General features: G+C 45.7%; 46 protein-coding genes and 1 other annotated feature (2 of these 47 cut by a window edge). Of the genes, 41 read left to right on the top strand and 5 right to left on the bottom strand.

The features are described 5' to 3' along the window. The 10 genes from HGO97_RS04925 to HGO97_RS04880 form a co-directional block, all read left to right on the top strand. Positions 1–454, top strand: partial view of a sugar ABC transporter substrate-binding protein gene (locus tag HGO97_RS04925; RefSeq protein WP_216239997.1) — the 3' portion only. The gene continues 839 nt to the left of window position 1, outside the view; 454 of the gene's 1,293 nt are visible here — the last part of the coding sequence; its start codon lies off the left edge, out of view; its stop codon occupies positions 452–454. A 69-nt stretch (positions 455–523) separates the two neighbouring features. Further along, entirely contained in the window at positions 524–1,426 is a 903-nt protein-coding gene (locus HGO97_RS04920) for a carbohydrate ABC transporter permease (protein ID WP_216239996.1), read from the top strand. 14 nt (positions 1,427–1,440) lie between these two features. Next, positions 1,441–2,268: a carbohydrate ABC transporter permease gene (locus HGO97_RS04915; protein WP_216239995.1), complete on the top strand. Its 828-nt coding sequence runs from the start codon at positions 1,441–1,443 to the stop codon at positions 2,266–2,268. Between the two features lie 36 nt (positions 2,269–2,304). Next, positions 2,305–4,542 (top strand): alpha-galactosidase, encoded by a 2,238-nt coding sequence (locus HGO97_RS04910; protein ID WP_216239993.1) that lies wholly within the window; start codon positions 2,305–2,307, stop codon positions 4,540–4,542. Then, the gene (locus tag HGO97_RS04905) at positions 4,539–5,585 is read left to right on the top strand and encodes an aldose epimerase family protein (RefSeq protein ID WP_216239990.1); all 1,047 of its coding nucleotides are present in this window, start codon (positions 4,539–4,541) and stop codon (positions 5,583–5,585) included. The genes HGO97_RS04910 and HGO97_RS04905 overlap by 4 nt, the downstream gene beginning before the upstream one ends. A 25-nt stretch (positions 5,586–5,610) precedes the next feature. Next, entirely contained in the window at positions 5,611–8,904 is a 3,294-nt protein-coding gene (locus HGO97_RS04900; RefSeq protein ID WP_216239988.1) for a DUF5107 domain-containing protein, read from the top strand. A 301-nt stretch (positions 8,905–9,205) separates the two neighbouring features. Next, entirely contained in the window at positions 9,206–10,384 is a 1,179-nt protein-coding gene (locus HGO97_RS04895) for an NAD(P)/FAD-dependent oxidoreductase (RefSeq protein ID WP_216239987.1), read from the top strand. 52 nt (positions 10,385–10,436) lie between these two features. Further along, positions 10,437–12,242, top strand: a complete 1,806-nt coding sequence (locus HGO97_RS04890; protein ID WP_216239985.1) for an aryl-sulfate sulfotransferase — start codon at positions 10,437–10,439, stop codon at positions 12,240–12,242. Positions 12,243–12,362: 120 nt separating this feature from the next. After that, positions 12,363–13,043, top strand: coding sequence for a Crp/Fnr family transcriptional regulator (locus HGO97_RS04885; RefSeq protein ID WP_216239983.1), 681 nt, complete (start codon positions 12,363–12,365; stop codon positions 13,041–13,043). Between the two features lie 160 nt (positions 13,044–13,203). Further along, a complete protein-coding gene (locus HGO97_RS04880) occupies positions 13,204–14,256 on the top strand; it encodes a PTS transporter subunit IIC (protein WP_216239981.1) in 1,053 nt (350 codons plus the stop codon). A gap of 93 nt (positions 14,257–14,349) precedes the next feature. On the opposite strand, the gene HGO97_RS04875 is transcribed toward HGO97_RS04880, so the two are convergent. Then, positions 14,350–14,772 carry an RrF2 family transcriptional regulator gene (locus HGO97_RS04875; RefSeq protein WP_216239980.1) on the bottom strand — a complete coding sequence of 141 codons (423 nt, stop codon included), beginning with the start codon at positions 14,770–14,772 and terminating at the stop codon, positions 14,350–14,352. 279 nt (positions 14,773–15,051) lie between these two features. Between HGO97_RS04875 and HGO97_RS04870 the strand changes: the two genes are divergently transcribed. From HGO97_RS04870 to HGO97_RS04780, 19 genes are all read left to right on the top strand, one after another. Then, positions 15,052–16,377, top strand: coding sequence for an O-acetylhomoserine aminocarboxypropyltransferase/cysteine synthase family protein (locus HGO97_RS04870; protein WP_216239978.1), 1,326 nt, complete (start codon positions 15,052–15,054; stop codon positions 16,375–16,377). 52 nt (positions 16,378–16,429) lie between these two features. Continuing rightward, positions 16,430–16,677, top strand: a binding site (T-box leader). Between the two features lie 272 nt (positions 16,678–16,949). Next, positions 16,950–17,969, top strand: a complete 1,020-nt coding sequence (trpD, locus tag HGO97_RS04865) for an anthranilate phosphoribosyltransferase (protein ID WP_216239976.1) — start codon at positions 16,950–16,952, stop codon at positions 17,967–17,969. After that, positions 17,966–18,757 (top strand): indole-3-glycerol phosphate synthase TrpC, encoded by a 792-nt coding sequence (gene trpC / locus HGO97_RS04860; RefSeq protein ID WP_216239974.1) that lies wholly within the window; start codon positions 17,966–17,968, stop codon positions 18,755–18,757. Before trpD ends, trpC begins: the two co-directional genes overlap by 4 nt. Continuing rightward, a complete protein-coding gene (locus tag HGO97_RS04855) occupies positions 18,754–19,371 on the top strand; it encodes a phosphoribosylanthranilate isomerase (RefSeq protein ID WP_216239972.1) in 618 nt (205 codons plus the stop codon). Before trpC ends, HGO97_RS04855 begins: the two co-directional genes overlap by 4 nt. Next, complete coding sequence (gene trpB, locus HGO97_RS04850) at positions 19,364–20,551, top strand: tryptophan synthase subunit beta (protein ID WP_216239970.1); 1,188 nt, start codon at positions 19,364–19,366, stop codon at positions 20,549–20,551. Before HGO97_RS04855 ends, trpB begins: the two co-directional genes overlap by 8 nt. Continuing rightward, positions 20,544–21,320: a tryptophan synthase subunit alpha gene (gene trpA / locus HGO97_RS04845; protein ID WP_216239968.1), complete on the top strand. Its 777-nt coding sequence runs from the start codon at positions 20,544–20,546 to the stop codon at positions 21,318–21,320. The genes trpB and trpA overlap by 8 nt, the downstream gene beginning before the upstream one ends. After that, positions 21,317–22,783 (top strand): anthranilate synthase component I, encoded by a 1,467-nt coding sequence (gene trpE, locus HGO97_RS04840; RefSeq protein ID WP_216239966.1) that lies wholly within the window; start codon positions 21,317–21,319, stop codon positions 22,781–22,783. Before trpA ends, trpE begins: the two co-directional genes overlap by 4 nt. After that, on the top strand, positions 22,780–23,343 hold the full coding sequence (locus HGO97_RS04835; RefSeq protein WP_216239964.1) for an anthranilate synthase component II: 564 nt from the start codon (positions 22,780–22,782) through the stop codon (positions 23,341–23,343). The genes trpE and HGO97_RS04835 overlap by 4 nt, the downstream gene beginning before the upstream one ends. Positions 23,344–23,524: 181 nt before the next feature. Next, positions 23,525–24,256 carry a GTP pyrophosphokinase gene (locus HGO97_RS04830; RefSeq protein WP_246597315.1) on the top strand — a complete coding sequence of 244 codons (732 nt, stop codon included), beginning with the start codon at positions 23,525–23,527 and terminating at the stop codon, positions 24,254–24,256. Between the two features lie 147 nt (positions 24,257–24,403). Further along, on the top strand, positions 24,404–25,753 hold the full coding sequence (locus HGO97_RS04825) for an ABC transporter substrate-binding protein (protein WP_216239960.1): 1,350 nt from the start codon (positions 24,404–24,406) through the stop codon (positions 25,751–25,753). A 15-nt stretch (positions 25,754–25,768) separates the two neighbouring features. Continuing rightward, positions 25,769–28,327 carry an ATP-binding protein gene (locus HGO97_RS04820; RefSeq protein ID WP_216239958.1) on the top strand — a complete coding sequence of 853 codons (2,559 nt, stop codon included), beginning with the start codon at positions 25,769–25,771 and terminating at the stop codon, positions 28,325–28,327. Between the two features lie 303 nt (positions 28,328–28,630). After that, positions 28,631–31,183 (top strand): heavy metal translocating P-type ATPase, encoded by a 2,553-nt coding sequence (locus HGO97_RS04815; protein WP_216239957.1) that lies wholly within the window; start codon positions 28,631–28,633, stop codon positions 31,181–31,183. Between the two features lie 298 nt (positions 31,184–31,481). Then, entirely contained in the window at positions 31,482–31,841 is a 360-nt protein-coding gene (locus HGO97_RS04810; protein WP_216239956.1) for an ArsR/SmtB family transcription factor, read from the top strand. Between the two features lie 72 nt (positions 31,842–31,913). Then, a complete protein-coding gene (locus HGO97_RS04805; protein WP_216239955.1) occupies positions 31,914–33,770 on the top strand; it encodes a heavy metal translocating P-type ATPase in 1,857 nt (618 codons plus the stop codon). A gap of 14 nt (positions 33,771–33,784) precedes the next feature. Beyond that, positions 33,785–34,369: a tetratricopeptide repeat protein gene (locus HGO97_RS04800; protein WP_216240256.1), complete on the top strand. Its 585-nt coding sequence runs from the start codon at positions 33,785–33,787 to the stop codon at positions 34,367–34,369. An 18-nt stretch (positions 34,370–34,387) separates the two neighbouring features. Further along, the gene (locus HGO97_RS04795; RefSeq protein WP_216239954.1) at positions 34,388–34,954 is read left to right on the top strand and encodes a class I SAM-dependent methyltransferase; all 567 of its coding nucleotides are present in this window, start codon (positions 34,388–34,390) and stop codon (positions 34,952–34,954) included. Positions 34,955–35,132: 178 nt separating this feature from the next. After that, entirely contained in the window at positions 35,133–35,546 is a 414-nt protein-coding gene (locus HGO97_RS04790) for an RrF2 family transcriptional regulator (RefSeq protein ID WP_216239953.1), read from the top strand. 89 nt (positions 35,547–35,635) lie between these two features. After that, positions 35,636–36,877, top strand: a complete 1,242-nt coding sequence (gene hflX, locus HGO97_RS04785; RefSeq protein WP_216239951.1) for a GTPase HflX — start codon at positions 35,636–35,638, stop codon at positions 36,875–36,877. Between the two features lie 10 nt (positions 36,878–36,887). Further along, complete coding sequence (locus tag HGO97_RS04780) at positions 36,888–38,255, top strand: MATE family efflux transporter (RefSeq protein WP_216239950.1); 1,368 nt, start codon at positions 36,888–36,890, stop codon at positions 38,253–38,255. A gap of 26 nt (positions 38,256–38,281) precedes the next feature. Here the strand turns inward: HGO97_RS04780 and pduB are convergent, their stop codons facing one another. Together pduB and ymfI are read right to left on the bottom strand one after the other, a co-directional pair. Next, positions 38,282–39,010 carry a microcompartment protein PduB gene (gene pduB, locus HGO97_RS04775; protein ID WP_216239949.1) on the bottom strand — a complete coding sequence of 243 codons (729 nt, stop codon included), beginning with the start codon at positions 39,008–39,010 and terminating at the stop codon, positions 38,282–38,284. Positions 39,011–39,084: 74 nt separating this feature from the next. Next, positions 39,085–39,816, bottom strand: a complete 732-nt coding sequence (gene ymfI, locus HGO97_RS04770) for an elongation factor P 5-aminopentanone reductase (RefSeq protein WP_216239948.1) — start codon at positions 39,814–39,816, stop codon at positions 39,085–39,087. Positions 39,817–40,116: 300 nt separating this feature from the next. Between ymfI and HGO97_RS04765 the strand changes: the two genes are divergently transcribed. From HGO97_RS04765 to HGO97_RS04725, 9 genes are all read left to right on the top strand, one after another. Further along, positions 40,117–43,947 carry an efflux RND transporter permease subunit gene (locus tag HGO97_RS04765; RefSeq protein WP_216239947.1) on the top strand — a complete coding sequence of 1,277 codons (3,831 nt, stop codon included), beginning with the start codon at positions 40,117–40,119 and terminating at the stop codon, positions 43,945–43,947. Then, entirely contained in the window at positions 43,940–44,500 is a 561-nt protein-coding gene (locus tag HGO97_RS04760; RefSeq protein ID WP_216239946.1) for an HD domain-containing protein, read from the top strand. Before HGO97_RS04765 ends, HGO97_RS04760 begins: the two co-directional genes overlap by 8 nt. Before the next feature lie 111 nt (positions 44,501–44,611). After that, positions 44,612–45,619: an asparaginase gene (locus tag HGO97_RS04755; protein WP_216240255.1), complete on the top strand. Its 1,008-nt coding sequence runs from the start codon at positions 44,612–44,614 to the stop codon at positions 45,617–45,619. An 86-nt stretch (positions 45,620–45,705) separates the two neighbouring features. Further along, positions 45,706–46,491, top strand: coding sequence for a ParA family protein (locus HGO97_RS04750; protein WP_216239945.1), 786 nt, complete (start codon positions 45,706–45,708; stop codon positions 46,489–46,491). Positions 46,492–46,499: 8 nt separating this feature from the next. Next, complete coding sequence (locus HGO97_RS04745) at positions 46,500–47,459, top strand: AraC family transcriptional regulator (RefSeq protein ID WP_216239944.1); 960 nt, start codon at positions 46,500–46,502, stop codon at positions 47,457–47,459. 85 nt (positions 47,460–47,544) lie between these two features. Then, a complete protein-coding gene (locus tag HGO97_RS04740; RefSeq protein ID WP_216239943.1) occupies positions 47,545–48,504 on the top strand; it encodes a PHP domain-containing protein in 960 nt (319 codons plus the stop codon). A 94-nt stretch (positions 48,505–48,598) separates the two neighbouring features. Next, positions 48,599–49,468 carry a D-psicose 3-epimerase gene (locus HGO97_RS04735; protein ID WP_216239942.1) on the top strand — a complete coding sequence of 290 codons (870 nt, stop codon included), beginning with the start codon at positions 48,599–48,601 and terminating at the stop codon, positions 49,466–49,468. A gap of 167 nt (positions 49,469–49,635) precedes the next feature. Beyond that, the gene (rhaB, locus tag HGO97_RS04730; protein WP_216239940.1) at positions 49,636–51,051 is read left to right on the top strand and encodes a rhamnulokinase; all 1,416 of its coding nucleotides are present in this window, start codon (positions 49,636–49,638) and stop codon (positions 51,049–51,051) included. A gap of 51 nt (positions 51,052–51,102) precedes the next feature. After that, positions 51,103–52,365 carry an L-rhamnose isomerase gene (locus tag HGO97_RS04725; RefSeq protein WP_216239939.1) on the top strand — a complete coding sequence of 421 codons (1,263 nt, stop codon included), beginning with the start codon at positions 51,103–51,105 and terminating at the stop codon, positions 52,363–52,365. 78 nt (positions 52,366–52,443) lie between these two features. On the opposite strand, the gene HGO97_RS04720 is transcribed toward HGO97_RS04725, so the two are convergent. Further along, positions 52,444–53,073, bottom strand: coding sequence for a Uma2 family endonuclease (locus tag HGO97_RS04720; protein WP_216239937.1), 630 nt, complete (start codon positions 53,071–53,073; stop codon positions 52,444–52,446). Between the two features lie 198 nt (positions 53,074–53,271). Between HGO97_RS04720 and HGO97_RS04715 the strand changes: the two genes are divergently transcribed. After that, positions 53,272–53,589, top strand: coding sequence for a helix-turn-helix domain-containing protein (locus tag HGO97_RS04715; RefSeq protein ID WP_216239936.1), 318 nt, complete (start codon positions 53,272–53,274; stop codon positions 53,587–53,589). Positions 53,590–53,616: 27 nt separating this feature from the next. Here the strand turns inward: HGO97_RS04715 and HGO97_RS04710 are convergent, their stop codons facing one another. Further along, complete coding sequence (locus HGO97_RS04710) at positions 53,617–54,333, bottom strand: phosphatase (RefSeq protein WP_216239935.1); 717 nt, start codon at positions 54,331–54,333, stop codon at positions 53,617–53,619. Positions 54,334–54,759: 426 nt separating this feature from the next. On the opposite strand from HGO97_RS04710, the gene HGO97_RS04705 reads away from it, so the two are divergent. Both HGO97_RS04705 and HGO97_RS04700 read left to right on the top strand, forming a co-directional pair. Then, entirely contained in the window at positions 54,760–57,291 is a 2,532-nt protein-coding gene (locus HGO97_RS04705) for a glycyl radical protein (protein ID WP_216239934.1), read from the top strand. A gap of 14 nt (positions 57,292–57,305) precedes the next feature. Beyond that, positions 57,306–57,671 carry the start of a glycyl-radical enzyme activating protein gene (locus HGO97_RS04700; protein WP_216239933.1) on the top strand. It continues 429 nt past the right edge of the window, so the window shows 366 of its 795 coding nt (coding positions 1–366); it begins with the start codon at positions 57,306–57,308; the stop codon falls past the right edge of the window.

Raw genomic sequence — 57,671 nt, 5'->3', positions numbered from 1 at the left:
ATCTTATATGCTTCCGAGATTATCAGCGAATGATTATGTGCGTGAAAATTGTGATGCGGCACCTCTGCCGGTAGGACCAAAAGGAAGATGTTCTACAAATATGGGACTTGCTTGGTCCGCATCAGCAGGTGGTGAACATACTGAAGAAGCTTGGAAGCTGATTGAATATCTGGGCTCAGAAAAAGCACAGATTCAGCAGGCCGAACTAGGAGTCACAATGTCTGCATTCAATGGGACTAATGATAAGTGGGCGGCATATGAACCTCAGTTTAATCTACAGGTATATGTTGATGCACTTGAGGATGACGTGATTTACCCGTATTCCAAGAATACACAGGTGTGGTATCAGATGATTCTCGATAAGATGGTCAGTGTGTGGGATGGTAAGCGTCCAATGGAAGAGGTATGTCTGGAAGTTGCAGATGAGATGAATGCATATTTAGCAGAAGAATAGCAATCCGAAACCCGCAGGAAGCAAAAGCCTTGCGGGTTTCGATTTAAAAGCCGGGGGAGGAGAAGTGATATGATGCAGAAAAGTAGATTGACAAGAGATTGGAAAGAATGTATCTGGGGGTGGTTTTTTATCCTTCCGACGATGCTGGGACTTATCATTCTGAATATTATTCCAATCGTCCAGACCATATATCAGAGTTTTTTTAAGACGGGATCATTTGGTAGGGGAAATATATTTGTAGGATTGGAAAATTACAAAAACCTGATAGAGGATAGTTCAGTATGGCAGTCATTGATCAATACGTTTAAGTATGCAATTGTTGAAGTACCACTGTCAATTGTGATTGCCTTGGTCTTAGCGGTTATGTTGAACAGGAAAATGAGGGGCAGAACCTTCTACAGAACAATTTTTTTCCTTCCTATGGTAGTTGCACCGGCAGCTGTTGCTATGGTATGGAGATGGCTCTTTAACTCTGAGTTCGGGTTATTGAATAAATTACTCAATACCGTGGGGATTGGAGAGGTCAATTGGTTGTCTGATCCGAAGATTACAGTTTATGTAGTAGCAATGGTAGGAGTATGGTCTGTAATAGGATACAATATGGTCCTTTTTCTTGCGGGACTTCAGGAAATTCCGCGCGATTTTTATGAGGCATCGGAAATTGATGGTGCAAATGTATTCCAACAGTTTTTTCATATTACATTACCGCAGATTTCTCCCACTATGTTTTTTGTTTTAGTTACAAGAATCATAGCATCCTTCCAGGTTTTTGATATGATTCTTATGATGGTAGACAGGAGCAGCCCGGCGCTGCCTAAAACACAGTCTCTGGTATATCTGTTCTACCGGTATGCTTTTGTGGAAAATAATAAAGGATATGGTTCAGCTATCGTGGTACTTCTTCTGGTAATTATTATGATTATTACGGTGATTCAAATGATTATGCAGAAAAAATGGGTACATTATGAATAGGAGGGGATGAAGAAATGAAGAAAATAAAGTATGGAACAGTAATAAAACATATCCTCCTGGTTACAGGGGCAATCATTATGCTAGTCCCCTTCGTCTGGATGATTCTGACATCATTCAAGACGATTTCAGAGGCAACACAGATGAATCCTTTTGTAATATTTCCTTCAGAGTGGAGAATAGATGCGTTTGAGAATGTCATACGTAAAATGGACTTTTTAAAATTATATTTGAATACATTTTTAATGATTGCTGGACGTATATTGTGTGCTGTATTAACTGCTACGATGGCAGGATATGCTTTTGCTCGTCTTAAATTCAAGGGGAAGAACTTTTGCTTTGCCCTGGTATTATTTCAGATGATGGTTCCGACACAGATATTTATTATACCGCAGTATTTGATGGTAAGTAAAATCGGGATGTTGAATACATTGTTCTCTCTACTCTTTCCTGGGTTAGTAACGGCATTTGGAACGTTTCTACTGAAACAAAATTATATGAGCCTGCCCAAGGAACTGGAAGAGGCAGCACGTTTGGACGGCTGTAACATCGGACAGACATTTTTGTACGTAATGATGCCGCTTACCAAGGCATCAATGGTCGCATTGGGGATTTTTACAGCATTATTCGCATACAAAGACTTAATGTGGCCTTTAATAGCCAATACAGAACAGAGTACGATGACTCTGGCACCAGCTCTGTCTAAATTACAGGGACAGTTTTCATCAAATTATCCTGAACTGATGGCTGCATCTCTGATTGCATGCCTGCCTATGATCATCTTATATTTGTTATTCCAGAAACAGTTCGTGGAGGGCATTGCAACCTCAGGCGGCAAATTATAAATGGTAAGAATTTATACATATTGAGGAGGAGATGAGATGCCAATCATTTTTCATGAACAAGAAAAAGAGTTCCATTTGTTTAATCGTGAAATTAGTTATATTTTTAAAGTATTGAGAAATGGGGAATTGGGGCAGCTTTATTTTGGAAAACGACTTACGGAAAGGAGAGACTTTTCGCATTTATTTCAAAATGCTACAAGAGATATGTCAGCATACTGCTATGAGGGCGAATCTCTATTTTCCATGGAGAATATCAAACAGGAATATCCATCGTTCGGACATGGTGATATGCGGTATCCAGCTTACCAGATGGAGAGGAAAAATGGAAGTAGTATTGTAGAGTTTACATATCTTGCACATAGGATTTATCAGGGTAAACCAAGTTTGAAGGGGCTACCGGCGATATATACAGATACGGATGATGAAGCAGTTACACTGGAAATTATCTTAGCTGACCAGGTAATAGATTTAAAGATTGTTTTGCTCTATACACTATTTGAGAATCTTCCAATCATTGCACGATCGGCAAGGTTTGATTGTGGAAATGAAAGTGGAATAACTTTAATAAAGGCAATGAGCGGATGTTTGGACCTTCCGGATAAAGAATATATAATGCTGGACCTTGCGGGGGCTTGGGCTCGAGAGCGGGCGGTCAGAGAACGTCCGATTGATTATGGTGTTCAGGAAATCCATAGCATGAGAGGATGCAGCAGTTATCAGTTCAATCCTTTTTTGGCATTGAAACGTAAGAATACTACGGAAAATGCAGGAGAAGTACTGGGGTTCAGCTTGATATACAGCGGAAGCTATTTGGGGCAGATAGAAGTAGATAATTATGATGTCACCAGAGTTATTATGGGGATTCACCCGAATACCTTTCAATGGGAGCTGGAAAAAGGTGAGAGTTTTCAGACCCCGGAGATGGTCATGGTATATTCGGATTCCGGAATAAATGGAATGAGTCAGACTTTTCATAAATTATATCGCGACAGGCTTATCAGGAAGAAATGGAGAAATGCGACAAGGCCTATTTTACTAAATAATTGGGAAGTTACCTATTTCAGTTTTACGGAAGAAGAACTTTTAAAACTGGCGCGACAGGGGAAAAATTTGGGCGTAGAACTGTTTGTATTGGACGATGGATGGTTTGGAAATAGAGATGATAGTACAAGCTCTTTGGGAGATTGGTATGCAAATGAGAGAAAGCTGCCAAATGGATTAAAAGGATTGGCAGACAAGATTACAAAGATGGGATTAGATTTCGGCATCTGGATTGAGCCGGAGATGGTCAGCAAGAACAGTGAGCTATACAGAAAACATCCGGAATGGGTATTAGGAGAGCTTGGTCGTAATTTATGCCATAGCCGAAATCAGTATATTTTGGATTTTTCAAAACAAGAAGTAAGGGATTATATATTTGGAATGTTGGAAAGTGTATTTGCAGATGTACCGGTATCTTATATTAAATGGGATATGAACAGAACCTTTTCAGAAGTATATTCAAACGGGAATGATAAGAAGTATCAGGGAAAAGTAAGCCATAAGTATATTTTGGGAGTCTATGAACTTTATGAGCGGATGAATGAAAGATTTCCAGAAATTATGTTTGAGTGTTGTGCGAGCGGCGGTGCTCGGTTTGATCCGGGAATGCTGTTCTATGCACCACTGGGATGGATTTCGGATAATACGGATGCAGTGGACAGATTAAAGATTCAATATGGTACTTCTATAGTTTACCCACTGGCGGCAATGGGGAGCCATGTTTCACCATCACCGAATCACCAGAATGGCAGGATTACCTCTCTGGAAATGCGTGGAAATGTTGCAATGTTTGGTACTATGGGTTATGAATTGGATCTGGAGAAGCTGACAGAGTATGAAAAGGAAACAGTCAGAGGCCAGATCGCGTTTATGAAACAGTTTCGTCATTTGATACACTATGGAAATTTCTACCGATTATTAAGTCCGTTTGAAGGAAATGAAACTGCATGGATTGTTGTTTCACAGGATCGTAAAGAGGCATTGGCAGCCTATTACAGAATTCTGAATCCAATTAATATTGGATTTAGGCAGTTCAGGCTGGCTGGTTTAGACCCGAAGGGATGCTATGGAATAGATGGGGATCCAAGGCAGTATTATGGTGATGAATTAATGTATTCAGGAATTAATATTTCTGATTATGCATCTGGAAATCAGACAGTGGAAAAAGGTCCCTCGGGCGATTTTGTCTCCAAGTTATTTCATTTATATATAGAAGAACAGGGACTTATATGAAACAGTGCAGTTTTGGCAAGACGGAAAACGGATTTGAAACGCAGCTATATATTCTGGAAAATATACAGGGAATGGAAGTCGGGGTCACAGATTATGGTGCAAGGCTGGTATATGTGAATGTGGCAGATCGTTATGGGGTATATCGGGATGTGGTATTGGGGTACAATAGCGTGCGAGAATATGAGAAGGACCGATACTGTTTTGGTGCTACGATCGGAAGAAATGCCAACCGTATAAAATTGGCGGAATTTAGACTTAACGGTAAGAAGTATCATCTTACAAAGAATGAATATGAGAACAATAATCACAGTGGTCCGAATGGCTATGAGCACCGGATATGGCAGGTGGAAAGTGTAAATAATCAAAGTATCCGGTTTTCCTTAGTGAGTCCGCATTTGGATCAGGGCTTCCCGGGAGAGTTCAGAATATCGGTTACCTATTTACTGACGGAAGAGAATGAAATTATCATACATTTTCAAGGGATGAGTGATCAGGACACAATTGTCAATATGACACATCATAGTTATTTTAATCTTGCGGGACATGCTTCTGGGGATATTTTAGGTCAATATCTTCAGATAAATGCCGAAAAGTATTCTCCTGTGCAGGATTTTCAATTTATTCCGACAGGAGAAATGGTCAACGTTTCTAATACGCCCATGGATTTCCGCAGGTTCAAGAAAATAGGACAGGATATTAATTCCGAATTTCCACAACTACGGATTGCAGGAGATTATAATCACAATTTTATTTTGGATAAGGAAGAGGATACAGTGGGAGTTCTTGGGGAGGCTTATTGCCAAGAGTCGGGAATACTCATGAGGGTAAAGTCCAACCTTCCGGCAGTACAGTTGTATACAGGACGGTTCATACAAGATATAACTGGGAGAGGAGGCAGCAGATATTCATCAAGAAGTGGTTTTTGTTTGGAAGCGCAGTATACTCCGAATGCAGTCAATGAGGAGAATGTTAAGAAGCCAATATTAAAGGCAGGAGACGTATATGATAAGATAATAAGCTATCAGTTTCAAGTAAAAATATAGTCAGGGCAGTAGTGGAGGAATAGATGTGGAAGCAGTGAAGATATGGGAAGAAGAGGTTGTGATTCCTACATATGAGGTTGGGGAACCGGATAAAAATCCGATGTTTTTGGAGAAAAGGGTTTATCAGGGAAGTTCAGGAAAGGTTTATCCTTATCCAACAACAGAGAAAATCAGTCATGAAAAAAAGGATAAAATTTGGCATGCGGTTTATTTGGAAAATGAGTACTTAAAGGTTATGATACTTCCGGAACTTGGCGGCCGCATTCAGCGGGCCTATGACAAGACGAACGACTATGATTTTGTATACTATAATCATGTGATTAAGCCTGCACTGGTAGGTCTTACCGGTCCATGGATATCCGGTGGGATTGAGTTCAATTGGCCACAGCATCACCGACCGACTACTTACATGCCGGTAGATTATCTGATGCGGGAAAATCCAGATGGAAGTAAGACATTACTTGTGAATGATATGGATCAGATGTATGGAACAAAAGGTATTGCAGAGTTTACTCTATATCCAGGGAAAGCATATATTGAAGTTAAGGGACAGTTATATAATAGGACCGCAATACCGCAGACCTTCCTATGGTGGGCCAATCCGGCAGTACCTGTGAATGAGGATACACAGTCTATATTTCCACCAGATGTACATTCTGTTATGGATCATGGGAAGAGGGATGTATCCAGATTTCCGATTGCAAAGGGAATCTACTATAAGTATGATTACAGCGAAGGCGTTGATATTTCAAGATATAAAAATATACCAGTACCTACGTCATATATGGCCGAAACATCAGAGTATGATTTTGTGGGAGGATATGATTATAAGCAGGAAGCTGGTTTGCTTCATGTTGCAGATCATCATTATTCGCCAGGAAAGAAACAGTGGACTTGGGGATGTGGAGAGTTTGGGAAGGCATGGGACCGTAATCTGACTGACGAGGATGGACCATATATAGAATTGATGACGGGAGTATATACAGAAAACCAGCCCGACTTTACGTGGCTCAAACCGTTTGAGGAGAAGACCTTTAAACAGTACTTTATGCCCTATAAAAAGGTGGGACAGGTAAAAAATGCGACAATTAATGCGGTTTTAAACGTCGAACCGGATACAGAAGGCGTCCATGTTATAGTTTATGGAACACAAAGGTATGAGAAGGCAGAGATTATTGTTACTGATCAGGGAAAGGAAGTTTACAAGGACGAGACAGTATTATCACCAGTAGATATCTATGAAAAGAAGATTCCCGTGGAATATAAAAGAATAAGTGACATCTGTGTATCGATTTATGCCCAAGAGAGACTTTTAGTAGAATACCAGGCAGAAAATGAGGGAATACCTGAGCTTGCATGTCCCGCAGAGGCAGCAAGGGATCCCGAGGAAATCAGGACCAACGAGGAATTACTTTTAACAGGACAGCATATTGAACAGCATCGTCATGCAACTTATTTACCTGATCCATACTATCTGGAGGGAATGAAAAGGGATAAAGGAGATATCCGAATTAATAATGCTTATGGAATGCTGCTATTTAGGAGGGGTGATTTTGTTGGGGCAGAAAAACATTTCCGTATAGCAATTAAACGGCTGACATGGAGAAGTCCTAACCCATATAATAGTGAAGCTTATTATAACCTTGGACTGGCTTTGTTCTATCAAGGCAAAAAAGAGGATGCATTTGATGCATTTTACAAGGCGTCATGGAGTAATGAACAGCAAGAAATGTCCTTTTACTATTTATCAGCAATTGAAACAGAACGTAAAAATTTTGAGACAGCACTGGAATTAGCTGAAAAGGGACTGGTAAAAAATGCACACAACATAAAAATGAGAGGTCTGAAAGCTATTGTCTTAAGAAAGCTGGGGCGGGTACAAAAAGCGTATGAATGGATTGAGGCAAATCTGGATATAGATGCGTTTGACTATGTTTCCAGATATGAGAGGATTCTATTGAATGGGAAGAGTAAACAGGAATTAGAAGAAATGAACATTCTAATGCGGGATTTTCATGAGAATTACCTTCAGACGGCCAGGGATTACGCAGAATTAGGATGTTATGATGAAGCAATTGGAGTGTTAGGTGAGTGTACGAAGCATTATCCAATGCTCAAGTATTATAAAGCGTATTATTTGGGGAAAGAAGGAAGAATAGAAGAGAGTACGGCTGAGTATAAAAAGGCTGATGTGTGTCCACCAATATATTGCTTTCCCAATAAATTAGAAGATATTGCAGTATTGCAAGACGCAATCGAGAAAACTCCAAATCAATCAAAGTCATATTATTATCTTGGCAATTTGTATTATGATAAGCTCCAGTTTGAAAAAGCAACAAAATTGTGGGAAGCTTCCGTACAGTTAGACGACGAGTATCCGACGGTACATAGAAATCTTGCATTGGCTTATTATAACAAAGAAAAAAATTCCCAAAGAGCTAAGGAAGAGCTAGAGAAAGCTTTTACACTTGATGAAACGGATGCCCGTATATTTCTTGAACTGGACCAGCTTTATAAAAAAATGGGGGTAGCATTTACAAAGCGTCTGAATAATTATCAGAAACATCTTGATTTACTTGTGGAAAGAGATGATGTTATGTTGGAATATGTGACTCTTTATAATCTTGCGGGGATGCATGAAAAAGCATATGAGACGATCATGTCCCATGAATTCCGACCATGGGAAGGAGCAGAAGGCAGAATTTCCGGTCAGTATAAAATTGCTCTGTCAGAGATGGCGAAAGAAAAGCTGTCTGATGAAAGATATGAGGAGGCGGAGGCGTTACTTGAAAAAGCCCTCGTTTATCCAGTAAATTTAGGCGAAGGAAAATTGGAAGGGACAAAGGATAATAATATTTACTATAATCTGGGAAAAATAAAACAAAAACTTGGAAAACAAGAGGATGCAAGGATATGCTTTGAAAAAGCAGGATTAGGGGCGGATGAACCAGGGGGAGTAATGTATTACTATGATCAACCCGCGGATATGATTTTATATAAAGGCTTGGCAAATTTGGAAATAGGAAATAAAAAGGCAGCCTATGCCTGCTTTAATAAACTAATGGATTATGGAGAGCGACATCTGAATGAGGAGATGAGGAATGACTTTTTTGCAGTATCGCTTCCAGATTTTTTGATATTTGAGGACGATATGAATCAAAAAAACAAAGCACATTGTTATTATCTGATGGGACTTGCAAACCTTGGATTTGGAAAAATGCAGGAAGCAGAGGAGCAATTTGAAAAGGCATTGGAGATTGATTATAATCACCAAAATTGTCGAATTTATCTGAAAATGGTACAGAAAAATAAGAATTAGAAAAAATGAATTGCAGCCCTGAGATTGATAATATTTGTCAATCCCAGGGCTGCTTTTTGATAAAAAATGAAGCTATATGTCTGTAGCGTAAGAGGTGGATGTCATGTTGAGTTCACTGCAGGTATGAGTTTTACATGTAAAATTCTTAGCTCTGAATTCACTCTATGAACACAGCAGAAAATAGAAAAATAAAAAGTGTCAGCGCTCCAACAGGTATTTTTCACGGCCGGTGATAATATAAAAAAGAACAGAGGAAGATACCAGAATTCATTTTTGGTCAGACGAAAGGAAGGATACGAAAATGAGTGAAATTTATGATTTGATTATTATCGGCGGCGGCCCGGCAGGGATGGCAGCAGCTATTTATGCAGGGCGTTCAGAGCGTAAGACTCTTCTATTGGAAAAAAGCGGATATGGAGGCCGGGCAAAGGATACGCTGGAAATCAGGAATTACCCAGGGACCCTATCAGACAGCGGTCAGGGGCTGATGGAAAAGTTCCATGCCCATGCAGAAAATTTTCCATCCGTAAAGTTTAAACATTCCACTGTAACAGGAATCCGCAAAGAAGACGATTTATTTATCATAGAGACGAAGAGAAAAGGCGGCCTTATGGCGCGAAGTGTAATCCTGGCTCTGGGAACCCGTCCTCGGGAGCTGGGTATCCCAGGAGAAAAGGAGTTCGTCGGACATGGAGTTGCCTACTGTGCGACCTGTGATGCAGAATTTTTTAAAGGCAAGAATATTTATGTTCTGGGAGCCGGAGATCAGGCCGTGGAGGAAGCGGATTACTTGACTAAATTTGCAGAGAAGGTCACGATTATTGTTCTCCATGAGAAGGGACATCTGGACTGTAACGAGATATCTGCTGAACGTGCGTATAAAAATCCGAAGATCGATTTTGTGTGGAGCACGACAGTGCAGGAGGTAAAGGGCTCTGACCATGTGGAATCGCTGGTTCTGAAAAATGTCGTGACCAATGAAGTAAATGAGGTCCCGGCTGACGGCTTGTTCTTCTTTGTAGGCATGGTTCCGCAGACAGATCTGGTAAAAGATCTGGTGACGTGTGACAGAAGCGGCTATATTCAAGTGAATGGAAAGATGGAAACGAGTCTTCCAGGAATGTACGCCGTTGGAGACTGCATCCAGACTTTCCTGAGGCAGATCGTGACTTCTGCGGCAGATGGGGCAGTGGCAGCGACAGCCTCAGAACGATATGTCAAGGAGCAGGAGCAATTAAGTGAAATCCTGGGACCGGATTCCGGCGCAGTTGCTTTTGTCTTTTACAACCCCTATCAGAGCGCTGAGATCGAGTGTGTATCCGGGCTTGAGAAAAAACTGGGCGGACAGTGGAAGGTCTACCGACAGGATATCAGCAGGCAGGATCTTTTGTACCGAAAACTGAATCTGGACAGAACAGTCTGTGCGGCTTTCTACAAGGATGGAAAGCTGCTGGAAATAAAAAGTGCAGAGGAAATTTAGAATAAAAGGAACATAGGAATTAAGAATCTATAAGAATTGGAGGAAATAGAATATGGGACAGCCGTTAGTTTTTCCACATGGAGTTACTGTTTACAATCCTGATAAATGCTGGAGTGGGTATACAATTGTACCGCTGATTAATGATGGAGTGCTGTTGTTTGATATGAACGGCAATGAAATTCGCCGATGGAATATGCAGGCCATGCCTGCGAAGCTGCTTCCGGGAGGGTATGTGATGGGACTTTCCGGGTACAGGCACCCGGATTATGGAATGCAGGATGGGGTCAACCTACTTGAAATCGATTATGACGGGAATATCGTCTGGGAGTTCGATCACCTGGAAGAAATCAATGACCCGGGCCGGGACCACCGTTTTATGGCGCGTCAGCATCATGACTACCAGCGGGAGGGAAATCCGGTGGGATATTATGTGCCGGGAATGGACGCGGAGCCATTGAAAGGAAATACACTGATCCTGTGTCATCAGACCATTCATAATCCATTGATCTCTGATAAAAAGTTATTGGATGATGTGATGATCGAGGTAGACTGGGAGGGCAATATACTCTGGAGATGGTCGGCCAGCGAACATTTTGAGGAGCTTGGTTTTGACGAGGCAGCGAAAAATGTATTGTTCCGTGACCCGAATATGCGTTCCGCAGATGGTGGAACAGGAGATTATCTCCACATCAACTGCATGAGTTATTTAGGGCCTAATAAATGGTTCGACCAGGGAGATGAACGATTCAAGCCGACCAATATTATTTTTGACTGCAGGGAAGCGAATATTCTGGCAATTCTGGATAAGGATACCGGAAAGATCGTATGGCGGATAGGACCTGATTTTGGGGCAACACCAGAGCTTCGGAAGCTGGGCTGGATCATCGGACAGCATCATTTCCACATGATACCGAAGGGGCTTCCGGGAGAGGGCAATCTATTGGTATTCGATAACGGCGGCTGGGCAGGATATGGTGTGCCAAACCCTTCTTCTGCAATTGGAATTAAAAACGCGTTGCGTGATTACAGCAGAGTTCTGGAGTTTAATTCAGTGACCTTGGAGGTGGTCTGGAAACTGACACCGAAGGAGCTGGGGCATGCGATTCCAACAGATGCAAGTAAATTCTACAGTCCATATGTCAGCAGCGCTCAGCGTCTGCCGAATGGGAATACGCTGATTGATGAAGGCTCGGACGGAAGGGTCATCGAGGTCACGCCGGAACATGAGATTGTATGGGAGTGGATCTCCCCTTATTACAGCCACAATGAAAAAGGGCCGAAATCGAATATGATCTACCGTGCATACCGTTATCCATACAGCTACGTGCCGCAGGAGCCTGAGCCTACACAGATACCGATCGCACGGATTGATAACACCACATATCGGGTGCCGGGTGCCGGTGCCTTCGGAGCAAAAAAAGTAATTGATGTTCCCGGAACTTTGCCGTATTATGAAGATGTGGCTTTGTGTGTTGCTACGGATGATGAAGAGGATGTGACAAAGCGGGAAAAGATTTTCGAGGTCGATAAGGATTTCTTCCATCCGGTCACCCATGCAAATTGGGATGCAGATGTTTTGAAAGTAAAGAATAGACCTGTGCTGGTATTATTTGGTGCCGAGCGCTGTGTACACTGTAAAGCGCTTCATCCTGTCTTGGAGGAAGCCTTAAAGGAAGAGTATGAGGATTCATTTGCAGTCCGCTATGTGGATGTAGATGCCAACCCAGAACTGACGGATGCCTGTCATATAGGAGGAATTCCAGTGGTCGCCATTTATAAGGACGGGACCGAGGCCGTACGGTTCAATGGAGAAAAGGATTACGATGATATCTGCGATATACTCGATGAATTCGTTTAAAGGTTTTAGAGAAGCCGAAGCAAAACACAAAATGAGATGATGATAAATCTAAGAGGCCATAGAGAGGAAGTGCCTGCGCACCTCCTCTTTATGGCCTCTTTTGCGGAGGTGGAGGTTTTTATGCATGAAATCCCTTTTCTGGGAATCGATGAGGGGCAGCCCTCTTTTTCGGAGCTTTGTCTTTTTGATAGCCGGTATGAGCATTATCGTACAGGTTTTGTAAAAAAGTCTTATCCTGCGGGAGCGTGTATTCATTCCCAGGGAGATAAGATCACACATTTTGGAATCGTGACATCTGGCATCTTAAAGGCAGTCAGCTATTCCAGAGATGGCAGTGAGATGTGCCATACCTATTTTGAGGAAATGGATAGTTTCCCGGAATTCCTGTATCTGACAGGTGAAAGACGGTATACTTATCTTTTGTATGTAGAAAAAAGGGCAGCAGTTACCTGGATTCCTATTCTGGAATTACAGGAAATGCTGACATCAGAACCACATATGCTCAGTGCGCTATTATTATATGTATCTAAAAGGGGCCTGAAGAACCAGTTATATCTGAACTGTCTGAACTACCAGACGATACGTGAGCGGATCGCCTACTGGATATTGGGGATACAGAAGATGACCTCCGGTAAGACGGTCATGATACCACGCTCTCAGACAATTCTTGCGAATATGCTGCATGTGAGCCGTGCCTCACTGAACCAGGAATTAAAGCAGATGGAGAGGGAAGGGTATTTTCGGCTGGATAAGGAAAAGATACTTGGAGCGGATGCCGAAAAGCTGATGGAACTTTTGTAAGGGGAGAGCGCAAATGTGCTGTAGTCTTCCCTCTACATTGTATTTCTTTGGGGCAGCGGGATTGATACCAATTGCTTCATGAGGTCTTCCACGAATTCGGGAAGTATGGTACAATGGCGGATAGTGAAAAGACAGATTGATATGCAGGAGGGAACAAAGGATGAAGATACTTGACAGGATTTTCATAAGCGGATTGGGCGGAATGGCACAGGGGCTGTTCGCGACCTTGATTATAGGAACGATCATTCAGCAGGTAGGGACCTTTATGGGCGGCCCGACAGGGAACCTGATCTATGCAGTAGGCCGTGTTGCGGCTGTGATGACAGGTGCAGGAATCGGTGTGGGTGTGGCACGTAAGCTGGAGGGCAGTCATCTTGTGATTGCGTCAGCAGCTACCGCTGGGATGGTCGGAGCATTTGCAAGCAAACTTCTGGCGGGACAGGTGATCCAGGACGGGACGATGGTCTTTGCCGGACCGGGAGAGCCTCTGGGTGCGTTTGTTGCATCATACATAGCAATCGAATGTGGGATTTTGGTATCCGGAAGGACAAAATTAGATATTATACTGACTCCGCTTGTCTCCATAGGGACAGGCTCAGCCGTGGGATTGTTCCTGGGGCCTCCGATCTCACGATTTATGAATTGGCTGGGCTCCCTGATCAATTGGGGGACAGAGCAGCAGCCGCTTTTGATGGGAGTGGTGGTTTCGGTACTGATGGGAATGATTCTAACGATGCCGATCAGTTCAGCGGCACTTGGTATTATCCTGAATTTGTCTGGACTGGCAGCAGGAGCGGCTACTATTGGCTGCTGTTGTAATATGATTGGATTTGCCGTAGCGAGCTTTCGGGAAAATAAAATCAGCGGATTTCTGGCACAGGGAATCGGGACCTCTATGCTTCAGGTTCCGAATATCGTGAGGAAGCCCATCATATGGCTGCCCGTCATTTTGTCCAGTGCCATCTTAGGGCCGATCGGAACGATGGTCCTGCACATGACAAGCAATGCTACCGGATCAGGAATGGGAACTGCGGGACTGGTCGGCCAGATCATGACCTGGCAGGTCATGACGCAGAGCGAGCCGCAGATGGTGGTCTTGCTAAAGATACTGGTAATCCAGATCTTACTTCCGGCGTTAGTGACACTGGGCATTTCAGAGTTTATGAGAAAGCATAAATGGATCAAGTTCGGGGATATGAAACTGGAATTGTAGTATTGGTTAGAACAATAGATAAGAGGATATGGAAAAATCACTGCATAGGGTCGCTCGACCGATATACAGTGATTTTTTCGTATGTAATCAAGTTCAGGGTTCTTCTTTTTGGCCGTTCTCTTTCAATAGATCCGCAAGGGTAATCCCATAGAAGAAGTCATGGACCATCGTATCGAACCGCTCCCACATGGGAAGGGTACGGCACTCTTTGGCTTTACTACATGGTTCTGCTCCCCGTGCAAGGCATGCAACAGGCGCAAGAGTCCCTTCCGCAAGCTCCAGGATCTCTCCCACGGTATAGTCTTCCGGTGCTCTGGTCAATTTATAGCCACCGCCTTTCCCGCGGAGCCCTTTTAATAATTTTTCTTTCACAAGTACCTTTAAGATGATTTCCAGATATTTCTCAGAAATCTCCTGGCGCTTAGCGATATCCTTTAGCGGGATATATGCATCCATTCCCTGCTCTGCAAGGTCAAGCATTACGCGCAGAGCGTATCTTCCTTTTGTAGAAATCATAAAGTCCCTCCTGTTCTTATAACCTATTATACCGAAAGGTAATAGGAAATATCAAGTGCGGGCATAAAATTAAATGACATGGCATAGAAAATATTACCAATTAACCTATTGACAAAGTAGGTTAATGAGAGTATGATTCCCATAACATACTTGAAAGAATACTAACGCAGATAAGACAGCACTCGTAAGATTATGCAGAGCAGTCTGGGCTTATAGGCATCTAGGGAAGCGGAAGCTCAATGTCCGTTTCAAAGCAGTCTTTGTAAGGAGGAGAAGGATATGGGAGATTTGACGAAAAAGGAAGAGGGAACATACACAGAAGGATATAGATTTGAGACGCTTCAGCTCCATGTGGGGCAGGAAGAACCTGACCCGGCAACGGATTCCAGGGCGGTACCGATCTATCAGACCACATCATACGTATTTCAGAATTGCGAACATGCTGCTGCGCGGTTTGACCTGTCCGACAGTGGGAATATTTACGGTAGACTGACTAATTCCACGCAGGACGTCCTGGAAAAACGAATCGCGGCGCTGGAGGGAGGCACAGCAGCATTGGCACTGGCCTCTGGTGCAGCAGCAATTACATATACGATTCAGGCTCTAGCGCGGGATGGGGGACATATCGTAGCGCAGAAGACGATCTATGGCGGAAGTTATAACCTTCTGGAACATACTCTTCCGCATTATGGGATTACAACTACTTTTGTAGATGTACACAATCTGGAAGAGATAGAAGGAGCAATTCAGGAGAATACCAGGGCAGTCTATCTGGAAACACTGGGGAATCCAAACAGTGATATTCCGGATGTCGAAGCTATTGCCCAGCTTGCTCACAGACATGGCCTGCCTCTTGTGATCGACAATACATTCGGAACCCCTTATCTGATACGGCCAATCGAATATGGCGCAGATATCGTTGTACACTCTGCGACAAAGTTCATCGGCGGGCACGGAACGACGCTGGGCGGTATCATTGTAGATTCCGGGAAGTTTGACTGGAAGGCCAGCGGAAAGTATCCCGGGATCGCAGAGCCGAATCCGAGCTACCACGGGTGTTCTTTCGTGGAAGCGGCAGGTCCGGCAGCTTTTGTGACCTATATTCGTGCGATCCTGCTAAGAGATACTGGCGCTTCCATTTCTCCATTTAATGCGTTCCTTCTTCTGCAGGGTGTGGAGACTTTATCCCTTCGTCTGGACCGGCACGTGGAGAATACGAAGAGAGTCGTACAGTATCTGGCAGTGCATCCACAGGTGGAGCGTGTGAATCATCCCTCCCTTTTGGAGCATTCGGACCACGAATTGTATGAGAAATATTTCCCGAATGGGGGAGCCTCCATTTTTACCTTTGAGATCAAAGGCGGACAGAAAGAGGCTTACCAGTTCATCGATCACCTGAACATCTTTTCCTTGCTTGCCAATGTGGCGGATGTGAAGAGCCTGGTCGTTCATCCGGCAACCACGACGCATTCTCAGCTTACGAAGGAAGAGCTGGCAGAGCAGAGTATAAAGCCCAATACCATCCGACTTTCTATCGGGACAGAGCACATCGAAGATATACTGGAAGATTTGGAGTGTGGTTTCAGGGCAGTCAAAATTGTCTAAAAAAATAGTTGACATTTAAGGATTGTCAGTATATACTGTAACAAATTAAAGAGATAAACCATTGATCAAGAGGAGTAGGTAGAGATATTTATTCACAGAGAGCTGCCAGTTGGTGGAAAGGCAGCAATAAGAGTTTTTACTGAATGGACTTGTGAGGGCAGCTTGAAACTGTGCATACAGGAGTAGACGCTGACGGGATTCTCGCCCGTTATCAAGGAGATGTGTATGTCAGTACATAAATGAGCGGTCGATAATATCGGCAATTTGGGTGGTACCGCAGAAGTTAGAACTATCTTATTGAACATGAGAAGTTCAATAATTATAAGCTTTTGTCCCTTTCGGGGGACAGAGGCTTTTTTTGTTATATAGGAAAGTTCGAAGAACTTTCCTATATAACAAAAACCCTCCGGGGGTTGCGCACTTCGCGCAAGAGGAAGATGGCCGTAAGCGGCCGCGCTACGGCGCGAGATTTCGGCCCGCTAAGATCTTTATTTTTATATTGAAAACCGCAAGAAGCGGTGCAGAGATTCGATTCACGCACAAACGTGCATGAAAAAGAAGGAGGAAACAATATGATCCAGGAAGCAATTGCAAAACTTACTAGAAAAGAGAACTTGACCTATGAGGAAGCAAAAGGGGTCATGGCTGAGATGATGGATGGCACTGCAACACAGGCCCAGATGGGAGGATTTCTGATGGCGCTTGGAATGCAGGGAGAGACGATAGAGGAAATCACGGCATTTGCAAAGGTAATGCGTGATAAAGGAGTAAAGATCAAACCGGCGAGGGAGGTCATTGATATCGTCGGCACCGGTGGAGACCAGGTAGGGACTTTTAACATTTCTACGACCTCTGCGTTTATCGTAGCGGCAGGCGGAGTTCCGGTCGCAAAGCATGGGAACCGGAGCGTATCCAGCAGAAGTGGAGCGGCGGATGTGCTGGAGGAGCTCGGAATTCAAGTCGGGCTTACCGCAGAGCAGAACGAGGCGGTATTGAATCAGACGGGGATATGCTTTATGTTTGCCCCGGTATATCATTCTTCCATGAAATATGCTGCACCGGTCCGGAAAGAACTGGGAGTGAGGACCGTGTTCAATATTTTAGGACCTCTCTCTAATCCGGCCGGAGCCACGATGCAGCTTCTCGGAGTATATGACAAAAAGCTGGCGAAGCCCATGGCAAGGGTCCTTGCCAATCTGGGAGTGAACCGGGGCGTCGCAGTCTGCGGCGAGGATGGGCTGGATGAGATTACACTGACTGGGGAGACCGATGTCCATGAAATCAGGTTCGGAGAAATTACCTCTTATACCATTTCACCAGAGCAGTTCGCTCTGAACAGATGTCCATTGGAAGAGCTGATTGGCGGGACGCCGAAGGAAAATGCACAGATTACGATGGATATATTAACTGGCAGGGAGAAGGGGCCAAAGAGGGATGTGGTCCTTATGAATGCGGGAATGAGCCTGTACCTGGGAATTGACGGAATTACCCTGAAAGAGGGAATCGAGATGGCAGCGGAATTGATTGTGAGCGGCAGGGCACTCGCAAAATACAAAGAATTCCGTGATGCAGTACAGGAGGCAGTACAATGATATTAGATCAAATTGCAGCAGATACAAGACTGCGGATACAAAAAGCGAAGCGAAAGGTACCATTTTCACAGATCTGTAAGAAAGCCATGGCAATGGAGCGAAATACCGGGTTCCCATTTGAGCAGGCGCTAAGAGCCCCGGGAATGCATTATATCTGTGAGGTGAAAAAGGCATCACCTTCCAAAGGAGTGATTGCAGAGGAATTTCCATATCTGGAGATCGCCAGGGAATATGAGGCGGCGGGAGCGTCAGCAATTTCCTGCTTGACAGAGTCGAAGTATTTTCTAGGGAAGGATGAATATCTTGTGGAGATTCGCCGGGAGGTATCGATCCCCATTCTTCGAAAGGATTTTACAATAGATGAGTATATGATTTATGAGGCAAAGGTGCTGGGAGCAGATGCGGTTCTTCTAATTTGTGCTCTTCTGGATACAGAGACCCTAAAGCGGTATCTTAATCTCTGTGACAGATTAGGGCTTTCCGCACTGGTAGAGGTCCATGATGAGGAAGAGATGCAATCGGCAGTCAAAGCCGGGGCCAGAGTGATCGGGGTGAATAACCGGAATTTAAAGGACTTCACCGTTGATATCGGCAACAGTATCCGGCTTCGAAGGCTGGCGCCAGCGGATTGCCTGTTCGTGGCGGAAAGCGGAATCTTGACGGCAGCAGATATTGAGAGCTTAAAGGAAGAACATGTAAATGGTGCTCTAATCGGAGAAACCCTGATGAGAAGCAGGAACAAAAAAGAGATGTTAGAAGTGCTGAATGGCGGAGTGATTAATAGATGACAAGGATAAAAATCTGTGGTCTGAAAAGACCAAAGGATATTGAAATCATAAATGAAGTAAAACCAGATTTTGCGGGGTTCGTGTTTGCCAAAAGTTCCAGACAGATAGAGGAAAGACTTGCGGCAGAGCTTCGGGAGAAGATGGATTCGGCAGTGAAGGCGGTCGGTGTATTTGTCAATGAACCGATCTGGCGGGTGGCGGTGATCGGCAGATCTGAAATCATCCAGATGATTCAGCTTCATGGGGATGAGGATACATCTTATATAGAAGAACTCCGCATGAGGGTTCCAGAAATTCCAATCATCAAAGCCGTGCGTGTACGTTCAGGGGACGATATCTTAAAGGCGGCAAAACTGGATGTAGAGTATCTGCTGCTGGACACTTTTGTGAAGGGCGTATATGGAGGCAGCGGAATCGGGTTCGATAAGAAATTGATTCCGCCGGTAAAAAAGCCGTATTTTCTCGCAGGCGGGCTGACAGCGGAAAATGTTAAGGAGAACATCAGAATCTGCCATCCGTTTGCGGTAGATACAAGCAGCGCAATGGAGACAGATGGCATCAAGGATGCAGATAAGATCAGAAAATTTGTAGAAAGGGTGAGAAACAATGAATAACAAAGGAAAATTCGGGCAGTACGGAGGGCAGTTCGTGCCGGAGACATTGATGACAGCAGTACATGAGGTAGAAGAGGCATATGCAAAATATAAAGATGATCCGGAATTTAACCGGGAATTGGATGACCTGTTGAAAAATTATGCAGGGCGGCCGTCTATGCTGTATGAGGCGAAGAAGATGACAAAAGACTTAGGCGGTGCAAAAATCTATCTGAAAAGAGAGGATCTGAATCATACCGGATCGCATAAAATCAATAATGTACTGGGACAGGTGCTTTTGGCAAAAAAGATGGGCAAGACCCGCGTGATTGCAGAGACGGGCGCGGGACAGCACGGAGTCGCAACGGCGACCGCTGCGGCGCTGATGGATATGGAATGTGAGATTTATATGGGAAAAGAAGATACAGAACGCCAGGCGTTAAATGTCTTTCGTATGGAGCTTCTGGGAGCAAAGGTACATCCGGTGACTACAGGGACGATGACACTCAAGGATGCAGTCAATGAGACCATGAGGGAGTGGGCAAGCCGGATGGACGATACACTGTATGTGCTGGGATCTGTCATGGGACCGCACCCTTTCCCGACGATCGTACGTGATTTTCAGAGAGTTATAAGTAAAGAAATAAAAGAGCAGCTCATGGAACGGGAAGGCCGTCTTCCAGATGCGGTGCTTGCCTGTGTTGGCGGCGGAAGCAATGCGATGGGGGCTTTCTATGAATTTATTCCTGATAAAACAGTGAAGCTGATTGGCTGTGAGGCAGCCGGGCTTGGTGTGGATACGGAAAAACATGCGGCCACCATCGCAAAGGGGTCTGAGGGAATCTTCCATGGCATGAAGTCCTTATTCTGCCAGAACCAGGATGGACAGATCGCCCCGGTCTACTCCATTTCTGCCGGGCTTGATTATCCCGGAATCGGACCGGAACATGCCATGCTGGCAGAGGAAGGACGCGCGCAGTATGTGCCGGTTACCGATGAAGAGGCTGTGGAGGCCTTCGAATATCTGTCCAGAATGGAAGGAATCATTCCTGCCATTGAGAGTGCACATGCAGTGGCATATGCCATGAAGCTGGCACCGACTATGGAGAAAGACCAGATTATCGTTATCAATATTTCAGGCCGCGGAGATAAGGATGTTGCGGCAATTGCACGTTACAGAGGAGTGGAAATCTATGAATAAGATTAAAGACGCATTTCAGAATAAGAAAGCATTTATACCATTTATTACAGGAGGAGACCCGACACTTGAGGTGACAAAGAAGCTTCTTGTGGCAATGCAGGAGGCAGGGGCGGATCTGATTGAAATCGGAATCCCGTTCTCAGATCCGATCGCAGAGGGACCGGTCATTCAGGAAGCGGATGTGAGGGCGCTTGCAGGGGGCTGTACAATCGATAAGCTGTTCGATACAGTCAGAGAGGTGCAGGATCAGATGCATGTCCCACTGGTATTTATGACTTATATCAATCCAATCTATACCTATGGGAAAGAAAAATTTATGAAGCGCTGTGCAGAGTGCGGCATGGCCGGAATTATTGTGCCGGATATGCCCTTTGAGGAGAAGGGAGAACTGGCAGAGGTGTGCAGGGAATACGGGGTGGAACTGATTTCATTGATTGCACCGACTTCTAAGGAAAGAATCCGGATGATCGCGCAGGAAGCAGAAGGATTTCTCTACTGCGTCTCCTCACTTGGGGTGACCGGAGTAAGAAAAGAAATCACGACCAACATCCGGGACATGATCAGCCAGGTAAGAGAAGTGACGGATCTTCCATGCGCGGTCGGATTCGGAATCTCCACACCTAAGCAGGCGGCGGAGATGGCAGCGATTGCGGACGGGGCAATTGTGGGGTCTGCAATCGTGAAAATCGTGGCGGAGCATGGGGAAGACTGCATCCCTTATGTGGCGGAATATGTAAGACAGATGAAGGAGGGAGTGGCAGCGGTATGATCTTTTTGCCGAAACTGGAGGAGGTCAGAGAAATCGCTGCCTCAAAGGAATATAAAGTGCTGCCGGTAAGCTGTGAGATATTGTCCGATATCTGCACACCGATCGAAGCACTAAAGATTTTGAAAAATGTATCGAAGCACTGCTATATCCTGGAATCTGTGGCTGAGAAGGAAAAGTGGGGGCGCTACACATTCCTCGGGTATGATCCGAGGCTGGAGATTACCTGTGCAGATGGAGAGGTGAGGGCCGGAAATCTCCAATTGAAGACAGAACACCCGGCCCAATGCCTGCGTCAGATACTGGCTGATTATAAAAGTCCCAGGTTCGATTATCTTCCCTCCTTCACTGGCGGACTGGTAGGATACTTTTCCTATGATTACATCCGTTATCAGGAGCCATCGGCAGCGGTTCAGGTACAGGATAATGAGGCGTTCAAGGACTTTGACCTGATGCTTTTCGATAAAGTGATCGCGTTTGACCATTTCAGGCAAAAGTTAATTTTAACTGTGAATATGTCTCTGGAAGACCTGGATACAGGTTACAACAAGGCGGTGCTGGAGCTGGAACAATTGTGCCAGCTTCTGAAAAATGGGGAGAAGAAGCAGGAGGCGGGAGGCCGGCTGTTAGGAGAGGTAACCCCTCTGTTCGACAAGGATACCTACTGTAAAATGGTAGAGAAAGCAAAACAGAATATACATGAAGGGGATATCTTCCAGATTGTTCTATCCAACAGGTTAAGTGCCCCCTTTGAGGGAAGCCTGCTCAATACTTACCGTATCCTGCGGACGATGAACCCTTCTCCTTATATGTTCTATTTTTCAGGAACCGATGTGGAGGTGGCGGGCGCATCTCCCGAAACGCTGGTGAAGCTGGAAAATGGGATTCTGCATACTTTTCCTCTCGCAGGCACCAGACCGCGCGGGAAAAATGAGAAAGAGGATGAGGCGTTGAAAGAGGAACTGCTTCATGATGAAAAGGAGCTGGCTGAGCATAATATGCTGGTGGATCTGGGAAGAAACGATCTGGGAAAAATCAGCAGGTTCGGGAGCGTGCAGGTAGAAAAGCTTCACAGTATCGAAAAGTACTCTCATGTGATGCATATCGGTTCGACGGTCCGCGGAGAAATCAGGAAAGAATTCGACGCACTGGATGCCATCGGGGCAGTCCTTCCTGCCGGAACACTATCGGGTGCTCCGAAGATCCGTGCCTGCCAGTTGATCGGCGAGCTGGAAAATAATAAGAGGGGAATCTACGGCGGAGCCATTGGATACATTGATTTTGCGGGAAATATGGATACCTGTATCGCCATCCGTATTGCCTACAAGAAAAATGGCAGGGTCTTTGTGCGCAGCGGCGCAGGCATTGTTGCGGACTCCGTACCTGAGAAAGAATTTGAGGAGTGCATCAATAAGGCACAGGCTGTTGTGAGTGCATTAAAGATGGCAGGGGAGGAAGAGTTATGATTTTGCTGATTGATAATTACGACAGTTTCTCTTATAACCTGTATCAATTGATTGGAGAAATCGACCCGGATATTCAGGTGATCCGTAATGATGACATGTCGGCGGATGAGATCCGCAGTCTGAATCCCGACCGGATCATCCTCTCACCTGGACCGGGAAGGCCCGAGGATGCAGGTGTTCTGATAGAGGTGGTAAGGGAGCTGGGAAGAGAAATCCCGATTCTGGGGGTCTGCCTTGGCCATCAGGCCATCTGCATGGCATATGGAGCCTCGGTTACTTATGCGGGAAAACTGATGCATGGGAAGCAGTCAGAGGTTGAGCTTGATCTAAGCTGCCCTCTGTTCGAAGAGTGCCCACAACGTGTCCTGACCGCGCGTTATCATTCCCTTGCGGTCGACAAAGATACTCTGCCCGACTGCCTGAAGGTAACTGCAGTCACAAGGGATGGGGAAGTCATGGCAGTGCAGCATAGAGAGTACCCGGTCTTTGGAGTACAATTCCACCCGGAATCCATTATGACACCGGATGGGAAAACCATGATTCAAAATTTCCTGGGATAAACTGTGGCCTCGACCTTCCTGTTGTCTGATTGGATAGAACATGCTGAGGGCAGCAAGGCTCTTATTTTTCCAGTACTTTCAAATCTTAAAAAAGAATGAACTCGCTGACATGCAGTCTATTTTATGATATACTATTAAAGACTGGGAAAGGGGGATTTCTGACGTGAGAGGAGAGCAGCAGATGCACGATGCGATCAAGAATTACGAGGATGTAGATAGCTGGAAGACGGTTATTTTTCTATATAATGCGGCATTGAAGGAAGTGGGGACGAAGCTGGAGATACTCAACGATGAATTTCAGCATGTCCACCAATATAATCCGATCGAGCATATCAAGACCCGTATCAAGACTCCTGAGAGCATTGTTAAGAAGTTAAAGAGGTATGGATACGAGACCTCCATTGAGAACATGGTGAAGTACATAAATGATATCGCAGGTGTACGCCTGATTTGTTCATTTACTTCTGATATCTACCGTCTTGCAGAGATGATCGGGAATCAGAGTGACCTTAAGGTACTTTCTATTAAGGATTATATCAAGAACCCGAAGGAGAGCGGATATAAGAGCTATCACATGCTGGTGTCAGTGCCGATCTTTCTTTCGGACAGTGTAGTGGATACAAAGGTAGAGATTCAGATCAGGACCATTGCAATGGATTTCTGGGCGAGCCTGGAGCATAAGATCTATTATAAGTTCGAAGGGAATGCGCCGGATTATATCAGCCGTGAGTTAAGAGAGTGTGCACAGATGGTAGCGGAATTAGATGACAAGATGCTGTCACTCAATGATGCGATCCAGGCATGTCTGCTTAATGCGAGTGAGAACCATGCGGAGGAATCCGGGAAGGAACGGCTGGATGATATCACGGAGAATGTGATCGGAGGTAAGCGCAGGCAGGAGGAGATTTCATAGGTTTTTGTAGAGTGCTGGCTTGTGCAGTAACAATTGAATGAATTGGAAAACAGGAATCGTCACTTAGTAAAGTGGCGATTTTTTTAGAATCTCATGAAAGTTTGATGAAAAAGTGCCGAAATAGGGGAAAATTCGCGATATTCATTGTTGAAAAAGGAAGAGTCTGATAAAATGGTAGTAAAGCTGGGGAAAGGACGAAAGAAAATGGAGAGAAGAACAAAGGGAAAGCTGGGACAGATTCTGCTGGCCATTCTCTTTACGGTCTCACTTTTGGCAGTAGGCTGCGGAAAAAAAGAGGGAGCGGTCAAAGAGTATGAGAATGTAAAGGAAGTGACTCTTAGATTTTTTGGCACAGAGATACTGAACAGCAAGGTGTGGAACGAACAGATTCAGGCCAAGGATGGGACGCAGATTAAGATTTTGGAGACAACAGCCGAATACTATACAAAAACAGGAGGCGATGAGGCATACCGTAATTATCTTGTAGAAAGGCTGGATAAAGGGAACGAGATTGACTGGTTCAGCATTTTCGCGGAGGATGTATTTTGTTTTACAGAAGAGGAGCGGTATCTGGATCTGAGCGATTTGAAAGGCGTAGAGAATCTATCGGAAGATGCACTCAGAGGATGCAGCTATGATGGGAAAGTTTTCGGTATCCCGCTGATCTATGTGGGATATGGATTTTACTGGAATCAGGATATGCTGGATAGCTGCGGTCTGGAGGTGCCTTCCAATCTGGAAGAGTTCCTTTCTGTATGCAGGACACTCAAGGAGAAGGGCTATACACCTTACCTGGGAAATAAAGGGTATTCGATGACAGTTCCGGCGATGGCAGCCGGATTCGCACAGCTTTATGCGTCTGAGGATAAAGATGAGCAGATTGCAAAGCTGGCGGACGGGACGACACCGGTCAGTACTTATATGAAAAAAGGGTTCGAACTGGTAGAGCGGATGCGGGACGAAGGCATTTTCGATATAGAAGAGGCACAGAATAAGGTGCCCAATGATTCTATACGGGATTTTGCAGAAGGAAAAGGTGCATGTTTTTGTGGGTATCTGGGGGCGGATGTTGAAAAAGCAGATTTTAAGATGGTGATGACAGGGGTGACGGTCCTTGAAGACGGGGCTGTAACGATCGTGACACCGGACCGGAGAGTCGCCATCAATCCCAAGTCAGAGAATCTGGAATATGCCCGCGAGGCATTGGAATATGTAGCAGATCCCAAACATTTACAAAGTGTGGCGAGAGAACTTGGAACACTCTGTGCGGTGGACGATAAAAATATAGACTATAGTTATATAGGGGAAGAGAAGCAGGAGTTCATCAGGCTAGTCTCCTCCGGCAACCAGATTCCGGTGCAGGATTTTTCCATGGGATTTAATACCTGGATTGATATCAGAGATCTGTGCAGGGAGATCGTAAAAGGAAAGAGCGCAGAATGGGCGGCCCAGGAATATGACCGTATGCAGAAGGAAGAAATCTTACAATGGAAGTAAGAGAAGGAGAAAAGAATGAAAAAGAGGAGACGGGCACTGTTGTTTGCCGTGGCAATCACAGTCCTTGCAGCCGTATTTATTTTGTTTTTTGTGCTTTCCGGACAGATCAGCAGGAACCTGGAAGAAAGTTCCTTTGACTATCTGTACGGATCTACAGAAATCATACGGCGTCAAATCGATACCAGTGTCCGTGAGGATGAGCAGAGAATCGTACGTTTTGCAGATAAGCTGGTCAGTGCAGACAAGGAAAGTATGGCAGATGAGATGTCCTCTTTTTGCGATTATAATGACTTTATTCATATGTATATTGTGGATAAAGAAGGAATCGGAATTGATGAAAGAGGAGAACCTTTTGTAACCTCTATGCTGCCGGTCGAGGAACATGCATTAACTGACAGGGAGAAATGGGTGTCAGAAGGGTATTACAATGAGAGTGGATACGAGACGGCTATGTTTGAAGTGCCGATACTGCACGAACACAGGCTGGCAGGAGCGGTTTATGCAGAAGTGGAGATGCAGAAGTATTATATGGATGAATTGTTTGCATTTCAGGCAGGGAATGGAAGGGCCTATCTGTTCAACAGAAGCGATGGAAGCTGGGTAATAAAAGGGCCTGTCTCCCATCTGATTTCGCTGCAGGACGATTCTGTCTATCATTCGCTGCTGGAGGGCGGGAATTCTGAACAGGTCACGGAAAGCTTCAGACAGACAGTGGAGGAGGGGAAAACCAGAATTTTTCTTGCAGAAGGAGAAAACGGACCGGTCTATGCCTGTATTATGCCCTGTAAGTATAATGATTTCTGGGAAATGATGACAGTCATTTCCTCTGAAAAACTTGCCGAACAGAATCAGGTAGCCAATACGCTTTTGTGGATGCTCCGCATTATTTATCTGGTGGGGAGCGTACTGATTCTTGCTGCTTTATTTTTCTATGTCAAAGAAAAAGAAAAGAAACATATAACAGAGATGAAAGAGCGGATGGAAAGAAGGGTCCGTGCAAAGGAAAGGCGTCTGTCTGAAATTACAGTGAGGGAATACAGTTTCCAGATCATTGTGAATCTTGATACAATGGAATGCCGCCAGGAAATCTACCGGGAAGAGGCGGGAAATATCCATGAATTTGAATGCGGCAGTTATCAGGATGGTTTCCGTGAATTCTGCCGTAAGGTGGATGGCTGTGACCGGGAACGGGTAGAAGAATATCTGGCACCGGAGAATCTGACAGCGGTGTCTGACGCAGAGATGCTGCCGTCTTTCGACTACCGTTTGACAGAGAATGGCTGTACGAACTGGTATGAATGTATTACTTTTTTCAGTGTAATAGGAGAAAAAAGGTATGCATATATCATGAATAAAGATGTCACGCAGAAGGTGAGGACGCAAAGAAAACTGGAGGAAGCAAATCAGGCAAAAGGAAGATTTCTTGCCAATATGTCCCACGATATGCGTACACCGATGAATGCAATCATTGGGACAGCCCAGCTCGCCGAGAGAAGCCTGGACCAGCCCGAAAAGTTAAGGCAATATATGGCTAACATCACTGGGGCGGCAAAGCATTTGCTGAGCCTGATCAATGATGTGCTCGATATGTCTAAGATCGAGAGCGGGAAAATGGTACTGGTGGAAGATGATTTTTCACTCACAGAAGCACTTGAGCGGATCGATGAAATCATCCGTCCTTTATGTAATACAAAGAAACAGAGATTTGAAGTGGAGAATAAGGGGATTGTTCACCCACTGGTGAGGGGAGATATGCTGCGGTTCAATCAGGTTCTCATCAATCTGTTGAATAATGCCAACAAATTTACGCCTGAAGGCGGTACGATTTACTTCTTAGTAGAAGAAGTACCAATGACAGATGCCTTACCGCGTAAGGAGGAAGACAGAACACTCTTCCACCTGGAGGTCAGGGATACAGGGATCGGGATTGAGAAAGAAAATCTGGAGAAAGTGTTCGGTGAGTTTGAACGGGAAATTGATTCCACAGTGAACAGAATCGAAGGAAGCGGGCTGGGACTTGCTATCGCAAAAAGTATTGTTGATGCCATGGGCGGGGAGATCCGTGTGGAAAGTACCCCTGGAAAAGGAACCGTTTTCTTCCTGGATGTTCCATTTAGGATAGTACAGGAAGTTAAGGATGGAATTCAAAGAGAGGCTGGAGTAAATGCTGACGGATCGGTGAACATGGAAAATGCACTTGCTGGAAAGCGTTTCCTGCTCGTGGAGGATAATCTGATCAACATTGAAATCGGAAAAGAAATGCTGTTTGCCCTGGGTGCGGATGTCGAGACTGCCAGAGATGGGCAGGAGGCGTGCCGGATATTCGAAGAGGCAGGAAGAGGACATTATAATGCCATACTGATGGATATTCAGATGCCTGTCATGAATGGATATGAAGCGGCCAGAAAGATCCGGCGTATGGAGCAGTGTGGAGGCGATGAGATTCCGATCGTTGCCATGACTGCTAATGTATTTGCAGAGGATGTGGAAGCCGCAAAAGAGGCGGGAATGAACGGATATATTGGAAAGCCAGTGTTGATAGAAAAGCTTTATGAGACGCTGAAAGAGATGTAGTGCGGGAAAAAGGAAGAGAATAGAGAATAGAGAATAGAGAATAGTCAGGCAGAAGGGGAATGTGCTCTTTGCCTGGCTATTATTTTATCCTTGTTAAGGAGGCAGTGAAAGTAATATCGAATATCCATATGACGTTTAGACGAAGCAAGATGAAGTGGCTTTGCTGTGGAATCGAGCCTGCATAGCTGGAATCGTAGCTAATTTTTATAGGATTTTTTGGGAAATCTATTGACAAAAAAACAACTTTGTGATTATATGAACATATGAACAGTCATTCATATGTATAAGCATGGAGGGTAAATTATGGCACAGCAGGCAGTAAACAAAAAAGTATATCAGGAGCAGAGTAAATGTGGCTGTGGACACAGCCATGATCATGGGGCACATGGACAGACTCATGTACATACACATGGACATGGGGAGGTCTGCAGCTGCGGACATGTCCACGATGCGAGTGAACATGAAGAGACATGTGGAAACGGTCACCACCATGAACAGGAGGGGAATGGGGAAGGCGGCCATCATCATGAACATGAGGAGGATGATTCCGGGGAACATCATCATAGGCATGAGCACGGGCATACACATGAACATGGAGAAGAGTGCGGGTGCGGGCATGATCATGATCACGGGCATACGCATGAACATGGAGAAGGCTGTAGCTGTGGGCACGATCATGAGGAGCACGATCACGAAGGACACCGACATGAACCAATCGAGCGCCGGGCGGAAAATCACGCATTTGACCATGTGAAAAAGCAAGTTTATATCCTTGAAAATCTGGGGTGTGCGAACTGTGCGGCCAAGATGGAACGGAAGATTCAGGAACTTCCTCAGGTCGATTATGCAAATATCATATATGCAACAAAGCAGCTCCAGGTCGTAACGAATACCAGTGAGGAACTTCTCCCAGTCTTCCAGGAAATCTGTTCTTCTATTGAAGAAGAGGTCACTGTTACCAAACGGGATAGAAAGCCTGCGGCAAAGTCGGAGAAAGAGACTGGTAAGAAGAGCAGATGGAAAGAAAATCAGAAAGACTTTATTGAAATCGGCGCCGGCGCTGTCTTTTTTATAGCCGGGAAACTAACGGAGCAGACGAACAGCATGCTCTCCTTTGCACTATTTTTGATCGGTTATTTGATTTTGGGAAGATATGTCCTTCTTACAGCCGGAAAAAATCTTTTTAAGGGGCACGTGTTTGATGAAAACTTCCTGATGAGCATTGCGACGCTGGGTGCATTTGTGATCGGAGATTATCCAGAGGCACTTGGTGTCATGATTTTCTATCGGGTCGGAGAATTATTTGAAGAAATTGCAGTTGCACGAAGCAGAAGCCAGATTATGGAAGCCGTGGATATGCGTCCAGAAGTGGTGAACAGGGTGAATGGTCAAGCAACAGAGGTGATACCAGCCGAGGATGCGGTGATCGGAGATTTGCTCCTTGTTCGGCCTGGGGATCGGATTCCGCTGGATGGAACAATCGTAGAAGGGGAAAGCAGGATCGATACGTCACCAGTAACGGGAGAACCAGTGCCGGTAGCGGCCTCGGCCGGAGATGCAGTGACATCAGGCTGTGTGAATACATCAGGCCTGTTAAAGATTCGTGTGGATAAGGTACTGGAAGACTCCATGGTTACAAGAATCCTGGATTCTGTAGAAAATGCGGCGGCGAGTAAGCCAAAGATTGATCGGTTCATTACCAGATTTTCCAGAATCTATACTCCATTTGTAGTTGCGCTCGCGGCAGCAACAGCAATCCTTCCGTCACTCGTTACTGGAGACTGGAATTACTGGGTATATACCGCGCTTACATTCCTGGTCATCAGTTGCCCGTGTGCACTTGTATTAAGTGTTCCGCTGGCATTCTTTTCGGGAATAGGTGCTGGATCTAAGAGAGGCATTTTGTTTAAAGGCGGCGTTGCGATCGAGGCACTTCAGGGGGTCAAAGCCATTGTTATGGATAAGACCGGAACAATTACACAGGGAAACTTTGTGGTACAGAAGGTGATCCCAGCGGATGGCATCGGGGAAGAAGAACTTCTTGCATGGGCAGCCGAGTGTGAAATGACGTCTACCCATCCGATTGGAAACAGTATTGTTTTAGCGGCAAAAGAGAAAGGGATTTCTCTTAGCAGGCCTGACTCTGTGGAAGAAATCTCAGGACAGGGCATTCGTGCAGAGCTTGCAGACGGAACAATGCTGTGTGGAAATAGGAAGTTTCTTGAGGAGCAGGGGATTGATCTGACCCAATATGAGGATGCAGTATACGGGACAGAGGTTCTATTGGCGAGAAATGGCAGATTTGCAGGACATATTGTGATTGCTGATACCATTAAGGCAGATGCTGCACCAGCGGTCAACGCACTTAGGAAGCTTGGCATTCTCACAGCAATGCTGACAGGGGATGCAAAGAAAAGTGCAGAAAGCGTTGGAAAAGAAATCGGAATCGACGAGGTACATGCAAGACTTCTGCCTCAGAATAAAGTAGAAGAGCTCCAGAAAATCCGTTCCCAGCATGGAAGCGTGATGTTTGTTGGGGATGGAATCAATGATGCCCCGGTATTGGCTGGCGCAGATGTGGGAGCAGCGATGGGAAGCGGAGCGGATGCGGCAATCGAGGCAGCGGATGTGGTCTTCATGACCTCTTCTATGGCGGCCGTTCCAGAGTCTTTGAAAATCGCAAGGATGACGGGCTCGATTGCAAAACAGAACGTGGTATTTGCTCTTGTGGTCAAAGCCCTCGTTATGATTCTGGGACTTGCAGGAATGGCAAATATGTGGATGGCAGTGTTTGCGGATACGGGAGTAGCAATGATCTGTATCCTGAATTCTATTCGGATTCTATATAAAAAGTAGGAACGTAAGATAAAAAATGTAAGATAGAAAAAGAAATCTGTCAAAAAGTAACAGATGATCGACGGGAAACAAGAGGATGTGCTGTGGTCTTGGAAAGGTTATTATTTTCAGACCACAGCACTTTTGCCAGTTGTGAAGGAAGAAATTTGATGCTGTGAATTGCCGCTGTGATTGCTTGACCAGGCTGTGGATTTCACGTATAATAAAATCTGAACTGCTGTTCACGCCCTTGCGTGGGGAAGGGACTTGTCTGAGATAATTTCCTCACATAAAAAGGGAATAGGAAGGGAGATTCGCTATGGATAAGATAGAAGTAGAACATTGTGACTTTGTGCATGTGCATGAGGATACTGTGGAAAAGGTACAGGCCCATATGCCGGCAGAGGAAGAACTTCGGGATTTGGCGGATTTTTTCAAGGTGTTCGGTGATTATACCAGGATTCGGATTTTATATGTTTTATTTCAGTCGGAGATGTGTGTGTGTGACCTGGCGCAGACGCTGGATATGACACAGTCGGCCATCTCCCATCAGCTTCGTGTATTGAAGCAGATGAAGCTGGTCTCTAATCGGCGGGAGGGGAAGACGGTGTTCTATTCACTCGCTGACGGGCATATAAAAACAATTATGAATCAGGGAATGGAGCATATCAGAGAGTAGATTAAGAGTTGGCTAGGCTGTAAGTACATGTCCCGGATCAGACAGCATGCAGGGAAAAGAGGAGGGGCTAAGATGGCGAAAAAAGTGAAAATAAAATGTATTGAGATCGGGCTTGGTCTTGTCTTATATCTCAACGCACTGTTTTCTGTCAGACACTGGGATGTTTATGGAAAGACACAGTTGCTGCTGTTTTTAATACCATATCTTGTGATGTCATTTGGTATACTGCAGGATATGACGAAGAATTTTAAGAAACTGCATATTTTTGATGAAAATCTTTTGATGCTGCTGGCTACGATCGGAGCCCTGATCATTGGAAAGTATACGGAAGCTGTGGGGGCAATATTATTTTTCCAGTTCGGTAAGATGGCAGAGTTGATCTCATTGACCAGAACGAAAAAATCCATCGCCAGATTCATGGATATCCGGCCGGAGTATGCCAACCGGAAGATTCATGGCAGAGAGGAAAAGGTACATCCGAAGGAATTGAGCCCCAGGCAGATCATCGTGATCAAGCCGGGGGAGCGCATTCCCGTAGATGCAGTGGTAACTCTGGGCAACAGCATGGTAGATACAAAAGCGCTGACAGGGGAATCAGAACCCAGGGAGGTGAAGCTGGGCGATAAGCTTTACAGCGGCAGTATCAATATCAGCGGTGTGCTGGAAGCCAGGGTTTCTAAAGTCTATGCGGACTCTACGGCGTCCAAGATCATGGAGCTGGTCGAGAATGCCAATAATAACAAGGCGAAAAGTGAGAGCTTTGCAGATAAGTTCACGCGGTTCTATACACCGGCTGTGACATTGCTTGGCATCCTCGTCATGATTCTGCCACCGATGATGACTTCTATGGATGCGAAGATCTGGCTGTATCGGGGCTTGATATTCCTGGTTGCGGCCTGCCCATGCGGCCTTCTGGTTTCGGTGCCTCTTGCATTTCTTGGAGGGATAGGCGCTGCATCCAGACAGGGAGTTCTGATTAAGGGCAGCAACTTTTTAGAAGCGCTGTCCAAGACGGAGACGTTTGTGTTTGATAAGACAGGGACATTGACAGAGGGAATTTTCCAGGTGAAGGAGATCTGTCCTAAGCATATGGAGCCGGAGGAACTGTTGGAGCTGACTGCATATGGGGAGGCTTATTCCAGTCATCCGATTGCGGTATCGCTTCGGGATACATATGGAAAAGAAATCGATGTCAGCAGAGTGGAGGCCATAAAGGAGTATTCGGGCTTTGGAGTCAGAGCCTTTATTGATGGCCGTCAGGTATTGATCGGGAATTCCAAGTTCATGAATCAACAGGGGCTTTTTTATCAGCCAGTGCATGAGATTGGTACGGCGGTGCATGTGGCCGTGGATGGGGAATATGAGGGATACATACTGATTGCGGATATCCTGAGAGAAGATGCGAAGTGGACGATCCGCTGGATGCAGAAGCACCAGCTTGAGGCGGTCATACTCACGGGTGATAATGAGCGTGTGGCGGATGATGTGGCAAAGCAGCTCGGAATTGGATATGTGTATGCGAACCTGATGCCGGAGGATAAGGTGGAGCAGGTGAAGGATTTCATGGAGAGCCAGATGGAGGAGGAGAAGCTTGCCTTTGTCGGTGATGGAATCAATGATGCTCCGGTGCTTGCACTTGCGGATATTGGAATTGCGATGGGCGGTCTGGGAGCGGATGCAGCCCTGGAGGCGGCAGATGTAATTCTGATGGAGGATGAACCGTCCAAGATTGTGAACGCGATCAAGATTTCTAAGGGCACCATCCGGGCGGTGAAACAGAATCTGGTATTTGCCATTGGGATGAAGGTCATCCTTCTGTTTTTAGCGGTATTTGGTTATGTGACAATGCAAAATGCCATTATAGCAGATATGGCAGTTATGCTAATAAATATTTTGAATTCATTTTGGGTGTTAAAGTACCCAGAATAAGAGGTGAGAAGTTGATGAAAAAAGGGGTTTTATGTATTTTACTTGTGGCCTGTCTTACAGCAGGCTGCCAAAAAAAGGTGAATTATATTGAGCAGGGAACGCAGCAGATGGAAGAACAGAAGTATGAGGATGCGGTCAGTTCTTTTCAACAGTCTCTGGAAAAAAAGGAGGATGCTCAAGAGGCATACCGTGGACTTGGGATGGCCTATTATGAACAAAAGGATTATAAGGCTGCCCGGGAGGCTTTTCAGAATGTGATTGCAAATGATGGAGAAGAATCAGCGGTGCTTTATAATTTTATTGGTGTGTGTTCCATGCAGTTGGACGATATGGAGGGGGCATTGGATGCGTTCCAAAAGGGGATTGCGCTTGCAGAGAAGGCAGACAGTTCTGAATCAGGCACTCAAAAGGAAGGCGGGAATAAGGATGGTGCTGCAGATCTATCTAAGACGATCCAGGAGATGAAGTTCAATGAGATCGTTTGTTATGAGCAGTTACATGACTGGCAGTCTGCGAAGGAAAAAGCGGAGGCATATATTGCAAAGTACCCGGATGACCAGGCAGCACAGAAGGAAGTAGAATTTTTGAAGACCCGGTAAGGAGGTCAGTTTTGGAATATGAAGTATAGTTATCAGATCACAGAGTATTGTCACCGGTTTCTTGCAATGTATCTGGAACCGGGAGATGTCTGTGTGGATGCGACTGCGGGGAACGGGAATGATACGGAGTTCCTCTGCCGCATCTGCGGAGCGGACGGCAGAGTATATGCATTTGACATTCAGGCAGAGGCAATCCTGCATACGAAGGAGCGGCTTGAACTAAGCGGTCTGAATACGAGAGCTGTCCTGATTCAGGATGGGCATGAAAGGATGGGAGAATACGTGAAGGAGAGCGTATCTGCCATCGTTTTTAATTTTGGTTATCTGCCCGGAGGCAATCATTCGATTGCAACAAAGCCTGACACAAGTATTCGGGCGATTGAAGAGGGACTAAAGCTTTTAAAGCCGGATGGCATCATGAGTCTGTGCATTTACAGCGGACAGGACTCAGGCTATGAAGAAAGAGATGCAATCCTTTCTTATCTAAAGGGGCTGGATACAAAACACTGGCTTGTGATTTTGAATCAGTTTTATAATCGAAAGAATGATCCTCCGATTCCGGCATTCATTGTCAGACTGAGGTGATTACAGTAGAAAAGATCTGTAAAGTGTGAACTATTTTTCTCGATAGGATGAATGGAATCATGGGAGAATTATTTATCATGAAGTAGTGGATTTTTTATAAAAATGTGATTATAATATAAGAATAAACTGTTACTAAAAAGCTAACGGTTATGAGAACAAAAGGCAGGGAGATGAGGATATGACAAGTGAATTTACAGTTGCAGTACATGCACTTGTTTTTTTGAACCACAAAGGAACTATATATTCAAGTGAAGGACTGGCAGAAAATATCTGCACAAATCCTGCAAGAATACGTAAGGTTATGGCAAAACTAAAAAAGGCCGGTCTGGTCGAGACCAAAGAAGGAATCGACGGCGGTTATCGCTGCATTGAACAGACAGACCAGATCAGCCTTCATGAAATTGCAGAAGCGCTCGATTTTACGTTTGTTTCTTCTGGCTGGAAGAGTGGAAGCACAGAGATGAAGTGTCTGATAGCTTCTGGTATGGGCGGACTGATGGAAAAGGTCTATGAAGACCTGAATGAGCAGTGTATGGAGCGCTTGAAGAAAATTGCAATTAAAGATCTGGAACAGCAGATATTCAAATCTTGAGAATATTCTGAATATGGAGTGCATAAGGGGCAGGCCCTTTTGCAAAGGGGCCTGACCCCTATGAAAATGAAGAGATGTGAGGTTATAGTATGCCGTTATATGAAATGCAGGAACAGGAAGAACGGGTGATTCTTGTCGGTATCGAGGTTTCTGAGAGTGAGAGGACTATAGAGTCATTGGATGAGTTAGCAGAGCTTGTTAAGACAGCGAATGCATCTGTTGCAGGCAGGCTGATCCAGAAAAGGGAGGCAGTACATCCGGCGACTTATGTAGGAAAGGGAAAGATTCTGGAGTTAAAGGAGCTTCTGTGGGAGACAGAGGCTACGGGGATTGTCTGTGATGATGAGCTGACATCTGTCCAACTGCATAATCTGGAGCGGGAATTGGAATGCAAGGTGATTGACAGGACCCTTTTGATATTAGATATTTTTGCGGCCAGAGCAACAAGCAGTGAAGGGAAGATACAGGTGGAATTAGCCCAGTTAAAATACAGGGCTGCCCGTTTGGTCGGTCTGCGCGATTCCCTGTCACGTCTGGGCGGCGGCATCGGGACAAGAGGACCTGGTGAAAAGAAATTGGAGATGGACAGGCGTCTGATTCGGGAGCGTATTAGTAAGCTGAAAAAAGAACTGGCGGAAGTAGAGCAGCACAGAGAACTGATTCGTACGCAGCGGAAGGACTCTCATTTAAAGGTCGCAGCTCTTGTAGGCTATACGTCTGCCGGAAAAAGCAGTATTGAGAATGCGTTGACAGATGCGGGAATACTTGCAGATGCGATGCTGTTTTCCACATTGGATACAACGACCCGACTATTGGAACTGGAGAAGAAGCAGGAGATTCTCCTGACGGATACGGTCGGATTTATCAACAAGCTGCCTCATCACTTGATCGAGGCATTTAAAAGTACGCTGGAAGAGGCAAAATATGCGGACATTATCATCCATGTAGTGGATGCGTCAAATCCGCAGATGGATCATCAGATGTATGTAGTCTACGAGACTCTGAAACAACTGGGTGTAGAAGGAAAGCCTGTCATCACTCTATTCAATAAGCAGGACAAGCTGACGGCAAGTACGCCGCTTCGGGATTTTAAGGCGGATTATTCGATTCTGACCTCTGCAAAGACAGGGCAGGGACTCGAAGAACTAAAATCTGTCCTTTTGGAAATCATCCGAAAGGAGCAGATATATATAGAAAGACTTTACCCATTTACAGAGGCCGGGAAAATTCAGTTGATTCGCAAGAACGGGCAACTGCTGGAAGAAGAATATGTGCCGGACGGAATCTCTGTTAAAGCATATGTGACGAAAGAAATATTCGGAAAGATTTGAGTGTGATACGATGAAAGAGAATACGAATCCTCTGGCCTTGGCCCCGTTGAACGGGCTGATTGCCAAGTTTGCAGTCCCGGCTGTGGTCAGCATGCTGGTCAGTGCATTATATAATATCGTGGACCAGATTTTTATCGGACAGGGAGTCGGAATGCTGGGGAATGCAGCGACCAATATCGCATTTCCGGTCTCCATCATAGCAACAGCCACCGCATTGTTGCTGGGAATTGGAAGTGCATCGAATTATAACCTGGAGATGGGAGCAGGAAGGGAGGAGCGGGCAAGTGAGATCGCAGGGACGGGACTGTCCTCACTTGTGATTTCCGGGACTGTGATCGCAGTGATTGTCCTGCTGTTCCTGGAACAGTTCCTTCACCTGTTCGGCGCTACGAAGGATGTTCTTCCTTATGCACTGGACTACACCAAAATCACGGCATTTGGGCTGCCCTTCTTTGTCCTGACGACAGGGGGCAACCATATTATCAGGGCAGACAGAAGCCCTACATATTCTATGGTATGTATGCTGACAGGAGCAATCCTGAATACCATTTTAGACCCGTTGTTCATATTTGTGTTCCATTGGGGAATCAAGGGCGCGGCAGCCGCTACGATTATCGGTCAGATTGTTTCCGGTATTTTGGTAATCTTATATTTTGCAAAATATAGGAATATGGATTTAAAAGCCGAATTTCTTCGTCCCAGGACAAGCTGTCTAAAAGCCATCGCTTCTCTGGGAATGGCATCCTGCTGTAATCAGATTGCCATGGCAGTCGTTCAGATCGCGATGAACAATACACTTCGTCATTATGGAGCTTCCTCTGTGTATGGAAGTGATATCCCTTTGGCATGTGTAGGGGTCATTTCAAAGGTGAACAGTGTATTTATGGCAATCTGTATCGGGATTTCACAGGGATGTCAGCCAATATGGGGATTTAACTATGGAGCCGAGAATTATAGAAGGGTTCGAAGCACTTACAAGAGGGCTGCGATTCTGTGTACCTCCATAGCCACCTTGTTCTTCTTGTGCTTTCAGTTGTTTCCGAGGCAGATCGTCAGTATCTTCGGAACAGGAAGTGAAGAATATTTTCATTTTGCAGACCGATATTTGAAGATATTTATGTTCATGACCTTTGCAAATGGAATTCAGCCGATGTCATCGGGTTTCTTTACCTCTATTGGAAAGGCGAAATTAGGTATCGTAATGTCTCTGACACGGCAGGTACTTTTCTTACTTCCTTTGATTTTGATTTTCCCATTATTTATGGGAATCGACGGTGTGATGTATGCGGGACCAATCGCGGATGCGGCTGCAGCAACGTTGGCGGTGGTATTTGCAGCAAGAGAATTGAAAAAAATGAAAGAAAATGGGGCAGGCTGATGAAAGTGTCAGCACTGCCCTGTTTTTTAGCGCAGGTATGGAACAGAAGGTGTCTCAGGGTAGCTTCCCAGAGAAATTAAAAGCTGCAGCCCGATTTCTCTTGCAGTCAGCACCGCATTTTTTACAGCACTTGCATCCCCTGTAACTGCTACGATTACCTCATTGGAGTGGCTGGTTCCTCTGTCCGGGGTCATATATTTTACAATCTCGACAGGGGAGGATTTTACCGCTAAATCAGCCATGACCAGCCCAATCGCGGCGGGAGAACCGCAGAAGAAACCAAAGGGCCTGCCAACAGGCGCATCGAAGGCAAGATGCAGGGCCTGGTCTGCATTCGCGGAATAGGTAAATTCCAGGTGACCCGCCTCGCTGATATAAAGCTCACCCGCATATTTTTCTGTATATTCGAGGGCAATTTCAACTGCCCGGCGTACGTCAGAGACATTGTCCCCTCCGATGATGATGAAGTTGCCGTGCCCGCCCCATCCTTTGGTATCCCTTGGCAGTTCGATGGAAACAACTTCTGTATTTGTGGACTTCACAGCCTCGTCCACCGCATTGATCTGACCGGCAGCACCCGTACGGGAACTGATCAGGCCCAGACTTCGGTAGGGCTTAGGAAGCTCCATCTGGTCCAAAAGGGCTGGGGTGATGCCGGGAATGACCAGTCCAATCGTATCCAGGACAGTCGTTCCTACAAATTCTGTCATCGTACAGTCTACAGGGATCTTCTCAATATCTTTTACTTTCAGCATAAGGAAACTCCTTTTCTTAAAAATCAGTGTCAAAAACGGACTCTAAAATCACCGCGTTGCATCTTACAAAAATGTTAAATAAACCCGCCATCTAATCCGATGACCTGTCCGGTCAGATAGCTGTGATGTTCGGCCAGATCAGTCACAAGCTCTGCGACTTCCTCTGGTGAGCCGAAGCGTCCGGCAGGGACCTCATCCATCAGCATCTGTCGGTCTTCTTCGGATAACTGTGCGTTCATGACGGTATCAATCACGCCGCATGCAATGGCATTGACCTGGATATTGCTTGGAGCCAACTCTTTAGAAAGGGCTCTTGTCAGTCCATTGACACCGGATTTGGCAGCAGAATAAGCGACCTCGCAGGAGGCGCCGCAGGTTCCCCACATAGAGGAAATATTAATGATCTTCCCGGATTTCTGCGACACCATATAGGGGATGGCTGCGCGGGAACAGTAAAATACAGAGGAGAGATTTGTCCCCAGGATTTGTTCCCAATCAGAGTCGGACATGTCTGTCAGCAGCCCGATATAAGCAATCCCTGCATTATTGACCAGGACATCCAGGCCGCCGCATTCTGTCTGAATTGTTTGAAACATATCAGTTACATCCAGGGAACTGCTGACATCTCCAGGAATACATCTGCAAGTTCCTCCCTCTGCTTGAATCTGTGCACAGACCGCCTCCAAGTCTTGGATGGATCTGCTGCAATTTATAAATACACGATACCCAAGCCTTCCAAAAGCCAGGGCGCAAGCCTTCCCGATTCCACGGGAGGCACCTGTAATCAGTACGGATTTTTTTGTCATAATACACCTTCTTGATTCCTTGTTTCTTTAAATACTGTTGGACCGTAAAAGAGAACCCAAAGACAGTAATACTGCCTGTCTAGTTGTCTATAGCAGCCGGCATCCATAGGGGGGCCAACAGCGGTCAGAACAGTAACATAAGTATAGCGTATTCTGCAAAATTTGTACACCTATTATTGTGATTCGAGGTTGCTTATGTTATGATTTCTTTATAGTGCGGCTGTCTGCTTAAAGTGGCATTGGTACTTATTCGGCCAGACAGGACAAGCCCCCTGAAAAGAAGAAAAAGAGGTAGACATAATGTTATCTAAGTTCAGCGTAAAGAGACCCTATACAGTAGTTGTAGCTGTTGTATTAATTCTGATTCTGGGGTTCGTATCCTTCGATAAAATGACAGTGGATCTTCTGCCGGATATGAATCTTCCCTATGCCGTTGTGATGACGACGTATCCGGGGGCGAGCCCGGAGGAGGTGGAGACGACAGTCACGAAGCCTGTGGAGCAGGCCATGTCTACAATCAGTAATATCAGTCATGTCAGTTCTTCCTCCCGGGAGAATGCATCTACCGTCATTCTGGAATTCGAGCAGACTGCGAACATGGATTCCGCAACGATTGAGATGCGTGAGAGCCTGGACCAGATCAGTGGTTACTGGCCGGATACAGTAGGGAATCCTATCATCATGAAGCTGAATCCGACGATGATGCCGGTCATGATTCCGGCGGTCAGTGTGGATGGGGCTGAGCCGGCAGAGACGACCCGGGTGATACAGGAGGAGGTACTTCCCGAGATAGAGAGTCTGGAGGGCGTGGCATCAGTCACTACATTCGGAGATATTGAGGAGACCATCCGTATTACGGTAAAAGAGGATAAAGTCAGCAGTGTGGACGGTTCCGTCCAGAATCAACTGGACAAAAAGTTTGCGGAAGCAACCGATGCCCTTGACCAGGCGAAGTCCCAGATGGCGGAAGGGAAAGCCCAGATGGAGGCTGGAAAGTCTGCGGCATCCGGTCAGATGGCAGAGGCAGAAGAGCAATTGGCCCAGGGAGATGCTGAATTGACGCAGGGACAGTTGGAGGTCAATACGAAGCTGAGTGAGCTGGAGGTGGCAGAGGCAGCACTGGAGCAATTCCAGGCTCAGATCGATGCCAGCGAACAGGCTTTGAATGAACAGAAGCAGGAACTGGAAGATCTCAATGCGAATCGGGAACAGATTGAGTTAGAATATCAGCAGGTTCTTCAGGCGATCCAGGAAAATGGGGAGACGTCGGAGCTTCAAATTGCTCAGGCAACACTGGCAGGCAAGCTTGCTCTGTTGGAGCAGTACGACCAGTCAATGGCTGCAATTGAGCAGGGACTGGCGCAGGTAGCAGAAGGAAGACAGACGATTGCCGACAAGCAGGCAGAGCTTGCCCAGGCGAGAGCGATGCTGGAGCAGGTGCAGGAGCAGTTGAATGCGGGAACGCTCAGTCTTGCCCAGGCGAGAGCACAGTTGAGTACGGCGCAGTTAGAGGCGGCTCTTCAGATGAGTCAGGCATCCGCGCAGCTTGCAGTAGGGGAATCTGAGATCAAGGGCAAAGAAGAGGAACTGAAAGCAGCCAAGGAACAGGCAAAAGCAAGTGCGAATGTAAAGTCGATGCTTACCGCAGAGACGATACAAGGAATCTTGAGTGCACAGAACTTTAATATGCCAGCCGGATATGTGAATGAGGACGGAATCGATTATCTGATCCGGGTGGGAGATAAGTTTACTTCTATAGAAGAGTTAAAGAATCTTGTTCTGGTAGATATGGAGGGAATCAGCCCGATCAAGCTTTCGGATGTGGCAGATGTAGAGCGTATTGATGATGCGGCAGAGACCTATGCGAAATTAAATGGAGAGAACGGAATCCTGTTCCAGATTCAGAAGCAAACAGGATATTCCACCGGTGAGGTGACGGACCGGATCTTAGATCGGTTCGAGCAGATTAAAAAGGAGAATCAAGACATCCGCGTGGTCATTCTGATGAACCAGGGCGTCTATATTGACATGGTCATCGGCTCTGTTTTACAGAATCTGGTATTTGGTGCAATCCTGGCAATCCTCATTTTGCTGCTGTTCCTCAAGGATATCAGGCCGACCTTTGTAATTGCTTGTTCCATTCCAATCAGTATCATGACTGCGATTGTCCTGATGTATTTCAGCGGAGTGACGATGAATGTCATCTCACTTTCAGGATTGGCGCTTGGAGTGGGGATGCTGGTAGATAACTCAATCGTTGTGATCGAGAATATCTATCGTATGAGGAACGAAGAGCATGCATCGGCAAAAGAGGCAGCAATCAAGGGAGCACAGCAGGTAGCAGGCGCAATCATGGCGTCCACTCTGACGACGGTATGTGTATTTCTTCCGATTGTATTTACAGAAGGTATTGCAAGGCAGCTATTTGTCGACATGGGACTGACGATTGCTTATTCGCTGCTCGCCAGCCTTGTGGTGGCGTTGACATTAGTGCCGATGATGTCCGCGGGGACACTGCGCAGGACAGATCAGAAGGAATCTGGATTTTTCCAGCATTTGAAAGATGCTTATGAAAAGCTGCTACGTGCTGCTCTTCGATTCAAGCCGGCAGTACTGATCGGCGCGATGGCATTGTTCGTATTGAGCGGAGTGCTGGCAATGTCCAGAGGAACCGCGTTCATGCCGGATATGCAGAGTACACAGATCAGCATGTCGATCACAACACCGAAGGGGACGTCCCTGGAGGATACAGCAAAGGCGGCAGATACATTTACAGCAGAGCTTCAGAAGTTAAAGGACATCGGAGATGTTGGTGGTATGGCGATGTCGGGCGGTATGATGGGCAGCGGTACAACTGTCAACAATCAGGTCGAGTTCTACGCACTGTTATCCGAGAAGCGCTCTATGTCAGATGAGAAGCTGCAAAAGGCAATTGAGAAGATCGCAGAGAAGGAGGGAGTGGAATTATCCCTCAGTATGTCTAATATGGATATGAGCGCTCTAGGATCTTCTGGAATTTCAGTGCAGATCAAAGGGCGGGAGCTGGATCAGCTTCAAAAGTCTGCAAAGGAGATCGCTGCTATTCTAAAAGATGTGAAGGGAACGAAAAATGTTTCCGACGGGATGGATGATACAACGGAAGAACTCAGAGTCGTAGTAGATAAAGAAAAAGCGGTATCACATAATCTGACAGTGGCCCAGGTATATCAGGAACTTGCGAAGAAGTTAAAGGACCCGTCCTCCATGACGAATCTGGATACGGATACAGCATCTATTGGAATTGTAGTCGTGGAGCAGAAGAATCAGGATCTGACACGTGAGGCAATTCAAAATATGAAGCTGAATGTAACAAAGCAGGATGGGACTGCTGAGCAGGTAGCATTAAAGGATATTGCATCGTTTGAGACAGGATATGGCCTGCAGTCCATTTCCCGGGATGCACAGAGCCGCTATATCAATGTGACGGCAGAGGTAGAAGAGGGGGATAATATCGGTCTCGTGAGCAGCCGTGTGGAAAAAGCATTAAAAAATTATGAACTGCCAGAGGGCTATACAATTGAAATGAAGGGTGAGGATGAGACAATCAACGAGACCATGACAGAGCTGCTGAAAATGTTGGGGCTTGCAGTGGTATTCATGTATTTGATCATGGTTGCGCAGTTCCAGTCCTTACGGTCTCCGTTTATTGTCATGTTTACGGTGCCGCTTGCATTTACGGGAGGTTTATTCGGATTGTGGATGACAGGAAGTCCGGTCAGTGTCATCGCAATGGTAGGATTTGTTATGTTATCTGGAATTATTGTTAATAATGGTATTGTATTCATTGATTATACGAACCAACTGACTGCAATGGGGACAGAGCAGCAGGAGGCTTTGGTGGAAGCAGGAAGGACGAGGCTGCGCCCGATTATTATGACGGCGCTGACTACGATTCTGGGGCTGTCAACGATGGCACTGGGATTCGGCTCGGGAGCGGATATGGTACAGCCGATGGCGATCGTGACGATCGGCGGTCTCATATATGGAACTGTGTTAACACTGTTTGTGGTACCGTGTATCTATGCTTTGTTCCATAAGAAGGAAAAGGCAAGACTGCGGGAAGGCATTGAGGAGGAACCTAAGAATGATTGATGAAGCCATTGAATTTGCAACAAGGGCACATAAAGGACAGTACCGGAAAGGGACAAAACGTCCCTACATTGTGCATCCAATTGAAGTGGCAGATATTGTGGCAACCATGACACAGGACGAGGAGGTTATCTGTGCGGCAGTACTTCATGACACGATCGAAGATTGTGCCGGGGTTACAAAAGAGGTGTTAAAAGAGAAATTTGGGGAACGGGTGGCATCCATGGTCCTGCAGGAGAGCGAGGACAAATCCAGATCCTGGGAGGAGAGGAAAGGGACCACCATCCGCCATTTGAAGGGGGCTCCCAGGGATGTCCAGATGATTGGATTGGCGGATAAACTGTCTAATATGAGGGATATTGACAGGGATTACCCTGTGTTTGGGGAAGACCTTTGGAGACGGTTCCGCATGAACAGTAAGGCCGCGATCGGCTGGTATTACAAAGGAATCCGGGATGCCTTGCAGGTGGAATTTGGAGGGGTTCCGGCCTTTGAGGAATACTGTAATCTTGTGGAGAAGAATTTCGGCAGTGAACCAGCTTCGCTAGAATGGTAATCAGAACAAAAAATTACAGGGACAGAGGTTTGTCAGAGGCACATAAAATACAAATAGTTAAAAGATAAAAAATATCATTGATAAAATAATAGAATCTGGGGGCAGATTATGATGAAGAAACGAATTTTGATGTTGGGAACGGGCGGTACGATTGCGTGCAAACATACGGATGAAGGACTAAGTCCTGCGATTACGCCGAAGGAACTGGTCGGATATATCCCAGATGTGAAAGACGTATGTGAGGTACACACGATTCAGGTGTGCAATGTGGACAGTACCAATGTGACGCCAAAGCACTGGAGCATGATGAGCAGAGCAATCGAGGAACATTATGAGGACTATGACGGGTTCGTAGTGTGTCATGGAACAGATACGCTGGCCTACACAGCCGCGGCATTATCCTATATGATACAGAATTCCAGAAAGCCGATCGTGATCACAGGAGCGCAGAAGCCGATCGACGTGGAGAATACGGATGCCAGAATCAATCTTCTGGACAGCTTTATCTATGCAGCGGATGATGGTTCCAGGGATGTCAACATTGTATTTGATGGAAAGGTCATCGTCGGTACCCGTGCCAAGAAGGAACGGGCAAAGAGCTACAATGCTTTTTCCAGCATCAACTTTCCCTATCCGGCAGTTGTACAGGATCAGAAAGTGATTCGGTATATCCCGCCGGAGGAATATGAGGGCGATGTTCAGTTTTTTCATGAAATGAACAATAGTATTTACGTATTAAAGCTGGTTCCGGGACTTGGACCTGATATCCTGGATTATGTATTTGAAAAGTACCAATGTATCGTGATCGAGAGCTTTGGTGTTGGAGGAATACCTGAATATCTGGTAGATAAGTTCTATGAAGTCATGAAAGATTGGGAATCCCGTGGGAAGCTGGCGATCGTGGCGACTCAGGTCGTAAAAGAGGGCAGCAACATGATGGTCTACGAAGTCGGGAAGAAGGTAAAACAGGATTTCGACCTTCTGGAAACTTATGACATGACTCTGGAAGCTACTCTGACAAAGGCGATGTGGCTGATGGCAAGGCCTTACAGCGGATATGAGGAGATGAAAAGAGAGTTTTACAGAAGGATCAACCATGATATAATGGTAAACGGATAGAAATGAATTGTGTATAACTTAAGAATATTCTGAATATGGAGAGCAAAAGGGTCAGACCCCTTTGAAAAACCTCCAGGAGGTACGAGATGAGAAAGACGAAAGTGATATGTTTTGCGAATAACAAAGGAGGCAGCGGGAAGTCGACCACGTGCTCGAATGTGGGCTATGGACTGACGCAGCTTGGAAATAAAGTTCTTTTGATTGACGGGGACATGCAGTTGAATCTTTCGCTGTCACTTTTTGATGAGGACCAGGTGCTTGCATTTGCGCAGGGAGACAGGAATCTGTATGAAGGGATTAAGAAACAGGACGACCTGACAGGGTATATTGTGCATTCTCCATATGAAGGACTGGACCTGATTCCTTCCTCGACCTTGATGAGTTCTATTGAGTACGAGCTGTTCACGAAATGGCAGAGGGAGTTCATCCTGAGAAAATGTCTTTCTAAAATCAGGGAATCCGGGGAATACGATTACATATTGATTGACGCTCCGCCGACTTTGGGAGGATGGGTGATGAACATCCTATGTGCTTCCGATGAGGTGATCATCCCAGTGGAATCGACTCCATGGGGGCTTTTTGGCCTGGGGAATATGTTTGAGTTCCTTGAGGAAGTAAAGCAGATTACCCCGGACCTGCGATTGGGGGGCATTGTGATCACCAAGGTGGATACCAGAAAGAATTATTTCAAACAGACGTTGGAGTCATTAAAGCAACTGGATAATGTGAAGGTATTTGATACATATATCCGTGTGGACAGCGGGATTGAATGGTCGCAGGATAATAATGTACCGATCATGGCATACAAAAAGAGCAGCAGGAGTGCTGCGGAGTACATGGAACTGGCAAAAGAAATCGCAGATGAGAAATAGGTGAGTGGATGCATTCTGAACTATTGAAGGAATTATCAGTAATCACGGAAGAAGAACAAAAGATTTTAGCTGGAAGAGAAGGAATCGACCCGCATCTGTATACGGAAAAAAAGGAGCTGATCGTGGACTGCGAGAAGCTTCTGAAAAGAGGTAAGCTGATTCAGGTGAGGCCTCATACTCGTTTTGTGCATTTTCCAAAACACCGTCATAATTATGTGGAAGTCATCTATATGTGCCAGGGCACGACCAGCCATATTATTGACGGCGATCAGGTGATTCTCGAGGAGGGGGACCTTTTATTCCTGAACCAGAATGCAGTACAGGAAATCCTGCCTGCAAAGGAGCGGGATATTGCGGTGAACTTTATTATCCTGCCGGAGTTCTTTAATATGGCATTCTCCATGATGGGGGAGGAGGATAATCTGCTTAAGGAATTCCTCGTTGGTTCGCTCTGCGGGAAAAATGATGCGACCTCTTATCTTTATTTTCATGTTGCAGATATCCTGCCCATCCAGAATTTGGTGGAAAATATGGTCTGGACCATCTTTTATGATATTTCCAACAAACGGAGCTGTAATCAGATCACGATGGGACTTCTTCTGCTCCAGCTTCTGAATCATATGGATAAAATGGAGACAGGAAGCAGTGGGTTTGATAAGGAACTGACCGGGGTGGTGCTCAGCTATGTGGAGGAGCATTATAAAAACGGAAGCCTTTCCGAGCTGGCAGACATGATGGGATATGATGTATACTGGCTCAGCCGGGAGATCAAGAAGAGGACGGGCAAGACTTATAAGGAACTTCTACAGGCAAAACGGATGAATCAGGCTTTGTATCTTTTGGGGAGCAGTACACTGCCCATCCTGGATATTATAGAGTCGGTCGGATATGACAATACCAGTTATTTCTACCGGAAGTTTAAGGAAAAGTATGGGATGAGCCCCAAGGAATACAGAGAAAAATTGTAGGATGAGCGGGGACGGGAGGTCTTCGCTTTTTCTTCATATATATACAGAATATAAATTGAGCAGTGAAAGAAAGGATCGTGGAAAAATGATACAGGCAAATTATGAATGTGACCTTCATACTCACACTACACGTTCCGATGGGGCGGATACTCCCGAAGAAGTGATTCGCCGGGCAGCAGGACTCGGGGTGAAGGTACTGGCACTGACGGATCATGATATTGTGCCTAAGGATGGGTATACAGATGAGCATGGCAGACTGGGAAGCTTGACAGAATATGCAGCATCTCTTGGAATCACACTGCTTCTGGGAACAGAAATCTCCTGTGATACAGAGGTGGAAGATGTCCATATCATCTGCCTTGGATGTGACTGGAAGGATGCATGGTTTGAAGGGCTTGAGGATGAAGTGGCTGTTTCCAGAGTGGAAGGGTATAAAAAGCTGATGGAGCGTCTTCGTGAGAATGGGATGGAGATGTCCTGGGAGGAGGTCCTTTTTAACAGCGGGCAGCCGATCGAGGAGAGACATGTGCTTAAGAAGATGATTTTTGAGCTGATGGCACAGAAAGGATATGCGAATAGTTGGGGTGAGGCAAAGATGTTGGTGAAGAATACCAAGAGATACCAGATCAAACGCCGGAAGCCGGATCCGAAGAACGTGATCAGGGAAGTCCACAGAACTGGAGGAATTGCCATACTCGCACATCCATTCCTGATCAGTGATCAGGTCGTGAAGGATGGCAGGACGATGGATCGCAAAAGCTATATCGATGAACTCGTGGAGGTTGGATTGGACGGGATAGAGGCTTGCTACACTTATGATAAGACCAGTTATGATGGGTCACTTACAAAGGAAGAGGTAGAAGCATATATCAGGGAGAATTACGAAGAGAAAGTAAAAATCATGTCCGGCGGGTCAGATTATCATGGAGATCAGAAAAAAGGAGTCCCAAATCCGAGGGAGATAGGGGAGTGTGGGATTACGGAGGCTTATTTTAACCTTATCAAGGAAGCAGCAAATTGGATTTCGAATAGCTGCCTAGACTGAAATTGAAAGGGAATCAGGAACAAAGCAGAAAGTTGTGAGAGAAGCCAGAAAGCATTAGATTGGGAAAGAAGAGAAAGATTCGGGAGGAAAAGCGATGAAATATGGAATTTATTTTGCGTATTGGGAGAAGGAATGGGATGCAGATCAGGCCAGTTATATTAAGAAAGCGAAGGAGTTAGGATTTGACATCCTGGAGCTTTCCTGTGCAGCGCTGAAAAATATCGATAAGGCAGGTCTGGACCGGTTCAAGGATGCAGCCAGGGAATATGATATGATCCTTACAGCAGGGTATGGGCCGGCAGCAGAGGAGAATTTGGGTTCTGCGGATGAGTCTGTTGTAAAACATGCGATTGAATTTTACACGGATATTCTTAAGAAGCTGGAATATCTCAATATCCATACGCTGGGTGGCGGAATCTATTCCTACTGGCCGGTAGATTATTCCAGACCGATTGATAAGCGTGGAGATTGGGAGAGAAGTGTAAGAAATGTAAGGACTGTTTCTGAGATTGCAGGTGACTGTGGAGTAGATTATTGTCTGGAGGTATTGAACAGGTTCGAGGGCTATCTGTTGAATACCGCAAAGGAGGCCGTGCAGTTCGTGGAGGAAGTGGGGACTCCTGCAGTCAAGGTCATGTTAGATACCTTCCATATGAACATAGAGGAGGACAGTATGCCCGATGCGATTCTGACAGCAGGAGACAAGCTGGGACATTTTCATGTGGGGGAAAATAACAGAAGAGTGCCTGGTAAGGGGAATATCCCGTGGGCCGAGATCGGAAAAGCATTGGATCGGGTACATTATGACGGGAGTGTCGTGATGGAGCCGTTTGTACTGCCAGGGGGAGGTATCGGAAGTGATATTAAGATATGGCGTGAGATGATCCCGGATGCCGATCAGGAGAGATTAGATGCCGATGCAAGGAATTCAGTGAATTTCTTAAGGCATGTTTTTGGAAGATAAGGCGGTCTTTGGAGGATAGGGATAGAATCGAGAGCTATATCCGCAGAAAATAAGTGCGGGGTGAACTGCAAATAAGGACACTATTTTAGATAAATAGCGTCCTTTTTTTGTGGGCTTTCAACAATTATAATAAAGGTAGATTTGAAAAGATGTAAAGGAGGCACAAAATGGAGAAGTATTATTTGGCCGTTGATATTGGGGCATCCAGCGGACGCCACATGCTCGCTTCTATGAAAGACGGAAAAATGCAGCTTGAGGAAGTATACCGCTTCCCGAATGGGATGGATAATAAGGACGGTACCTTATGCTGGGATGTAGAGCGGCTGTTCACTGAGATTAAGAACGGTCTGAAGAAGTGTAAGGAAATCGGTAAGATTCCAGTCTCTATGGCAATCGACACTTGGGGTGTGGATTACGTGCTGCTTGATAAAGACGACAAGATTCTTGGAGACACAGTGGGGTATCGCGACAGCCGTACGAATGGGATGGACCAGAAGGTCTATGAGAAGATTTCACTGGAGGATCTGTATGCAAGGACTGGAATTCAGAAGCAGATCTTCAATACGATTTATCAGCTTATGGCTGTGAAAGAGACGCATCCTGGGTATCTAGAGCAGGCTGAGGCAATCCTGATGATTCCAGATTATTTCCATTTCCTGCTGACTGGTGTCAAGAAGATGGAATATACCAATGCAACAACAGGTCAACTGATTGATCCGAAGACGAATGACTGGGATTATGAATTGATTGAAATGCTGGGATATAATTCCAAGATGTTCCAGCCGGTTTCGATGCCAGGTACAGTTGTTGGCAATTTTACAAAGGCGATTCAGGAAGAAGTTGGATTTGACTGTACTGTGGTTCTTCCGGCAACACATGATACAGGGTCCGCAGTTCTGGCAGTTCCGACTAATGATGATAATGCAATTTATATCAGTTCAGGAACATGGTCTTTGATGGGCATCGAGAGAAAAGAAGCAGAATGCTCCATGGAAAGCATGAAGGCCAATTTTACCAATGAAGGCGGATATGATCATCGTTACCGCTACTTAAAGAACATCATGGGATTATGGATGATTCAATCTGTAAAGAAGGAATTTGACGAAGACTTATCCTTTGGGGAGATCTGTGAGAGGGCATCCAAGGAGAGTATTACATCTATCGTAGACTGTAATGATGACTGCTTCCTTGCACCGAACAGCATGATTCAGGCAGTACAGGAATTCTGTAGGAATACAGACCAGCCCGTGCCGCAGACAGTAGGCGAGATTGCCGCAGTGATCTACAACAGCCTTGCAAAATGCTATGGAGATACCGTGCAGGAGATTGAAGCAGCAACAGGAAATACATATGATACCATCTACGTGATCGGAGGCGGCGCAAATGCCGGATATCTCAATGAGCTGACGGCAAAATATACCGGTAAGAAGGTATCAGCAGGTCCGACTGAGGCGACTGCGATTGGTAACATCACTGTACAGATGTTGCATGACGGCGTATTTGCCAGCCTGCCAGAGGCAAGAAACTGCATCAACCAGTCCTTTGACATCAAGAACTATGATGAAAAAGGAAAACAATTCTGACAATAGAGAGCAAAGGGGGCAGACCCCTTTGAAATAAGGAGGATATTTATCATGACAACAAGAGAAAGATATGAATCAGCCAGAGAGATTTATGCAAAATTAGGTGTGGATACAGACGCTGCAATTGAAAAATGTAAAAGCGTTCCGGTATCTCTGCACTGCTGGCAGGGAGATGATGTAACAGGATTTGACCATGACGGCCCTCTGACAGGAGGAATTCAGACAACTGGAAACTATCCGGGAAAAGCAAGAACTCCAGAAGAACTGCTTGCAGATATGGACAAGGCAATGAGCCTGATGCCTGGTATGAAGAAGATCAATGTGCATGCAAGTTATGCGATTTTTGAGGATGGCGAATTTGTTGACCGTGACAAATTAGAGCCAAAGCACTTCCAGAAATGGGTTGATTTTGCGAAAGAGAGAGGAATGGGACTTGACTTCAACCCGACTTTCTTCTCACATGACAAGGTAAAAGACGGACTGACTCTGTCAAGCCCGGATGAAGAGACAAGAAGATTCTGGATCGAGCATGGAAAAGCCTGCATCCGCATCTCTAGCTACTTTGCAGAGCAGACAGGGATTCCTTGTGTCATGAATATCTGGACAGGTGACGGATACAAGGATATTCCGGCTGACCGTATGGGACCAAGAATGCGTTACAAAGAGTCAATTGATGAGATTCTTTCCGAGCCATATGATCCGAAGATGGTAAAACCATGTGTAGAATCTAAGGTATTTGGTATCGGTGTAGAGGCTTATACAGTTGGTTCTGCAGAATTTGCCTTAAGCTATGCTGCAATGAATGTGGACAAATGTCTGCCGCTGATGGATAATGGACACTATCATCCGACAGAGGTCGTTTCTGATAAGATTCCGGCACTTTTGACATTCTTCCCGGAGATCGCTCTTCATGTAACACGTCCGATTCGTTGGGATTCTGACCATGTAGTTCTGTATGATGATGAGACAAGAGAAATCGCACAGGAGATCGTACGATGTGAGGGCGGACTGGAACGTACTTATATCGCTCTGGATTACTTTGATGCTTCTATCAACCGTGTTTCTGCATGGGTAACAGGATTCAGAAGCTTCCAGAAGGCTCTGCTGAATGCGCTCTGTACTCCAAGTGCATTGCTCAAAGAGCTCCAGGATACGAACCAGTTCAGTAAGAAGATGGCAGTTATGGAACAGTGTAAGACACTTCCAATCGGTGATATCTGGGAAGAGTACTGTGCACAGTGCGGCGTTCCGGCAGAGGGCTGGTTCTCAGAGATTGAAAAATATGAAGAAGATGTACTCTCTAAGAGAGCATAATAAATACGGCTATTCAGTAGGATAAGAAGCCGCCCCGGACTACGAGATATATAGATATCGAGTAGAAAGGGGCGGTTTTTATGTATGCTGTTCCACTGGAAACTCTGACGTATCGATAGAAAGGCCGTCATTGGAACGGACAGGAATACAGGCGCCAAACGGATAGGTCTCTATAATCTCCGGTTCCGGGTCTTGGAAAAGATGTGTTTCAATATAGGAAGACTGGGGATTTATGATCCAATATTCTCTGATACCCCAGTCTTTGTATATCCTTGTTTTTACGATGTGATCCAGACAGTTCGTGCCGAGAGTCGTCACCTCGACCGTAAAGTAAGGCAGTACATTCATATCAGGACAAAGGATGCTGCCTGGATGTCTGACCACGGCGAGGTCAGGAAGCAGCACGGTTCTGTCATCTGCTCTGCGGGAAAAATAAAAGGGAGCAGTGACTGCCTTGATCGGCAGTTCGTATTCCTTTATATATTGCGTCCATTGGTATAGCAGTTCAGTGATGATGCACTGGTGTATATAAGGGACGAAAGGCGGTGTAATCAAGTATCCGTTGACCAGCTCTACGTGCATATATGCAGGAAAGGAGGAGAGCTCCCCGCGTGTATATGTTCCCTGACGGTCCATGGGAAAATCAGGCACAGAAGCCTGATTCACGATTTGTTCGAATGGGATATCTTCAAAATGAATAGAATCCATAGTTTTCTCCTTTATAAGATTCGTTTTCTCTATTGTACAAGAAAAAGATTTCTGCGTCATTGAGGTACAAACTGCTTGACAAAGGAAATAGTGGATTCATATTTGAAGTGTGTGGTATGATGAAAATATAAAAGCAAAGATACATTCAGGAAACATGCGGCTAAGACAATCGAGTTCTTATAAAAGGGAGATGATCAGATGCTGGAAAAGGATTATCCTGGAATCAATATGGAAAGAACGGGTAAGTGGCTCCGTTTTATCTGCAGGTTCGAGAAGATACCTGTAAAGGGCCTGTGCCGACAATTGGGATTGAGCTGTCCCCAGTCTGTTTATGGCTGGTTCAAGGGCAAGACACTTCCGTCTCTGGACAATTTTTATGCGCTCAGCCAGATTGTGGAGATCCCTCTGGATGCGCTGATTGTGAATCAGGAGGAAGAGATCCCTAAAAGCTTCTGCAAAAAAATAGGACTCCAGAACGTGCGTCTCATACGATACCGTATGAGGTTTACATTCTGAAAGTCCGATTCTGTGGATTTTAGTATGCTACCTTCCGAGGAAGCACTTAAAGGCTTTCAGGGAGTAGTTCATGACGAGTGATTCGGGCATCTCTGCGAGCTTGACAAGTTCTAAGGCATGCTCAAAATCACCCACGTGTTTGGTTCCATGGCTGTCGCTGGCCAGGACAACGGGGTAATGAAAATGTCTGCACAGATTCAGAATCATCAAGTCGTTGAATCTTGTGTCACCGCGGTAACCATCAGGGCTCAGAGAACTGTTGTTGATCTCTAAAAGCACATCATATTTCATGGCGGCCTTTATAAGGGCGAGGTAGTCGACGGGGTATTTTACATCATCACAGTGTCCGATGATGCGCACCTTTGGATGCTGCATTGCTGCAATATAGGCCGTCGTATTCTCTTCAATTGTGCCGGGCTTCTTAACCGGCTTATGTATACTGGCAATCGCATAATCCAGCTTATCCAGGATGGAATCCTCCAGGTCCAGCTTCCCCTTATTATCTAGTATATTGACCTCTGCACCATACATCATCTCTACGCCGAGACGAATTCGCTGTGCATGGGACAGACTACGGAAATAGGAGGTACGCCCTCCACCTAATGTAGCAGGGCCATGATCGGTGATTCCGAGCATTTGTAAATTGCGGGCAGCGGCAGCTTTGGCCATATCAGTGATTGTGGCAGTTGAACCGTGGCCGCTTGCAATTGTATGTGTATGTATATCGAATTCTAAAGAGGGCATAATAGTGGCCTTTCTTATACTTCTGTGAGAGTTTCCCTGTAAGTGTGGCAACTCTCTCTGTCTGTTCCTTGGGGAAAATACTTTCATTCCCAACATCATAATATATAGTATGCTTGATTTTGAGCTGTTTGTCAATATAAAACTGACCTAAATGCTGTATGAAACAAATAAAAACAACACTAATAATGTTGGGTTGTGTTGGATTCATATATATAAATTCTGCGTAAAATGTTGTTTTATGTTGACTTGTGAGTGGCATAAGAGTATAATAAATACAACTGGGTGGAGAGGCTCAAATGCTCTTCTCAGATTGAAAATCCATGCTTATTGAACGACTAATGTTTCATAAGGGATTACATCATATATAAATTAGCATTGGACTATATAGGGCTATTTATATAAGGAAGGAAAGGAGTGACACGGCGAATGGGATTATATACCTATGACAGTACAGATATACCCAAGTCGGAACGTATATCTAAGCTTGTCGATGATCTGTATGCAAAGATGCCCGAGATTGAATCTGCAAGGGCAGTCCTGATTACAGAGTCGTACAGACAGACGGAGAATGAGCCGATCATCATCCGTCGCGCGAAGGCTTTCAGGCATATTTTGGAGAATATACCGATTGTCATTCGGGATATGGAACTGATTGTAGGAAGTACGACGGTGGCACCGAGAGGCTGTCAGACATACCCGGAGTTTTCTTATGAGTGGCTGGAGGCGGAGTTTGATACAGTAGAGACAAGATCTGCAGACCCGTTCTATATTTCCGAGAAGGCAAAGGCGGAGTTAAAGAAGGCGAATGAATATTGGAAGGGGAAGACTACAAGTGAACTGGCAACTTCCTATATGGAACCAGAGACTCTGCTTGCCATAGAACATAATATTTTTACACCGGGCAACTATTTCTATAATGGTGTCGGGCATGTAACTGTGAAATATGACGAAGTTCTGGCAATCGGTTTTTCGGGAATCAAGGAAAAAGCTCAGGCTGAATTGGCAAAGCTTAGTATCGCGGATGGAGACTATCAGAAGAAGTCCAGATTCCTGGAAGCAGTAATGATAAGCTGCGATGCTGTGATTACATATGCAAGGCGCTATGCAGCACTGGCATTGGAAGAGGCAGAGAAGTGCTCTGATATGAATCGAAAGAAGGAACTGCTCGTAATCGCACAGAATTGTGCGAACGTACCGGAGAAAGGGGCAACAGGCTTTTATGAGGCTTGTCAGTCATTCTGGTTCGTACAGCAGCTTCTTCAATTGGAGTCCAGCGGCCATTCCATCTCACCAGGGAGATTTGATCAGTATATGTATCCTTATTATAAGAAGGATCTCGACAGCAAAAGGATTGACCGGGCGTTTGCACAGGAATTGATGGATTGTATCTGGGTGAAGTTAAATGACTTGAACAAGTGCCGTGATGCCGTATCTGCAGAAGGATTCGCTGGCTACAGCCTGTTCCAGAACCTGATCGCGGGGGGACAGAATGAAGAAGGAGTGGACGTGACGAATGACCTTTCATTCATGAGCATCCAGGCATCCATGCATGTATTTCTTCCACAGCCGTCCTTATCCGTCAGGGTATGGAACGGGACACCGCATGAGTTCCTGATCAAGGCAGCAGAACTGACACGGACAGGCATCGGCCTTCCTGCATATTATAATGATGAGGTCATTATCCCTTCTCTGGTAAGCCGTGGGTTGACGATGGAGGATGCCAGAGATTACAACATCATCGGCTGCGTGGAACCACAGAAGGCCGGCAAGACAGAGGGCTGGCATGATGCCGCATTCTTTAATATGTGCAGGCCATTGGAGCTTGTATTTTCGAATGGAATGGACAAGGGCGTGCAGATCGGACCTAAGACAGGCCGGGTAGAGGATATGAAGAGTTTTGAGGAATTCTACCATGCATATAAGATTCAGATGGATTATGCGATTAAGCTCCTGGTCAATGCAGACAACGCGATAGACATGGCCCATGCAGAGAGATGTCCGCTGCCGTTCCTTTCCTCAATGGTGGATGACTGCTTAAAACGTGGGAAGACCGTCCAGGAAGGTGGAGCAGTATATAACTTCACCGGACCGCAGGGATTTGGTGTTGCTAATATGGCAGATTCATTATATGCGGTGAAGAAGCTGGTATATGATGAGAAAAAGATTACCATGAAGGAATTAAAGGAAGCTCTGGCGACCAATTATGGAAAAGGCTTAAGCAGTGAGGATGTCGCGTCGATTACTTCTGAAATTGCAGGCAGTATGAAGGAAGCAGGACAGGCTGTCGGTGAAAGGGAGGTCGCTGCGATCTTAAAGACAGTGGTAGCCGCATCCGAAGCACCGGAAGTGAAAGCAGGCGGTGAGCGCATCTTAAAGCTGATCGAGGAAGTTCCGAAATTCGGCAACGACATCCCGGAGGTCGATGCATTTGCAAGAGATGTGGCTTACACCTATACAAAGCCGCTCCTTCAGTACAAAAATCCAAGAGGCGGTATGTTCCAGGCAGGTCTTTATCCCGTCTCAGCCAATGTTCCGCTGGGAGCACAAACCGGGGCTACACCAGATGGCCGTCTGGCACACACACCGGTTGCCGATGGGGTATCTCCATCAGCCGGAAAGGATGTGAATGGACCGACTGCTGCAGCAAATTCGGTATCCCGTCTGGATCATTATATCGCATCCAACGGTACCTTATTTAACCAGAAGTTCCATCCATCTGCATTAAGCGGAAGAAGAGGTCTTGAGAATTTTGTTGGACTGGTCCGTTCTTACTTTGACCAGAAGGGAAGCCATATGCAGTTCAATGTTGTAAGCCGCGAGACGCTTTTAGATGCACAGAAGCATCCTGAGCAGTACAAGCACCTGGTTGTAAGAGTCGCCGGATATAGTGCATTATTTACGACATTGTCCAAGTCACTTCAGGATGACATCATCCGCAGGACAGAGCAGGGATTCTAGGGAAGGATGACAGCATGGAGGACTATTTAAAGACAAAAGGCCGTATTTTTGATATTCAGAGATATTCCATTCATGATGGCAACGGAATCAGGACCATCGTTTTCTTGAAAGGATGTGTTCTAAGATGCCGCTGGTGCTGTAATCCAGAGTCGCAGAAATATGAGATCGAGACGATGAAGGTACAGGGCGAGGACAAGGTCATCGGAAGAGATGTCACAGTGGAAGAGGTCATGGAGACGGTGGAGAAGGATAGGACCTATTACCGCAGGACAGGCGGCGGCCTGACATTATCAGGCGGAGAGAGCCTGTGCCAGCCTGAATTTGCGACAGCGTTATTAAGAGCCGCGAGTGAATCCGGGATCAGCACCGCCCTTGAGAGT

Origin of the sequence: Faecalicatena faecalis (assembly GCF_012524165.2) — a bacterium.
Classification (GTDB): domain Bacteria; phylum Bacillota; class Clostridia; order Lachnospirales; family Lachnospiraceae; genus Faecalicatena_A; species Faecalicatena_A faecalis.
Note: the sequence above shows the minus strand (reverse complement) of the source record. Positions and strands in the feature narration are given on the sequence as shown.

Bases quoted from the DNA above. Each gene is read 5' to 3' on its own strand.
- HGO97_RS04920 (WP_216239996.1), top strand. From the start codon at position 524: ATGATGCAGAAAAGTAGATTGACAAGAGATTGGAAAGAATGTATCTGG.
- HGO97_RS04915 (WP_216239995.1), top strand. From the start codon at position 1,441: ATGAAGAAAATAAAGTATGGAACAGTAATAAAACATATCCTCCTGGTT.
- HGO97_RS04910 (WP_216239993.1), top strand. From the start codon at position 2,305: ATGCCAATCATTTTTCATGAACAAGAAAAAGAGTTCCATTTGTTTAAT.
- HGO97_RS04905 (WP_216239990.1), top strand. From the start codon at position 4,539: ATGAAACAGTGCAGTTTTGGCAAGACGGAAAACGGATTTGAAACGCAG.
- HGO97_RS04895 (WP_216239987.1), top strand. From the start codon at position 9,206: ATGAGTGAAATTTATGATTTGATTATTATCGGCGGCGGCCCGGCAGGG.
- HGO97_RS04890 (WP_216239985.1), top strand. From the start codon at position 10,437: ATGGGACAGCCGTTAGTTTTTCCACATGGAGTTACTGTTTACAATCCT.
- HGO97_RS04885 (WP_216239983.1), top strand. From the start codon at position 12,363: ATGCATGAAATCCCTTTTCTGGGAATCGATGAGGGGCAGCCCTCTTTT.
- HGO97_RS04880 (WP_216239981.1), top strand. From the start codon at position 13,204: ATGAAGATACTTGACAGGATTTTCATAAGCGGATTGGGCGGAATGGCA.
- HGO97_RS04875 (WP_216239980.1), bottom strand. From the start codon at position 14,772: ATGATTTCTACAAAAGGAAGATACGCTCTGCGCGTAATGCTTGACCTT.
- HGO97_RS04870 (WP_216239978.1), top strand. From the start codon at position 15,052: ATGGGAGATTTGACGAAAAAGGAAGAGGGAACATACACAGAAGGATAT.
- trpD (WP_216239976.1), top strand. From the start codon at position 16,950: ATGATCCAGGAAGCAATTGCAAAACTTACTAGAAAAGAGAACTTGACC.
- trpC (WP_216239974.1), top strand. From the start codon at position 17,966: ATGATATTAGATCAAATTGCAGCAGATACAAGACTGCGGATACAAAAA.
- HGO97_RS04855 (WP_216239972.1), top strand. From the start codon at position 18,754: ATGACAAGGATAAAAATCTGTGGTCTGAAAAGACCAAAGGATATTGAA.
- trpB (WP_216239970.1), top strand. From the start codon at position 19,364: ATGAATAACAAAGGAAAATTCGGGCAGTACGGAGGGCAGTTCGTGCCG.
- trpA (WP_216239968.1), top strand. From the start codon at position 20,544: ATGAATAAGATTAAAGACGCATTTCAGAATAAGAAAGCATTTATACCA.
- trpE (WP_216239966.1), top strand. From the start codon at position 21,317: ATGATCTTTTTGCCGAAACTGGAGGAGGTCAGAGAAATCGCTGCCTCA.
- HGO97_RS04835 (WP_216239964.1), top strand. From the start codon at position 22,780: ATGATTTTGCTGATTGATAATTACGACAGTTTCTCTTATAACCTGTAT.
- HGO97_RS04830 (WP_246597315.1), top strand. From the start codon at position 23,525: ATGCACGATGCGATCAAGAATTACGAGGATGTAGATAGCTGGAAGACG.
- HGO97_RS04820 (WP_216239958.1), top strand. From the start codon at position 25,769: ATGAAAAAGAGGAGACGGGCACTGTTGTTTGCCGTGGCAATCACAGTC.
- HGO97_RS04815 (WP_216239957.1), top strand. From the start codon at position 28,631: ATGGCACAGCAGGCAGTAAACAAAAAAGTATATCAGGAGCAGAGTAAA.
- HGO97_RS04810 (WP_216239956.1), top strand. From the start codon at position 31,482: ATGGATAAGATAGAAGTAGAACATTGTGACTTTGTGCATGTGCATGAG.
- HGO97_RS04805 (WP_216239955.1), top strand. From the start codon at position 31,914: ATGGCGAAAAAAGTGAAAATAAAATGTATTGAGATCGGGCTTGGTCTT.
- HGO97_RS04800 (WP_216240256.1), top strand. From the start codon at position 33,785: ATGAAAAAAGGGGTTTTATGTATTTTACTTGTGGCCTGTCTTACAGCA.
- HGO97_RS04795 (WP_216239954.1), top strand. From the start codon at position 34,388: ATGAAGTATAGTTATCAGATCACAGAGTATTGTCACCGGTTTCTTGCA.
- HGO97_RS04790 (WP_216239953.1), top strand. From the start codon at position 35,133: ATGACAAGTGAATTTACAGTTGCAGTACATGCACTTGTTTTTTTGAAC.
- hflX (WP_216239951.1), top strand. From the start codon at position 35,636: ATGCCGTTATATGAAATGCAGGAACAGGAAGAACGGGTGATTCTTGTC.
- HGO97_RS04780 (WP_216239950.1), top strand. From the start codon at position 36,888: ATGAAAGAGAATACGAATCCTCTGGCCTTGGCCCCGTTGAACGGGCTG.
- pduB (WP_216239949.1), bottom strand. From the start codon at position 39,010: ATGCTGAAAGTAAAAGATATTGAGAAGATCCCTGTAGACTGTACGATG.
- ymfI (WP_216239948.1), bottom strand. From the start codon at position 39,816: ATGACAAAAAAATCCGTACTGATTACAGGTGCCTCCCGTGGAATCGGG.
- HGO97_RS04765 (WP_216239947.1), top strand. From the start codon at position 40,117: ATGTTATCTAAGTTCAGCGTAAAGAGACCCTATACAGTAGTTGTAGCT.
- HGO97_RS04760 (WP_216239946.1), top strand. From the start codon at position 43,940: ATGATTGATGAAGCCATTGAATTTGCAACAAGGGCACATAAAGGACAG.
- HGO97_RS04755 (WP_216240255.1), top strand. From the start codon at position 44,612: ATGAAGAAACGAATTTTGATGTTGGGAACGGGCGGTACGATTGCGTGC.
- HGO97_RS04750 (WP_216239945.1), top strand. From the start codon at position 45,706: ATGAGAAAGACGAAAGTGATATGTTTTGCGAATAACAAAGGAGGCAGC.
- HGO97_RS04745 (WP_216239944.1), top strand. From the start codon at position 46,500: ATGCATTCTGAACTATTGAAGGAATTATCAGTAATCACGGAAGAAGAA.
- HGO97_RS04740 (WP_216239943.1), top strand. From the start codon at position 47,545: ATGATACAGGCAAATTATGAATGTGACCTTCATACTCACACTACACGT.
- HGO97_RS04735 (WP_216239942.1), top strand. From the start codon at position 48,599: ATGAAATATGGAATTTATTTTGCGTATTGGGAGAAGGAATGGGATGCA.
- rhaB (WP_216239940.1), top strand. From the start codon at position 49,636: ATGGAGAAGTATTATTTGGCCGTTGATATTGGGGCATCCAGCGGACGC.
- HGO97_RS04725 (WP_216239939.1), top strand. From the start codon at position 51,103: ATGACAACAAGAGAAAGATATGAATCAGCCAGAGAGATTTATGCAAAA.
- HGO97_RS04720 (WP_216239937.1), bottom strand. From the start codon at position 53,073: ATGGATTCTATTCATTTTGAAGATATCCCATTCGAACAAATCGTGAAT.
- HGO97_RS04715 (WP_216239936.1), top strand. From the start codon at position 53,272: ATGCTGGAAAAGGATTATCCTGGAATCAATATGGAAAGAACGGGTAAG.
- HGO97_RS04710 (WP_216239935.1), bottom strand. From the start codon at position 54,333: ATGCCCTCTTTAGAATTCGATATACATACACATACAATTGCAAGCGGC.
- HGO97_RS04705 (WP_216239934.1), top strand. From the start codon at position 54,760: ATGGGATTATATACCTATGACAGTACAGATATACCCAAGTCGGAACGT.